Annotated in this window: 45 protein-coding genes, 1 tRNA gene and 16 pseudogenes (1 of these 62 only partly in view); 36 read left to right on the forward strand and 26 right to left on the reverse strand. The window is 68.3% G+C overall.

Annotated features, from left to right (window positions below):
• The 7 genes and pseudogenes from BN1555_RS35705 to BN1555_RS35735 form a co-directional block, all read left to right on the forward strand.
• Positions 1–470, forward strand: partial view of an HAD family hydrolase gene (locus BN1555_RS35705; RefSeq protein ID WP_093804118.1) — the 3' portion only. It extends 280 nt beyond the left edge of the window; the window shows 470 of its 750 coding nt (coding positions 281–750); the start codon falls outside the window, past its left edge; the stop codon is at positions 468–470.
• Between the two features lie 182 nt (positions 471–652).
• Entirely contained in the window at positions 653–1,840 is a 1,188-nt protein-coding gene (locus BN1555_RS38655; RefSeq protein ID WP_141662970.1) for a hypothetical protein, read from the forward strand.
• Complete coding sequence (locus tag BN1555_RS35715; protein ID WP_176710355.1) at positions 1,815–2,663, forward strand: inositol monophosphatase family protein; 849 nt, start codon at positions 1,815–1,817, stop codon at positions 2,661–2,663. Before BN1555_RS38655 ends, BN1555_RS35715 begins: the two co-directional genes overlap by 26 nt.
• A gap of 74 nt (positions 2,664–2,737) precedes the next feature.
• Complete coding sequence (locus tag BN1555_RS35720; RefSeq protein ID WP_255306531.1) at positions 2,738–3,001, forward strand: hypothetical protein; 264 nt, start codon at positions 2,738–2,740, stop codon at positions 2,999–3,001.
• Positions 3,002–3,181: 180 nt separating this feature from the next.
• Positions 3,182–4,650, forward strand: a pseudogene (locus BN1555_RS35725) (ISL3 family transposase).
• Positions 4,651–4,802: 152 nt separating this feature from the next.
• Complete coding sequence (locus tag BN1555_RS35730) at positions 4,803–5,444, forward strand: gamma carbonic anhydrase family protein (protein WP_093804121.1); 642 nt, start codon at positions 4,803–4,805, stop codon at positions 5,442–5,444.
• Positions 5,445–5,497: 53 nt separating this feature from the next.
• Positions 5,498–6,164: pseudogene (locus tag BN1555_RS35735) on the forward strand (IS701 family transposase); the annotation flags it as partial.
• Between the two features lie 25 nt (positions 6,165–6,189).
• Here the strand turns inward: BN1555_RS35735 and BN1555_RS35740 are convergent.
• Positions 6,190–7,305: pseudogene (locus tag BN1555_RS35740) on the reverse strand (IS3 family transposase).
• Between the two features lie 72 nt (positions 7,306–7,377).
• Here BN1555_RS35740 and BN1555_RS35745 point away from each other — a divergent pair.
• The 6 genes and pseudogenes from BN1555_RS35745 to BN1555_RS41110 all read left to right on the forward strand — a co-directional run.
• Positions 7,378–7,521: pseudogene (locus tag BN1555_RS35745) on the forward strand (transposase); the annotation flags it as partial.
• Between the two features lie 491 nt (positions 7,522–8,012).
• On the forward strand, positions 8,013–8,888 hold the full coding sequence (locus BN1555_RS35750; protein ID WP_093804122.1) for an SDR family oxidoreductase: 876 nt from the start codon (positions 8,013–8,015) through the stop codon (positions 8,886–8,888).
• A gap of 124 nt (positions 8,889–9,012) precedes the next feature.
• Positions 9,013–9,780 (forward strand): transposase, encoded by a 768-nt coding sequence (locus BN1555_RS35755; protein ID WP_093796984.1) that lies wholly within the window; start codon positions 9,013–9,015, stop codon positions 9,778–9,780.
• A 147-nt stretch (positions 9,781–9,927) separates the two neighbouring features.
• Entirely contained in the window at positions 9,928–11,220 is a 1,293-nt protein-coding gene (locus BN1555_RS35760; protein ID WP_093804123.1) for an IS256 family transposase, read from the forward strand.
• A 40-nt stretch (positions 11,221–11,260) separates the two neighbouring features.
• A complete protein-coding gene (locus BN1555_RS39440) occupies positions 11,261–11,695 on the forward strand; it encodes a hypothetical protein (protein WP_176710356.1) in 435 nt (144 codons plus the stop codon).
• 126 nt (positions 11,696–11,821) lie between these two features.
• Positions 11,822–11,950, forward strand: a pseudogene (locus tag BN1555_RS41110) (IS5/IS1182 family transposase); the annotation flags it as partial.
• Between the two features lie 187 nt (positions 11,951–12,137).
• On the opposite strand, the gene BN1555_RS35775 reads toward BN1555_RS41110, so the two are convergent.
• The 3 genes and pseudogenes from BN1555_RS35775 to BN1555_RS35785 form a co-directional block, all read right to left on the reverse strand.
• Positions 12,138–13,886: a protein kinase domain-containing protein gene (locus tag BN1555_RS35775; protein ID WP_141662971.1), complete on the reverse strand. Its 1,749-nt coding sequence runs from the start codon at positions 13,884–13,886 to the stop codon at positions 12,138–12,140.
• 43 nt (positions 13,887–13,929) lie between these two features.
• Positions 13,930–14,849, reverse strand: a pseudogene (locus tag BN1555_RS35780) (IS5 family transposase).
• A 367-nt stretch (positions 14,850–15,216) separates the two neighbouring features.
• Entirely contained in the window at positions 15,217–15,696 is a 480-nt protein-coding gene (locus BN1555_RS35785; protein ID WP_255306532.1) for a hypothetical protein, read from the reverse strand.
• Between the two features lie 435 nt (positions 15,697–16,131).
• Here BN1555_RS35785 and BN1555_RS35790 point away from each other — a divergent pair.
• From BN1555_RS35790 to BN1555_RS35810, 5 genes and pseudogenes are all read left to right on the forward strand, one after another.
• Positions 16,132–17,414, forward strand: a pseudogene (locus BN1555_RS35790) (PP2C family protein-serine/threonine phosphatase).
• On the forward strand, positions 17,411–17,782 hold the full coding sequence (locus BN1555_RS35795) for an STAS domain-containing protein (RefSeq protein ID WP_093804126.1): 372 nt from the start codon (positions 17,411–17,413) through the stop codon (positions 17,780–17,782). Before BN1555_RS35790 ends, BN1555_RS35795 begins: the two are co-directional and overlap by 4 nt.
• A gap of 362 nt (positions 17,783–18,144) precedes the next feature.
• Positions 18,145–18,218 (forward strand) — tRNA-Ala (locus BN1555_RS35800).
• A 311-nt stretch (positions 18,219–18,529) separates the two neighbouring features.
• On the forward strand, positions 18,530–18,982 hold the full coding sequence (locus BN1555_RS35805; RefSeq protein ID WP_255306533.1) for a tyrosine-type recombinase/integrase: 453 nt from the start codon (positions 18,530–18,532) through the stop codon (positions 18,980–18,982).
• Positions 18,983–19,357: 375 nt separating this feature from the next.
• On the forward strand, positions 19,358–19,675 hold the full coding sequence (locus BN1555_RS35810) for a hypothetical protein (protein WP_093804127.1): 318 nt from the start codon (positions 19,358–19,360) through the stop codon (positions 19,673–19,675).
• A 495-nt stretch (positions 19,676–20,170) separates the two neighbouring features.
• Here the strand turns inward: BN1555_RS35810 and BN1555_RS35815 are convergent.
• Positions 20,171–20,559 (reverse strand): annotated as a pseudogene (locus tag BN1555_RS35815) (IS630 family transposase); the annotation flags it as partial.
• 1,050 nt (positions 20,560–21,609) lie between these two features.
• On the opposite strand from BN1555_RS35815, the gene BN1555_RS35825 reads away from it, so the two are divergent.
• Genes BN1555_RS35825 through BN1555_RS35840 form a run of 4 tightly spaced genes read left to right on the forward strand, consistent with a single transcriptional unit; the run spans position 21,610 to position 25,286 of the window.
• Positions 21,610–23,937 (forward strand): sensor histidine kinase, encoded by a 2,328-nt coding sequence (locus tag BN1555_RS35825; RefSeq protein ID WP_093804128.1) that lies wholly within the window; start codon positions 21,610–21,612, stop codon positions 23,935–23,937.
• Complete coding sequence (locus BN1555_RS35830) at positions 23,934–24,338, forward strand: roadblock/LC7 domain-containing protein (RefSeq protein WP_093804129.1); 405 nt, start codon at positions 23,934–23,936, stop codon at positions 24,336–24,338. The genes BN1555_RS35825 and BN1555_RS35830 overlap by 4 nt, the downstream gene beginning before the upstream one ends.
• Positions 24,338–24,709 (forward strand): DUF742 domain-containing protein, encoded by a 372-nt coding sequence (locus BN1555_RS35835; protein ID WP_093804130.1) that lies wholly within the window; start codon positions 24,338–24,340, stop codon positions 24,707–24,709. The genes BN1555_RS35830 and BN1555_RS35835 overlap by 1 nt, the downstream gene beginning before the upstream one ends.
• Positions 24,696–25,286, forward strand: coding sequence for a GTP-binding protein (locus BN1555_RS35840; protein ID WP_093804131.1), 591 nt, complete (start codon positions 24,696–24,698; stop codon positions 25,284–25,286). Before BN1555_RS35835 ends, BN1555_RS35840 begins: the two co-directional genes overlap by 14 nt.
• Positions 25,287–25,541: 255 nt before the next feature.
• Here the strand turns inward: BN1555_RS35840 and BN1555_RS41115 are convergent.
• Positions 25,542–25,784: pseudogene (locus BN1555_RS41115) on the reverse strand (PhzF family phenazine biosynthesis protein); the annotation flags it as partial.
• Positions 25,785–25,800: 16 nt separating this feature from the next.
• Between BN1555_RS41115 and BN1555_RS41120 the strand changes: the two are divergent.
• Positions 25,801–26,106 (forward strand): annotated as a pseudogene (locus BN1555_RS41120) (transposase); the annotation flags it as partial.
• A 66-nt stretch (positions 26,107–26,172) separates the two neighbouring features.
• On the opposite strand, the gene BN1555_RS35855 reads toward BN1555_RS41120, so the two are convergent.
• Together BN1555_RS35855 and BN1555_RS35860 are read right to left on the reverse strand one after the other, a co-directional pair.
• Positions 26,173–26,709: a hypothetical protein gene (locus BN1555_RS35855; RefSeq protein WP_255306534.1), complete on the reverse strand. Its 537-nt coding sequence runs from the start codon at positions 26,707–26,709 to the stop codon at positions 26,173–26,175.
• 582 nt (positions 26,710–27,291) lie between these two features.
• A pseudogene (locus tag BN1555_RS35860) lies at positions 27,292–28,292 on the reverse strand (IS630 family transposase).
• A gap of 91 nt (positions 28,293–28,383) precedes the next feature.
• On the opposite strand from BN1555_RS35860, the pseudogene BN1555_RS35865 reads away from it, so the two are divergent.
• Positions 28,384–28,734, forward strand: a pseudogene (locus BN1555_RS35865) (transposase); the annotation flags it as partial.
• A gap of 7 nt (positions 28,735–28,741) precedes the next feature.
• Here BN1555_RS35865 and BN1555_RS35870 read toward each other — a convergent pair.
• On the reverse strand, positions 28,742–29,482 hold the full coding sequence (locus tag BN1555_RS35870) for a class I SAM-dependent methyltransferase (protein ID WP_093804134.1): 741 nt from the start codon (positions 29,480–29,482) through the stop codon (positions 28,742–28,744).
• A 306-nt stretch (positions 29,483–29,788) separates the two neighbouring features.
• Between BN1555_RS35870 and fabV the strand changes: the two genes are divergently transcribed.
• Positions 29,789–30,997, forward strand: coding sequence for an enoyl-[acyl-carrier-protein] reductase FabV (gene fabV / locus BN1555_RS35875; protein ID WP_093804135.1), 1,209 nt, complete (start codon positions 29,789–29,791; stop codon positions 30,995–30,997).
• A gap of 251 nt (positions 30,998–31,248) precedes the next feature.
• Here fabV and BN1555_RS35880 read toward each other — a convergent pair whose 3' ends face one another.
• The 6 genes from BN1555_RS35880 to BN1555_RS35905 form a co-directional block, all read right to left on the reverse strand.
• Complete coding sequence (locus BN1555_RS35880) at positions 31,249–31,518, reverse strand: hypothetical protein (RefSeq protein WP_093804136.1); 270 nt, start codon at positions 31,516–31,518, stop codon at positions 31,249–31,251.
• 154 nt (positions 31,519–31,672) lie between these two features.
• Positions 31,673–31,870, reverse strand: a complete 198-nt coding sequence (locus tag BN1555_RS35885; RefSeq protein WP_093804137.1) for a hypothetical protein — start codon at positions 31,868–31,870, stop codon at positions 31,673–31,675.
• Between the two features lie 97 nt (positions 31,871–31,967).
• Positions 31,968–32,174 carry a hypothetical protein gene (locus tag BN1555_RS35890; protein ID WP_218058268.1) on the reverse strand — a complete coding sequence of 69 codons (207 nt, stop codon included), beginning with the start codon at positions 32,172–32,174 and terminating at the stop codon, positions 31,968–31,970.
• A 47-nt stretch (positions 32,175–32,221) separates the two neighbouring features.
• Positions 32,222–33,553: an MFS transporter gene (locus BN1555_RS35895; protein ID WP_093804138.1), complete on the reverse strand. Its 1,332-nt coding sequence runs from the start codon at positions 33,551–33,553 to the stop codon at positions 32,222–32,224.
• Positions 33,554–33,601: 48 nt separating this feature from the next.
• Positions 33,602–34,606 carry a PDR/VanB family oxidoreductase gene (locus BN1555_RS35900; protein WP_093804139.1) on the reverse strand — a complete coding sequence of 335 codons (1,005 nt, stop codon included), beginning with the start codon at positions 34,604–34,606 and terminating at the stop codon, positions 33,602–33,604.
• 1 nt (position 34,607) lies between these two features.
• Positions 34,608–35,741 carry an aromatic ring-hydroxylating dioxygenase subunit alpha gene (locus BN1555_RS35905; protein WP_093804140.1) on the reverse strand — a complete coding sequence of 378 codons (1,134 nt, stop codon included), beginning with the start codon at positions 35,739–35,741 and terminating at the stop codon, positions 34,608–34,610.
• Between the two features lie 108 nt (positions 35,742–35,849).
• On the opposite strand from BN1555_RS35905, the gene BN1555_RS35910 reads away from it, so the two are divergent.
• Complete coding sequence (locus BN1555_RS35910) at positions 35,850–36,434, forward strand: PadR family transcriptional regulator (RefSeq protein ID WP_093804141.1); 585 nt, start codon at positions 35,850–35,852, stop codon at positions 36,432–36,434.
• On the opposite strand, the gene BN1555_RS41395 is transcribed toward BN1555_RS35910, so the two are convergent.
• The 6 genes from BN1555_RS41395 to BN1555_RS35940 all read right to left on the reverse strand — a co-directional run bounded on the left by BN1555_RS41395 (position 36,347) and on the right by BN1555_RS35940 (position 39,653).
• Entirely contained in the window at positions 36,347–36,904 is a 558-nt protein-coding gene (locus BN1555_RS41395) for a hypothetical protein (RefSeq protein ID WP_176710357.1), read from the reverse strand. The two genes, BN1555_RS35910 and BN1555_RS41395, sit on opposite strands and share 88 nt — an antisense overlap.
• Entirely contained in the window at positions 36,901–37,416 is a 516-nt protein-coding gene (locus BN1555_RS39455) for a hypothetical protein (protein ID WP_176710349.1), read from the reverse strand. The genes BN1555_RS41395 and BN1555_RS39455 overlap by 4 nt, the downstream gene beginning before the upstream one ends.
• 573 nt (positions 37,417–37,989) lie before the next feature.
• Positions 37,990–38,124 (reverse strand): hypothetical protein, encoded by a 135-nt coding sequence (locus BN1555_RS41130; RefSeq protein ID WP_255306536.1) that lies wholly within the window; start codon positions 38,122–38,124, stop codon positions 37,990–37,992.
• Positions 38,125–38,201: 77 nt separating this feature from the next.
• Entirely contained in the window at positions 38,202–38,474 is a 273-nt protein-coding gene (locus BN1555_RS41840; RefSeq protein WP_369689049.1) for a DUF1427 family protein, read from the reverse strand.
• The gene (locus BN1555_RS35935; protein ID WP_093804143.1) at positions 38,423–38,569 is read right to left on the reverse strand and encodes a DUF1427 family protein; all 147 of its coding nucleotides are present in this window, start codon (positions 38,567–38,569) and stop codon (positions 38,423–38,425) included. The genes BN1555_RS41840 and BN1555_RS35935 overlap by 52 nt, the downstream gene beginning before the upstream one ends.
• A 460-nt stretch (positions 38,570–39,029) precedes the next feature.
• A complete protein-coding gene (locus BN1555_RS35940) occupies positions 39,030–39,653 on the reverse strand; it encodes a TetR/AcrR family transcriptional regulator (RefSeq protein ID WP_093804197.1) in 624 nt (207 codons plus the stop codon).
• Between the two features lie 251 nt (positions 39,654–39,904).
• Here BN1555_RS35940 and BN1555_RS35945 point away from each other — a divergent pair, with 251 nt between their 5' ends.
• Entirely contained in the window at positions 39,905–41,374 is a 1,470-nt protein-coding gene (locus BN1555_RS35945; RefSeq protein WP_093804144.1) for an MFS transporter, read from the forward strand.
• A gap of 1,193 nt (positions 41,375–42,567) precedes the next feature.
• Here the strand turns inward: BN1555_RS35945 and BN1555_RS41135 are convergent.
• From BN1555_RS41135 to BN1555_RS35960, 3 genes are all read right to left on the reverse strand, one after another.
• On the reverse strand, positions 42,568–42,693 hold the full coding sequence (locus BN1555_RS41135; RefSeq protein WP_255306537.1) for a hypothetical protein: 126 nt from the start codon (positions 42,691–42,693) through the stop codon (positions 42,568–42,570).
• Between the two features lie 68 nt (positions 42,694–42,761).
• On the reverse strand, positions 42,762–44,018 hold the full coding sequence (locus tag BN1555_RS35955) for a family 1 glycosylhydrolase (RefSeq protein WP_093804146.1): 1,257 nt from the start codon (positions 44,016–44,018) through the stop codon (positions 42,762–42,764).
• A 64-nt stretch (positions 44,019–44,082) separates the two neighbouring features.
• Entirely contained in the window at positions 44,083–46,389 is a 2,307-nt protein-coding gene (locus BN1555_RS35960) for a glycoside hydrolase family 78 protein (RefSeq protein WP_093804198.1), read from the reverse strand.
• 307 nt (positions 46,390–46,696) lie between these two features.
• On the opposite strand from BN1555_RS35960, the gene BN1555_RS35965 reads away from it, so the two are divergent.
• Positions 46,697–47,452, forward strand: coding sequence for a transposase family protein (locus tag BN1555_RS35965; protein ID WP_093804147.1), 756 nt, complete (start codon positions 46,697–46,699; stop codon positions 47,450–47,452).
• 40 nt (positions 47,453–47,492) lie between these two features.
• Here BN1555_RS35965 and BN1555_RS35970 read toward each other — a convergent pair.
• Positions 47,493–47,804, reverse strand: a pseudogene (locus tag BN1555_RS35970) (transposase); the annotation flags it as partial.
• Positions 47,805–48,425: 621 nt separating this feature from the next.
• On the opposite strand from BN1555_RS35970, the gene BN1555_RS35975 reads away from it, so the two are divergent.
• The 8 genes and pseudogenes from BN1555_RS35975 (at position 48,426) to BN1555_RS36005 (ending at position 55,872) form a co-directional block, all read left to right on the forward strand.
• A complete protein-coding gene (locus tag BN1555_RS35975) occupies positions 48,426–50,471 on the forward strand; it encodes a LodA/GoxA family CTQ-dependent oxidase (RefSeq protein ID WP_093804148.1) in 2,046 nt (681 codons plus the stop codon).
• A 47-nt stretch (positions 50,472–50,518) separates the two neighbouring features.
• Positions 50,519–50,989 (forward strand): annotated as a pseudogene (locus BN1555_RS41140) (NAD(P)/FAD-dependent oxidoreductase); the annotation flags it as partial.
• 346 nt (positions 50,990–51,335) lie between these two features.
• On the forward strand, positions 51,336–51,623 hold the full coding sequence (locus tag BN1555_RS41145) for a hypothetical protein (RefSeq protein WP_255306551.1): 288 nt from the start codon (positions 51,336–51,338) through the stop codon (positions 51,621–51,623).
• Positions 51,620–51,883: a hypothetical protein gene (locus tag BN1555_RS35985; protein WP_093804149.1), complete on the forward strand. Its 264-nt coding sequence runs from the start codon at positions 51,620–51,622 to the stop codon at positions 51,881–51,883. The genes BN1555_RS41145 and BN1555_RS35985 overlap by 4 nt, the downstream gene beginning before the upstream one ends.
• Positions 51,884–51,911: 28 nt before the next feature.
• Positions 51,912–52,334, forward strand: coding sequence for a transposase (locus tag BN1555_RS35990; RefSeq protein WP_093804150.1), 423 nt, complete (start codon positions 51,912–51,914; stop codon positions 52,332–52,334).
• A complete protein-coding gene (locus BN1555_RS35995) occupies positions 52,253–53,413 on the forward strand; it encodes an IS30 family transposase (protein ID WP_093804151.1) in 1,161 nt (386 codons plus the stop codon). Before BN1555_RS35990 ends, BN1555_RS35995 begins: the two co-directional genes overlap by 82 nt.
• Before the next feature lie 45 nt (positions 53,414–53,458).
• A pseudogene (locus BN1555_RS36000) lies at positions 53,459–54,394 on the forward strand (IS3 family transposase); the annotation flags it as partial.
• A 257-nt stretch (positions 54,395–54,651) separates the two neighbouring features.
• A complete protein-coding gene (locus BN1555_RS36005; RefSeq protein WP_093804153.1) occupies positions 54,652–55,872 on the forward strand; it encodes an IS256 family transposase in 1,221 nt (406 codons plus the stop codon).
• Positions 55,873–55,985: 113 nt separating this feature from the next.
• On the opposite strand, the pseudogene BN1555_RS36010 reads toward BN1555_RS36005, so the two are convergent.
• Positions 55,986–56,705, reverse strand: a pseudogene (locus BN1555_RS36010) (IS6 family transposase); the annotation flags it as partial.
• Between the last annotated feature and the right edge of the window lie 966 nt (positions 56,706–57,671).

Here is a 57,671-nt window from a genome sequence, read left to right on the forward strand (position 1 = left end):
CCTCTCACCTCGGGGAGGTTCTGCTGCCGCACCCGGGCGTCCTGGCAGCTCTGCGGACGCTCAACCGCCGTTACCGGCTGGCCGTGGTCAGCTCCAGCGCACTGACCCGTCTCGCGGCGTGCTTCACCGCCAGCGGCTTGGACCATCTGCTGCCCCCGGCTGACCGTTTCAGTGCGGAGGACAGCCTGCCCGTGCCCACGAGCAAACCGGACCCGGCGATCTACCAGTCGGCTCTGGCCCGGCTGGGGATCGAACCGCAGCAGGCAGTGGCCTTGGAGGACTCGGCCACCGGAGTCGAATCAGCGGTATCGGCGGGCATCACCACCGTCGGCATGGTGCAGTTCGTGCCCCCCGGGGAACGCGGGGACCGAACCGCGCAACTTGAGCAGGCCGGCGCGGTGTGGGTGACCGAGTCCTGGGACCGCCTCGCCCGGGACCTGGCGGACAGCACTGTTGTGGTGCGGACATGAGCAGTCACACGAGAGGCGCGCCCGCCCCGGTCACATCAGCGGCACCCCGGCCCGCACATCGCGACCGCGCGGTTGGCGGACATGACCGGCACGTCCGCCAACCGCAAGCACTGCACGCGCGGATTACGCGCGGCGCACCCCGCTCCCTGGCCGCCTACCTCGCCATACCTCGTCCCAAGGACATGATCAAAGGGCTGCTCATGCCGTTCACCTTCGCTCTGGCGGTACTCGCCGGCGCAGATGTGGGCGGACACACACTCCTGCGGGCCCTCGTGGTGTGGGCAGCCCTGGAACTTCTCATCTATCCAGCCCGCTATCAGTGGAACGACGTGCGCGGGTTCGTCGCCGACCAGCAGCACCCCGCCAAGGGGGCCCGTGGGCGGTTGCCGGGCCCGATCGAGAGCGCCCGACCACATGTGCTGGCCAGCTGCACGGTGGCGGTCGGCCGCCTGGCCGTGGCCGCGAGTCTGGCGCTGGCATGGCCCGCTCTTCACCTCGGGCCGGTGCTGGCTGCCGTCACCGCGGGGGTGTTCAGTACCGCGGTCCTCTACGAGACGCTTCGCGCCAAGTGCACGGGCCGCAGCGGCGAGGTGCCGTCACCACTGCGCCCGGCAGTGATCGCACTGTGGATCGTGGTCGGTGCGGGTTATGCCGTACGGGGCATGGCGGGCTTCGCGCTCGCCGTGGACCTGGGCGAGGATCCCGCGCTGGGCGTTGTGGCGGCCGTGGCGCTGTGGGCGTTCGGCATAGCCTTCGTCACCAGCCGGTGGGCACTGGAAGCCACAGCGTTCGCCAGCGCGGACCGGGGACAGCTCACCTGGTCCGCCCGCCCCGAACACGCTCGCGAACACCTGCTGGCTCTGGTGCGCTGGCTGCCTCGCCGCATCGACGTACCGGCTCCCGCCGACTGGACGCCGCTGCGCGAACACACCTCGACGGCGGCCCCCTGGAACGCAGCGCTTCTGGTCGCGGGCACAGGAGCCGCGCTCACTGGTTCCTTGCTCACCACGCCCGGGGCGCCAACGAGTGCCGCAGTGGCAACCGCACTGGGCGCACTGGCAACCGCAGCAGCGGTCCTTCTCCCGCAGCGCCGCCCGCTGATCGTCCTGGCCGGTGCCGCTGTGCAATGGGCGGTGCCAGTTCTCCGGCATGAGCCGCATCCGTTGGCCGCCCTGCTGCCATGGCTGTCGGTGATGACCGCCTACCTGGTTTTCAGTAGCCGCAGTCTGAACACCATCGGTGCACTGAGTCGGCGTCTGAGTTCGGCGTGCGCCGTCCTCCTCGGCTCGATTGCCCGTGGAGTGCTCGGGCCGGCCACCTGGAGCGCCGTGCGAAAGGAGCCCGGTGAATCCCTCGGTGAACCCCGATGACCTGCTGGCCGTCGCCCGCGCCGCCGCACAAGCAGGCGCCCGCACCGCCATGGCCTGGCGCGAGCGCGCGAACCAACTGCTCATCGAGGAGAAGCAGGGGCCGGACGACCTGGTCAGTCAGGCCGACCGCGACACCGAGCACGCCATCCGCACCGTACTGGCCCGACATCGGCCCCACGATGCCGTCCTGGGCGAGGAGGACGGCGCCACGCCGGGCAGGGCCGACGTGCGCTGGATCGTCGACCCCATCGACGGCACCACCAATTACCTGTACGGACGGCCGGACTGGGCGGTCAGCGTGGCCGCGGCCGAGGTGACAGGCGGCAGACTGCTCGCCGGTGTCGTCATCGAGCCCGCCCTCGACCTGCTGACCCAGGCCCGCACCGGTGCACGAACCCAGGTAAACGGCACAGAGGTCGGATTTCTGGACAAGGGCGATCTCGCCCGCGCGCTGGTCGAGCTGAATGTCGGCCGCGGTTCGCAGCGTGCATGGGCCGGCCGCATGGTGGACGCACTGGTGCCCCGGGTACGTGACGTGCGACGCGGAGGCAGTGCAGCCGCCGCGCTGGCCCAGGTCGCCGGGGGCCGGGCCGATGCCGTTTGGGCGCCCGGACTCCAACCGTGGGACTGCGCTGCCGGCGCCCTGCTGGTCCTGCAAGCCGGAGGGACCGTCGGCGACCTCATCGGCCCGTCCCAGGAGACATGGCCCGCCAGCGGCGACGTCCTGGCCGCCCCGCCACCCATGTGGACACAACTTCGCGCACTACTCGCCGACGTATACCCCCCACTCGCGATGCCCCGTGTGGGACATGGCGAGGCATAGACACGGCAGGCCCCAACCCGCCAAGCTCACCGGCCCGACCGCACGCACACGACCGGCGCGCCCGGCCCGCCAGTGTGGCGTCGGTCCCCGGCTCCGGAGGCCGGTGGAACGCCCGGACCCGTCTGCCAGGCGGGATCGCCGACTACCAGGTCTTCGCCGCTGGCGCCGCGGAACTCACCGCGGCCGGCAGTGTGCTGATGGTCGTCGGCACCCGGCGGGCAGCCCGTGACGCGGCACTCGCCATTACCGAGTGCCTGCCCGAGCGGCCCGAAGCCGAGGCCCTGTCCGGCTACCTCGCCGATACTCTCGGCACGGAACACCCGCTAGAAGGTCGATGAAGATCTTGGTGAAGGGCTGTCCGGCCGGGGCCGGATGGCCCCTCTTCGTTATGTGGTGGCCGGGAGGAGGTGCCAGGCGCGGGTCTGTCAACGTTCGGCTCTGTCCCGTAATCAGTGGTGACGAGGGGTGACGGTAGTCCTTGACGATGCATGGAAGATGCCAACGACCTTGTAGTCGTGGTGCTTTCGAGACTTGGATCGCTCGTCGTCGAGGATGTGGCGGACGAGGGCGAGTTCATCCGGGTGCGGGCCCTGACGCGGGACGATCCGGTGCAGTGCCCGGTGTGCGGGCAGCCGACGGGGCGGGTGCACGGCATCCACCCGGCGTACGATCGCGGATGTGCTGGCGGACGGCAGGCGCGTCGTGGTATCGGTGCAGGTCCGGCGCCTGGTCTGCCCGGCTCCGGGCTGCCCTCGGCAGACGTTCCGTGAACAGGTCCCAGGCTTGATCGAACGCTATCAGCGGCGCACATGCCGGCTCGCTGACCAGCTCGGGCCTGTGGTGAAGGAGGTAGCGGGCCGGGTGGGCGCCCGCCTCTCCCGTGTCCTGGCTGCGGCGATATTCCGCTCGACAGCGCTCAGGCTTCTGGCCCGCCTGCCCTTGCCCGTGGTGCGGGTGCCACGCGTCCTCGGCGTCGATGACTTCGCGCTCAAGCACCGCCACCGCTACGCGACTGTCCTGATCGATGCCGAAACCGGCGAACGTATCGACGTACTTCCGGGCCGTGGCGCCGACGTCCTGGAGCGGTGGCTACGCGAGCGCCCTGGTGTCGAGGCCGTCTGCCGTGATGGCTCCGGCGCATACGGGGAGGCCGTGCGCCGGGCCCTGCGGGCTGCGGGCTGCGAGCTGCGGTGCAGGTCAGCGACCGCTGGCACCTGTGGAAGAACCTGTGCGAGAAGCCCCTGGCCGAGGTCCGCTCCCACAGCGCCTGCTGGGCCACCGCGAACACGCCCCGCCCGGCCGGCGTCCACGAGCGGACCACCCGCGAACGCCGACACCAGATCCACGACCTCCTGGGCAAAGGCGTCGGCCTGCTCGAATGCGCCCGCCGCCTGAACCTGTCCCTCAACACCGTCAAGCGCTACGCACGCACCCGAGCCCTACGTCGGGCGCCGCGTTACCGGCCCACGCTGTTCGGCCCCTACCGCGACCACCTGCGAGGACGCCGTGCGGCCGACCCCGCTGTCCCCGTGAAACAGTTGTTCCGGGAGGTCCAGGAGCAGGGCTACACCGGCAGTTTCAACCTCCTCTACCGCTACATCACCCAGGGCCGGGCCGAAGGCGACCGGCCCGTCACCACCCCGCAACGGCTGGCCCGCCTCCTACTCACGTATCCCGACCATCTCCGGGACAGGGACACAAGTCTCCTCGCCGAGCTCACCGCGTCCTGTCCAGGGGTGACCCAACTGGCCTCGTTTACAAGAAGCTCACCGCGTGGATCGTCGGCGTCCGCGCGGCCCAGCTGCCCTACCTCCACGCCTTTGCGAACGGTCTCGAACTCGACCGTGCAGCCGTCAACGCCGGCCTCACCCTCCCGCACCACCATGGGCGGGCCGAAGACGTCAACACCCGCACCAAACGAATCATGAGGCAGACGCACGGCCGCGCAGGCTTCGACCTTCTCCGCCACCGCATCCTCCTGCACTGAACGTCACCCCTCGTCACCACCGATTACGGGACAGAGCCGCTCGATTGACAGACCCTCCTGTAGTGCCTCAGATCGCGGATGGCACATGTCCCGGCGAACGCGGCGTCTGAAATCCGCCAGCATGCTCGCGGTCGGTCGGTGAGAATCCGCTCATGATCGCTGAAGCGCAGGGAATCCGTATCCGGCACCGCGGGCATGAACCGCAGGTCCATCCCACCGCCTACGTCGCCCCGACGGCCACGCTCGTTGGCGATGTCCGCGTGGGGCCGAGAGCGCGAGTGATGTACGGTGCGGTGCTCGATGCCGAGGGGGCCCGGATCGAGGTCGGGGAGGCGGCGGTGATCTGCGAGAACGCGGTGTTGCGCGGGTCTGCGGTCGCCGGCGATCAGCCGGTGCTTGTCGCCGATCACGTCTTCGTGGGGCCGCATGCCACACTGCTGGGCTGCGAGGTCGGCAGGTGCGCCTATGTGGCGACCGCGGCGACGGTCCTGCAGTGCGCACGGTTGGGGGCCGGCTCGGTTGTGGCTGTCGGCGCGCTCGTCCATGCGCGCACCGTTTTGCCGGACGAGTACTCCGTGCCGCCGCACACCGTGGCGCTTGACGCGCCGGTGCGGCTGCTGGCACCTGGCGATCCGGGCTTGGCCAAGGCTGTCGGGCGGGTGGGCTTCGCGCAGGTGGCGTTCGGCATCGACGCGGAGTGGACCGACCGGATCAGCCGGTACGAGCACATCGCGGAGGTGCGCGTCGCCGAGTTCGGCACGCACGCGGACGATGAGGTTCTGAATCTCGGCTAGTACTGCAACCGCGTTTGGCGTGACGAGTTGTCGTGGTGGTCGTTGTTCCTGTGATGGGTGGGGACCTCGAAGCTGGTGATGTGTGGCGGTGGGTGGCGGGGCTGGAGGAGGTGCACGAGCGGTTCGTACACCGGTTTCAGCGTTCCGAACCCCGGGAGTCGGCGTTGGCCTATATGCGGGAGCTGGTGTCGTCGCTGGAGCGGAAGGAACGCGTGGACGGTCGCCGAGCATGCGAGGCATGGCCGGCCGGACCGCCTGCAGCGGCTGCTCAATACGTGCGGCTGGGAGTCGGACGAAGTCCGTGACGATGTGCGGGAGTTCGTGGTCGAACGCCTCGGTGACCGGCAGGCGGTGCTGGTCGTGGACGACACCGGGTTTCTGAAGAAGGGGGTTCGCTCGGCCGGGGTTCAGCGCCAGTACACCGGTACTGCGGGCCGGGTCGAGAACAGCCAGGTCGGCACGTTCCTGGCCTATGCCACCGATGCCGGTCACACGCTGATCGACCGGGAGCTGTACCTGCCCGCGTCCTGGACCGATGACCGGGAACGCTGCCGGGCCGCAGCCATTCCCGACGAGGTCGCCTTCGCCACGAAGACCGAACACGCCAAAGCCATGATCGAGCGGACGCTCGGAGCCGGGGTGCCGTTCGCATGGCTGACCGCCGACGAGGCATACGGGCAGGTCAAAGGCTTGCGTTACTGGCTGGAACAGCGCGGGGTGAACCGTTCCGGGTTCGGTAGAGATTTCAGATGCTGGGTGTGACTTGGGTTGTCGTGGTGTTGAGGTAGTGGTTTGCTTCGTGCTCGGCGGGCGGGATGTGCCCTATCTCACCGTGGAGTCGGCTGTGGTTGTACCAGTCGACCCACTCGGCGGTGGCGAGCTCGACCTGGGCGAGCGTCCGCCAGGGGCGCTGTGGCTTGATCAGCTCGGTCTTGTAAAGCCCGATGGTCGATTCCATCAGGGCGTTGTCCAGTGCGTCCCCGACCGAGCCGATGCTCGCCGCGATGCCGGCGGCGTCGAGGTGTTCGGCCAGTTTGAACGAGGTGTACTGGGACCCGGCATCCGAATGATATGTCAATTCGCCTCGCACATCGGTGCGTTGATCGCGATCACGTTGCCAAAGGGCCATCCCCAGCGCGTCTAGGACGAGCCGGGTCTCCTTCGTGGTGGCCGCCGACCAGCCCACGATGCGGCGGGAGAAGGTGTCCACGACGAAGGCGACGTAGACGACGCCGGTCCATGTCGCCATACGGGATGGCCCTGGCGGTTCAGATGCCGCCAGATCTTTCTGGCGCCGTAGACGCGGTGGTTGGTGTCGTACGCCTCTTTGACCTGAGACTTCAGCTCGGTGTCGCGGACGGTGCGGGCCGCGGGTGCGGCCTGGCGTTTGCGGTGGGCGTAGTAGGTGGAGGGGGCGATCTTGCAGGAGTGCCCGGTGAGGACCCGGCAGATCGGCTCGACGCCGTCGAAGCGGCCCTTGTGCTCGTCGATGAACGCTACGAGCGTGTGTGTGGCCGGTCGAGCTCGGCCGCGAAGAAACTTGCCGCGGCCTTGAGGATGTCGTTGGCCCGCTTCAGCTCGGCGTTCTCTTTCTTCAGCCGCTTCAGTTCGGCCGACTCCTCCGTTGTCGTGCCCGGCCGGGCACCGGTATCGACCGGGTCCTGCCGCCCCCTTCCCCAAGCTCTCAACTGCGTTCGAGCAGGGGAGACCCCACGCGCAGCGTCTCGATCGTGCCGATGCCGAGTTTCGATGCGACGGCCTTCATCGCGGACCACTCGGTGTCGTAGTCCGGCCGCACCTCGGCGACCATACGGACAGCTCGTTTGCGCAGCTCAAGCGGGTACTGAGAAGAACGTGCCATGACTCGATCCTCTCAAATGATCGAGTCCCTACCGAACCCGGAACGGTTCACATAGCCTGTCGCGGCGTCGTCCACGGCTCGGGTCTGGGCAAGACCCGTTGGATGGTCGAGCGGACCTTCGCCTGGCTCCACCAGTTCAAGCGCCTGCGCATCCGCTACGAGGTACGCGCCGACCTGCACCTCGGCCTGCTTCAACTCGCCTGCGGCATCATCTGCTTGAGACGACTCCGAACTCATTCTGAAACGGTCAGTAAAAGGCGCTACGGCTGCGGGCCGGGGGAGTGTGCCGATGCCGCACGTCCTGGCTTCTGCCGACTCCTTCATCGGCCTGGCGATGACGATGCGTGGGCATCGTCGGGTACACCGTGTGCGCCCAACGTGGTGCACCGCACCAGTCCCCGGGCAACTGCACGAGGGAGCGGTCCTGCGGTCTCCGGGGCGGGCGGTGCGGGCGGCAGTCCGGTCCAGCTTCGCCCGTGCCCGCTCGGAGAGCAAGGGCCTCGACCGCCTCGCCGCCGACGAGGCCGGCCATGCGGATACCCTTCCGCCTCGAGGTCGTCGCGAGGGACGACAGTCCTGCTGCGCGCCCCTGGCGTGCGCCATGGCGCCCCTTCCCGCGAGGGTGACCAGTGCCCCCTCGTGCCGGACCATGGGGCGGGCCTGGATCGGTGCAGGTGGCTGGACCGTGGGACGCAATGGAGGGATAAATGGTGCGACGTTGGCTGGTGACAGGGTGCTCCTCGGGACTGGGGCGGGCGTTGGCTGCGGCGGCGGCCCGGGCAGGACACGAGGTGGCGGTCACCGCGCGTAAGGCCGCCGCTTTGGACGACCTGGTCGCTGCCTGGCCAGGACGGATCATTCCAATTCCGCTGGAACTGCGTGACGCCGCCCAATGTGAGGAAGCGGTCCGGGTCGCTGCCGACCGGTTGGGCGGCATCGATGTCCTCGTGAACAACGCGGGAGCCGGCCTGTTCGGCGCGGTCGAGGAGGTCTCCGACGCCGAGGTGCGCGACCAATTGGAGACCCTGGTCGTGGGACCCTGGCGGCTGGTCCGTCTGGTTCTGCCGCTCATGCGGGCCCAGGGCCACGGCCATATCGTCAACGTCTCCTCGATAGCAGGTCGCATGCCGTTCCCGGGGCTGGGTGCGTACGTCGCGGGTAAGCACGCTCTGGAGGGGATGAGTCAGGCGCTGGCCGCAGAAGTGGCCCCGCAGGGCATCCGGGTCACCGTGATCGAACCGGGCGGATTCGCCACCCGCTACGGTGCGTCCCTCGCCGAATCGGACCGTCGGCTTTCCGAGTACTCCACGGTGACCGCCGGAACTCTGCACGGTGTGCGCGGCATGGCGGAGAATCCCGCCCTGGGACGGCCGGAGGACTGCGCTGCGCAGGTACTCGACATCGTCGGCGCCGACCGACTCGCCCCGTTGCGTATCCCTATCGGTGACGACGCCTACACCTCCCTCGAATTGGTGGTACAGGCGTCACGCGATGAACTCGCCGCCGCCCGTGCTCTGACGCAGAGCACACCACCAAGGCCTTCTTCGACGCCGCAGCCGGCACAGGGCCACAGTCCCGAGTGACGCGAGACGAACAGGGTCACGATGCTCAAGCACCAGATGTCCGGCCGAGCCGCTTCACACTCCTTGGCCTTGGTGTCCTAAGGCCTGTCCCGTAACTGCTGGTCACGGGTGAGATGATCTTGGTGTGGCTGGTGTGATCACGGCGTCGGAGCCGTCTTGGATAGCCCCGTTCACCGGGCTGAGCCCGCGCTGTTTCGGGAAGCTGGTGACCGTGCTGCGACGCGAGGGTGCGGATGCGGTCCGCAAGGGCCGGCCGTGGAGCCTTCCGCTGGAGGACCGGGCCCTGCTGGTCGCGGCGTACTGGCGCACCAACCTGACCATGCGCCAGCTCGCCCCGCTGTTCGGGGTCTCCAAGTCGGCGGCCGACCGCATCATCGACCACCTCGGGCCGATGCTCGCGCTCCAGCCCCGCAAGCGGTTCGCCAAGGACACCGTGCTGATCGTGGACGGCACTCTGGTCCCGACCCGGGACCACGCCATCGCCGCGCAGTCGAAGAACTACCGGTACTCCACCAACCATCAGGTCGTCATCGACGCCGACACCCGCCTGGTCGTCGCGGTGGGAAGACCGCTTGCCGGAAACCGCAACGACTGCAAAGCCTGGGAGGAATCCGGCGCCAAGGCGGCCGTCGGCAAGACCCTCACGATCGCCGACGGTGGCTACCCCGGCACCGGACTCGTCATGCCACACCGCCGGCGCAAAGGCGAAGAACTACCGGAGTGGAAGCAGGCGCACAACAAGTCCCACAAGCAGGTCCGCGCCCGCGTCGAGCACGTCTTCGCCCGCATGAAGACCTGGAAGATCCTCCGCGACTGCCGCCTCAAAGGCGACGGAGTCCACCACGCCATGCTCGGCATCGCCCGCCTGCACAACCTCGCTCTCGCCGGGTAGGCCAACGGACCGCACAGCGACCAGCCCTACCCAAGACGACTCGAAGATCATTTACGGGACAACCCTTAGCTCAGACACCAGCCGCAAAATAGGTTGCGGGGGACTGTAAATCGTTCGGTGTAACTCCCGATCATGGAGGATGCACCGATGACCAGTGAGAACGTGTCCAAAGCCGAGATCAGCGAGGCGATAGAGCCCCAGCCGGCGAGGGCGGTGGACGACCGGCTGATCGACGAGCTGGTCTCCCGGGTCCAGGCCGAGGGCCTGCAGCTGACAGGCGAGGGCGGACTGCTCCAGCAGCTGACGAAGCGGCTGCTGGAGTCCGCACTGGAGGGCGAGATCACCGACCATCTCGGCTATGACAAGCACGACCCGGCCGGGAAGAACGGCGGTAACTCCCGCAACGGCACCCGCGCGAAGACCGTGCTGACGGACGTCGGCCCGGTGGAGATAACCGTGCCCCGCGACCGCGACGGATCCTTTGAGCCGAAGATCGTCAAGAAGCGGCAGAAGCGCCTGACCGGGGTGGACGAGATGGTCATCTCGCTGTCCGCGAAAGGCCTGACCACCGGCGAGGTCCAGGCCCACCTGGCCGAGGTCTACGGCGCCGACGTCTCCCGCCAGACGATCTCCACGATCACCGACAAGGTCCTCGAGGGCATGACCGAATGGCAGAACCGCCCCCTCGACCCCGTCTATCCGGTCGTGTTCATCGACGCCATCCACGTCAAGATCCGCGACGGCGCCGTCGCCAACAGGCCGATCTACGTGGCGCTGGCCGTCACTGTCGAGGGCCGGCGCGAGATCCTCGGGCTGTGGGCCGGTGACGGCGGCGAGGGCGCCAAGCACTGGATGCACATCCTCACCGAGATCAAGAACCGCGGCGTGAACGACGTTCTGATGCTGGTCTGCGACGGGCTGAAGGGCCTGCCCGACGCGGTCGAGACCGTCTGGCCGAAGACGATCGTGCAGACCTGCGTGGTTCACCTGCTGCGGAATTCCTTCCGCTATGCCGCCCGCCAGGACTGGGACAAGATCGCCAAAGTCCTCAGGCCGGTCTATACCGCCGCGACCGAGGAGGCCGCACTCGAACAGTTCGCCGAGTTCGCCGACACGTGGGGCCGGAAATACCCGGCGATCATCCGGCTCTGGGAGAACGCGTGGGAGGAGTTCACCCCGTTCCTGCGGTTCGACACCGAGATCCGCCGCATCGTCTGCACGACCAACGCGATCGAGTCGGTGAACGCCAGGATCCGGCGGGCGGTCAAGGCCCGCGGGTATTTCCCGAACGAGCAGGCCGCGTTGAAGTGCGTCTACATGGCGATCATGTCGCTCGACCCGACCGGCAAGGGGCAGGCCCGCTGGACCCTGCGCTGGAAGACCGCTTTGAACGCCTTCGACATCACCTTCGACGGCCGGCTCTCCGCAGCTCGTCAGTAACCCCAACCACCCTCATTACACCGTTCGATTGACAGACCCCATGCTGGATCCTGAGCTGCTGGAACGGATTACCGCGCGGCGCGCGGAGCTGGACGGGCTCGAAGAACAGCGGGCCAAGCAGCTGACGGAGGTATGGGCCGAGCGGGACGAGCTCGCCGTCGCGGAGCGGGTCCTTGAGCGGATGAGCGAACAGCTCGCCGACGAGCACGCCTCTGTCGCGCCGGCGCCCGGGCAGGTGGGCGGACGTGCGGTGATGCTGATCCCGCACCGCACCTCAGGCGTGGAGGAGACTACCCTTCCGCCGGATTACCAGCGCATTCTCGCCGCCGTGCGGCGTGCCGCCGGTCCGGTCATGGCCCGGCAGGTCGGCGACGTGCTGGGAATCGACGTCAGCATGCGGGGCAAGCTGGTCAGCCCCGTCGATCGCGGCTGGCTGCGCAAACTGCCCGATGGCCGGTTCACCACCCGCCTGTGACCTGGTCTGCCGTCTACGGCAGCGAGGCGCCGGCGTAACCGGGGTGCCCCCGGCGACCGTTGGAGTTGTGTGACGAAAACCAAAAAGCACGCCGAGGACACCTGCCCGCTTGTCTACCAGTGCCGTCTGCCGCTGTCCACGCGCACCGTCAGCCACCTCGCCGACCTGCTGCGACGTCACCTGAAAGTGATCCGGTCCCGGTGGCGGACCCTGCCGCCCGGGAAGATCGCGGTGATCGTCCTGGCCGTACTGCGCTACGACCAGCGCCTGGCTGACATGGCCGGTGGCAACAACGTGCCGGAGTCCACCGTCCGCCGCTGGCGCGACGAGGAACTGTCCGCCCGATCATGTGACTGTCGGGTGACTCGCGGAGGGTGTTCTTCCTGCCGTGTCGGCACTGTTGTGACCGCCGCGTTCCGGTCAAGTGTCCAGCCTGGCTGGTTCAATCCGTTCGGAATGGCCTCATTGACGGCCAGTCGGTGAGGGGGCGTGGTTCTTGGAGGCGGCCCTTGCCGGAGCGGTCGCCCGCGATGTGGACGAGCAGGTACTGGTCGCCGGAGAAGACCCAGAAGCGATGGTCGTCGCCGGGAACCGGCAGGACCGCGTCGATCCTGTTCGTGAAGTGGTCCAGTCCGCCGAACGTCTTGCGCCACTGTGCGATCGGGGCGGGCCCGCTCACCCGCCGCGCCGACGCCGGGTCCGCACCTGTCTCGACGACCATGTACTCGCTGCCGGAGAACACCCAGAACCTGCCCCGTACACCCGGAACCGGCATCACCGCATCCACACGATGCGAGAAGCCCGGGGCCCCGCCGATGCTGTTGCTCCAGTCGGTGAGGGGGCGTGGTTCTTGGAGGCGGCCCTTGCCGGAGCGGTCGCCCGCGATGTGGACGAGCAGGTACTGGTCGCCGGAGAAGACCCAGAAGCGATGGTCGTCGCCGGGAACCGGCAGGACCGCGTCGATCCTGTTCGTGAAGTGGTCCAGTCCGCCGAACGTCTTGCGCCACTGTGCGATCGGGGCGGGCCCGCTCACCCGCCGCGCCGACGCCGGGTCCGCACCTGTCTCGACGACCATGTACTCGCTGCCGGAGAACACCCAGAACCTGCCCCGTACACCCGGAACCGGCATCACCGCATCCACACGCGAGACTGCATGGGCACCGGTGGACGTCTGCCCGGGCTGGTTGGGCGAACCAGAGCCGGGGTCGTCTCCGGCGACGTATGCGGTCACGCCCGCTCCGGCGAGGAGCACCAGCACGGCGATCATCCCCGTGATCGCCGTGCGGCGCCGGTTCGCCCCTGCGGCCGATGTACGGCGCCGGTTCGCACGTGCAGGCTGCACCGGCTGCCGCAGTGTCGCCTGCATTGTTTGGGGAGCGCCGTCGACTATCGACTGCAGCGCGTCCGCGAGGTGTGCTCCGGACGGGCGCTTGGCGGGGTCCTTGTCCAGCAACTGCTCGATGACGTCGCCCAGCGGGCCCTGGACATGGACGGAGGGCGGTTCGAAGGCGACGGCGAACGAGGTGGCCGTGAGGTCCCCGCGGGCGAAGGGGGTCTGACCGGAGGCAAGGAAACACAGGGTGACGCCGAGGGAGAACAAGTCGCTGGCCGGTCCGGCGGGTTGATCGCGCAGGCGTTCCGGGGCCATGTACTCGGCCGAGCCGACCACGCCCCCCGTGCCGGTGAGACCTGTGTGACCGGACAGGGCGGCGATACCGAAGTCGGTGAGCACGCTGCTGCCGTCCGTGCGCAGGAGCACGTTGGCCGGTTTCACGTCCCGGTGCAGCGCACCGGCCGCGTGGACCGCGTCCAATGCGGACAGAACCTCCAGGCCGACGCGGGCCGTCTCCACCGGTGACAGGAGCCCGCTCGATCGCACTCGCTCACTCAGCGAGCCACCCGGCACCAGTTCCATGACGATCCACAGACCGCCGTCGAACTCCACCAGATCGTAGATGTCGATCACATGGGCGTGCGTCACCCGGGCGATCGCCCGTGCCTCCGACAGCACACGCCGCATCGCCGCCTGCTGCTCGTACCCACCGCCGACGGCGTGGAGTTCCTTGACGGCCACCGTCCGCTGCAACAGATGGTCCCAGGCACGCCACACCGTGCCCATACCGCCGCTGCCCAGTCGGTCGGCGAGTACATACCTGTCGGCGACGACTCGCCCACCCACACTTTCGATCACGACGAGACAATGTACATGCCGACTTCCAGGGCGATTCGGGTGATCACGTGCGGAGCCAGATGACGAGGGCTGCTGCGGTGATGGTGCCAGGTAGACGTAGCGGCGCTTGTCGTAGCGAGTGGCCACCGCCCGGTATTGTTTCAGTCGGTTGATGGCTCGCTCGACAGCGTTGCGTTTTTTGTACCGCTCTTCGTCGAAGCCGGGTTGCCGTCCGCCGCGCGACCCTCTGCGCAGTCGGGCGGTCTGACTGTCGGTCTTCTCCGGAATCGTGTGCCGGATGGCCCGGCGCCGCAGGTACTCGCGGCACGGACCGTTGCTGTAAGCCTTCTTCGCCACAAGGCTGTCGGATTTCCTGCCCGGCCCGATCCGCAGGACGTGAATCTTTTCCAGCACGGGCTTGAATTGAGTGCAGTCCGCCCGCTGTCCCGGTGTGACGATCAGGGACAGAGGGCGGTGGCGGCCGTCCGCGCTCAGGTGGAGCTTGGTGGTGAACCCGCCGCGCGAGTGGCCCAGGCCCTCACCTCCTGTGCCACCTCCACCAAGCGGGCGACGAGGCTCCGACACGGCGTTTCGTCCTGGTGTTCTGCCGCTGCGCCCTCCCTTTGAGGCGGGAGCCGGCGGTGGTTCGGTGCGGGCGCCGGCAGCGTGCTGATGCGCCCGCACGATGGTGGAGTCGACCGAGATGTCTCAGTCGATCTCCCCGGCCGCGTCGGCCTCGGCCTAGACCTGCTGGACCAGGCGTTCCCAGGTTCCGTCGGCCGACCACAGGCGGTGGCGTTCATAGACGGTCTTCCACGGGCCGAACCGTTCGGGCAGGTCACGTCACTGAACGCCGGTCCGCACCCGGTGCAGAATCCCGTCGATCACCTGTCCGTGATCCCTCCACCTACCGCAACGCCTGTTGCTGACCGGCAGGAACGGCCGCAGCCGTTCCCACTCGACATCCGTTGTTCCGCACCGCACGCGGAGCACACCTTCCGGATCGTGCGCACCGGCCGACCGCCCACCCCTTGTCCGGCTCCGGGTGGGCGGCCCGGGTCCCTTGTCCGGCTCTGGCTGGGGAGCCCTGCCAGCCCTTGTCCAGGTCCGGGCGGGCGCACGTCTCTCCTTTACCACCTTCGCCACCGGAGTGTTTCCCCTTGCCAGAGCCGGTTCCGGCCGCCGGTCAGGTCGCGGACAAAGGGGTGGGTGACAGAGGAGTCCGCCCCGCCTGCGGACGGCGAACGGCGACGTGGCGCGCGCACTCGATACGTGCGGCGCGCGGGGCGCACCGCACCTCCCGCCGGTGGTGCGCGCACGGTGCGCACCACCGGCGGGCTCGGTGCGCGCACTACACGGCTGTGGTGCGTTCCGCAGGTGCACCGGCCGGTGTGGGGCGCGCAGCGAGGGCCTGGCCGAAGCCGACGGCTTCCAGCTGGCGCAGGACTTCGGCGACGGTCTCCCCGCAGTCCTCCACGGTGAGGAGCTGCCTGACGAAGGCGATGACCGCATGGGCGACGCCCTCCACCGAGTTTGGCCCGCCCTGCGCCCAGGTGCGTAGGGCGTCCACGAAGACCCGCCCCAGGGCCTCCAGGGCGAAGGAGTCGTCGACGGGTTCCGGGTCGATGCCGCACATGGCGCGGATCGCGGTGACCGGGACGATGATCCGCTGCGCGACGTTCGGGAGCAGTGCGGGCAGTCGCGGATCGGCGTCGGCGAATCCGGCAGCCGCCTCGGTGTCGCCGGCCTCCATGGCCCGCAGGCAGCGGAAGGCGCTGAGCACCACGTCCGGGGTCATCGGGGCGAGCGGCACGGTGGGGTGGTGGAACATGGGCGGCTCCTCAACGACAGGCCGCCCCGCTGATCGCGGTGGCCTCGAACCCGATGCTCAAGTCGCGACCCTGTGGACAGAGTCCGGCGACGACGGGGGAGGATTTCCCCCCCCCCGATTGATGTGACGATGCACCGCAGTTGGCAGATCAGCACGCTTGCCGGCAAACGCCGCTGAGGCTGCTCCTGTGGTTACTCTGCGGATTGTTTTCTTGACGCCGGGAGGCCGGTCTAGGCTGCGACAGTCGTTGGCCACCGAGGCTGGCGCGCCAAGGAAAGGCAAACGATGCCGCAAGCGCGACACACGACCGGCCCGGAGGGCACGCTGGGGTGGCGAACGCTCAGTGCGGCAGAAGAAGCGGCCCGGATGGACGCGGTGCGCCGCTACGACATCCTCGATACCCCGCCCGACGGGGCGTTCGACCGTGTTGCGGCGATGGCGGCCCGGCTGTTCAAGGTGCCGGTGGCGAGCGTGACGATCGTGGACGAGGACCGGATCTGGTTCAAGGCCGCGCACGGTCTGGAGGGCGTAAGCGAGATTAGCCGGGAGCCGGGCCTGTGCGGTTCGGCGATTCTCGCCGACGAGACGCTGGTGATCCCGGACACTCTCACCGACCCGGTCGCCGTCAGCAATGGTCTGGTCACCGGGCCGATGGCGGTCCGTTTCTACGCCGCCGCGCCGATCATCACCGGCGACGGGCACCGGCTGGGAACCGTCAACATCCTCGACACCAAGCCGCGCCTGATCACCGAGGACGTCACCGCTACCCTCGCGGATCTGGCCTCGATCGTGCTCGATGAGATGGAGATGCGCCTGGCGGCCTTGACCGCCCTGCGCGCTGAGCATGAGCGGCGCATCGAGCAGGAGGAGGCCCGCGAGCGCGCGGAGCGCGACATGGCCGCCATCCAGGCGTTCGCCTCCACCCTCCAGCGCACCCTGCTGCCGCCGGCACTGCCGGTGGTACCGGGGCTGGAACTGGCCTGCCACTACGCCACCGCCTCCCCAAGGGACGTGGGCGGGGACTTCTACGACGTCTTCCCCCTCGACGGCACGAGGTGGGCGTTCTTCCTCGGAGACGTGTGCGGCAAGGGTCCCGAAGCGGCCGCCGTCACCTCCCTGACCCGCTACACCCTGCGCGCCGCCGCCCTGATCGACCCCGACCCCGACAAGGTCCTCACCTCCCTGAACACGGCGCTGCTCCTCGACCCGGCCGTCGGTACCCGGTTCTGCACCGCCGTCTTCGGCACCCTGGAACCCCACGAGAAGGAGGGGTTCACTGTCACGATGGCCACCGGTGGGCATCCCCGGCGTACCACCTGCGCGGACAGGGAGCGGTGGAAGCGGTGCGCCCCCTGGGCGGCATGCTCATCGGCGCCCTCGCCGAGGCGCGCTTCGCCTCCCACACCTTCCACCTCGCCCCGGGCGAAGGACTGCTTCTCTACACCGACGGACTGACCGAGGCCCGCACCCTGGGCGGAGAAATGATCGGAGAAGAGGGACTGACCCGCTTCCTCTCCGCCCGCACCGGGCTCATGGCCGCGGCCACGGTCATAGGGGACACCGTCGACCTCATCGAGGCCACACCCCAGGGGGCCGGGGACGACGTCGCCCTGCTGGCCTTGTCCGTCCCCCTCGCCGACGCCGCAGACGGCCTCACCGCGACCGCCACCACCCACACCATCGCCCCCGCCGGCGAGACGCCGGAGAGCCGCCCGTGACCGACTTCCGCCTCACCGCACAGCACACCGACGGCGACCTCGCCCTGGCCTACATCACCGGGGAACTCGACCTAGCCACCGCCCCCCGCCTGCGCACCCAGGCACTGGCCCTGATCGAACAAGGCCATCGCCACCTGATCCTCGACCTCGCAGCCGTCACCTTCTGCGACTCCTCCGGCTTCAACGCCCTGGTCGGCATCTTCCGCTGCGCCAAGGCCGCCGACGGCACCCTGGTCCTTGCCGCCCTCCCCGACCGCCTTGAGCGGCTGCTGGACCTCACCGGCCTCAGCGCCCTGCTGCCCGCCTATCCCACCGCCGCCCACGCCCTCGTCGCGCACACCTGCAGCCCAGACACGGCCACCGCGTAATCCCCTGCGGTGTCCGCCTATCCGGGCCGGCGCTTCTCAAGTACCTGCGCGGCCTCCTGCCGGACTGAGCCCGCACGGTCCTCGCGAGGCAAATCACTGGCCGTGCCCACAAGTTGTCAACTGTTCTGCATCGCTCTTGCCGACTACGTGGCGTCAATAGCCCTCTGATCAGCGGCAGGCTGTTCTGTTTCTTGCCAACAATCCTGCGCCGTCACAGCGAATCGGGTTGCAGGGCCATGCCCAACTACCCCCAAAATAGCGACAGAGCCAGGTTTTGTGATGTCGTCGCGCTGAGTGATCAGTCCTCTTGGGTAAATTTCAGAGCACCGGGTGCGGGTTGCTCGTATGATCGCGGGCGGGATGAGGCTCGTAGCGCAGCGGTTGTCGCGCCTTCACCGCATGTGGGAGGACGCCGGTTCGAATCCGGCCAGCCTCATCCCACTCTGACTCATGCCAGCAGAACTCGTTTCCGTAGGAGTTGGAAGCCTGCGCGTCCGAACATCCGGCGCTTGAGCATCTTGATCCTGTTGGCATGTACTTCGGCGTCCCCGAGTTCCAGGTCAGCGAGCCCGGCTACGAGTATCTGTCCCCGGTGCAGATCCGCCGCATGACCGCGGATACGCCCCGGGCGCGGGACCGTTTCCTCATCGCGCTGCTCGCCGCGACCGGCCTGCGGATGGAGAGGCCCTGGGCCTGCGCCAGGAGGATCTGCACTTCCTGGCCTCCTCCCGCTCCCTGGGATGCCCCGTGCCGGGCCCGCACCTTCATGTGCGGCGCCGCACCGACAACCCGAACCGGGCCCTGGCCAAGTCCAGACACTCTCGCTGCCTCCCCGTCACCCCCGACATCGTCGCCTTCTACACCGACTACCAGCAGGAGCGGACCCCGGCGGCCGCCGCGGCCGAGACAGGAATGGTGTTCGTGAACCTCTTCCGGCCCCTGCTGGGGCGTGCCACGGCCTACCCGAACGCCAAGAACGTTTTCGACCGTCTGGCCCGCCGCGTCGGGCATCCGGCGCGCCCGCACATGCTGCGCCACTCCGCGGCCACCCACTGGCTGCGTGAGGAAGTGGACCGGGACGTGGTGCAAAAGCTGCTGGGTCACGCCTCGCCACTGTCCAGGGACCGCTACCGACACGTCGATGAGTCCGAGACCCGGGCGGCTGTCGACCGGGCCCGGGCATGGCGGGAGGACCAGTGAGCACGGCCGGTGCGCCTGCCGTCGCACGTTCCGCACGGTCCCACCGCCACGATCACGGTTGTCTTCCAGGGGCACTACTCCCGGTTCGTGGACATGGCCCAAAGCTGAGCCGAGAAGTGGCCTGTACGCCCCTGTGAGCACCGAACTTTCCGCAGAAGCCCCCGTGGCCATCCGGGGCGAAGATCGACGCCCACAGGGGCGCGGGGGTGATTAAGCGGCTACGGGGCGGTTGGTCGTTGAGCCAGGTCGGAGAAACGGCGGGCGGCAACGCCCCGAAGGGAGGCACACGTGGACCGTGAACTGGCCCTGATCTGCCAGGAATGCGGCGGCAAGGTGTGGGACGACACCGGATACCTGTGAGCCCGCACCGGCGAGGTGAACACCGCCCAACAGGCCGCGCGGGCCTGGCAGGAGCGGCAGGACCGCCGTGACGAGCAGGGCCTCCCCATGGGCATGCACGACCTGTTGGCCTTTCCGGAGGAGGTCCGCTGGCAGGCCAACCACGAAGAATGCGACCCGGCACGGGACGGGAGCCACTACCGCATCCCGGCCTTCAAGCTCCGTACCCGGGCCGATCTCCTGGACTGGACCGCCCACGTCATGGAGAAGACCTGGCTGCCATCCACGGACTGGCGCGATCTCCTGCGGGAAGCCCGCAAGGGAGGCAAGCGCCTCGCCGTGACTGGCCGCTGACGGCTCCCCGGCCCCGTGCTGGACAGTCCGCCAGGGTGCCGCCGGGCATCTGCCGGGGCCTGTCCGGCAGATACCGTCCAGCGGTTCCCCGGCGGATGCCTGGCAGATGATCCGGCGCATGGTTCGGCCGGCGGGAAGCGGCGGTTCAGAGTGTGCACGTGTGCACGGGTATGGGCGTGCACACGAGCTGGAGGCTGCGGCATGCAGCGCCCCGTCCGCCGGCTCCTGGCAGCGGGGCCGGGCGCCGGCCCGGAGACCGCCCGGACCCGGGTTTTCGGCACCCGGCCGGAGGGTTGCCAGGTGCTGGATGCCTGGTCAGCGGCGTGCGTCTAGCAGCACAAGGTACTAGGTCCAGCACTCCCGCTAGTCTTCTGAGTCAGGAATTCTGTTCAGATAGCTGGCGGGGCCTTCGAGGATCTCGTCTGCGGTCTTCGTCCACACGTAGGGCTTTCGGGTCGGTGTTCCATGTGGCGATCCAGTCGCGGATGTCCTGTTGAACGTCTCGGTGCGGTGCGGCTGCAGGCCGAACGCCCGCCAGATCCGCGACACGGTCGACTGCGACAGGCCCAGCTCCTTGGCCATCGCACGTGTCGACCAGTGCGTGGCGTTCTTCGGCGTGCTCTCCAGCGTCCGCTTCACCACGGCTGCGACTTGCCCGTCGGTGACCGTCCTGGGCCCACCGCATGCGGCGTCGAGCCGAGCTGAGCGGCCACGTCCTTGTTCGACGCCCCGCTCGCACAGGCCAGGATGATCCGGCATCGCAGAGCCCATGCTTGCGGGGTGGAACGCCGTCGCACCCAGCCTTCCAGCGCAGCCCGTTCCTCGTCCGACAGGATCAATTCGGCCTTCGGCCGCCCAGTACGCGCCCCCTCAACCCTACACATCTGAACAGGATTTCTGACTCAGAAGACTAGCGGCAGAGCCGGGGCGCTGTCAGGGAGCTCGTGCATGCTTACGTGTGTGGTTGATTTTCGTAGACGTCCTGATGCCGGGCTTACCGGCGCTTCCGGCCGCGCCGCATGCCGGGCCGTGCGGTGCGGCCGATTTCCTGGCCGTGGAGCGGCTGGACGACCCGCGCTGCTGCACCGGCCACCATCCGGAAGCAGGCCCGGCCGCTGCTACGTCTTCGTGACCGTCACCCGGCACCGTCACCCCCACCGCCACCCGGGACCGCCAGGGGACCGCCATCCGGCAGGCCCGGGGGGCGGTGGTGTTGCGGTGGGCTGGCGGTGCCGGGTGGCGGTCGTGGTCACGCCCTGGGGCCGGCGCCGGATCCGGCGGGTCCGGTCCCGAGGATGCGGCGTCCGGTCGGCCGTGCGGGCGGCGGCTCGGCGGCGGCCGCGGCGAGCGCGTCGCATTCGGCGGCCTACTCCGCGTCGCTCATGTCGGACGGATGCTTCGGTCGCCTGTGCGTCCGGTCCCCGGCCTTCCCGAACCGGTGAGCGAGACAATCACACGACAGAGGCGCTGAGTTGGACGACATCGACGTCGGCACGGAAGACTGCAGCACCGGGGGCCTCCTGTTGCTCGGTTGGATTCGACACCCACGAGCTGTGCGGGAGGCCCCGCTTTCATGCTCGGTCAGTCAGAAGATCACCCGACCGAGTCGGCGACCTCGAACTCACGCTCACCAAGATCGACAGCGCAACAGCTTCCAAGGCGTGCGACCGGGGGAGCGGGTTGCCCTGTCCGCACGAGCACGCCTGTGCCCAGGCGTCAGGTGAACGCCAACGTCCGGTACGGAACGTCTCCGTCGCCTTTACCACATGTGGCTAACGGAAGTCATCTCTCCGTTTCTCCGGTGTAGCTGGTTATGATCGGTACCCCACGTCGCGTCAAAGCCGAACCGGACTTCCCCCAGTCCTGAACCCAGGACTGCGCCTGGTCTCGGCTGTTCGGTCGTCCCCCGCTGTTTCCCCGCTCCCCGAGGACTGATGTCTCCCATAGAACCCGAAGGCACAGGAGGGCAGTCGCCGACTCGTCGGCGGCGTACCCTGCGCCTGCGTACGCTGCTCATTTGGCTGGCAATCGTCCCTATTCTGGCGATGAGTACCCAAGTGGTTATGACCGCACAACCGCTGATGCACCAGTCGGAGCAACTGCGCGCTGATGTGGCAGTCGGTAAGCGGATCGACGTACCCCTGACCAGGCTTATGGCCAAAGTGCAGGCTGAGCGGACGATGACCGCCACATGGTGGGCGGGCGGTTCCGTGTCCGAAAAAGAGCTGCGCGAGCGGCGCGCGGCCACGGATCGGGCCGCGGACGAGTTCCGCCGGGCGGCGGACGGAGCTCTGGCGGCGACCGGGCGCGAGGACGGACATTACGTCGCGGAGCTGAAGCACGGCCTCGCGGATCTGGCCGCGTTCCGCGAGCGCGCGGACGCCCGCAGCGGGGACGCGGATCGGACGATCGGCTACTACTCCGACCTCGTCGACCACATCATCCGGGTGTACCAGAACGAGTTCAGCCATGCGGAAGACGCCGAGCTCATCCAGGAGAGCGGCGTGGTCGTCACGGTGTTCACGGTGTCCGAGATGGTGGCACGCGAGACCACCATCCTCGCCATGGCCGGGCCGTCCAGGCGTCTGAGCCCCTCCGGGTTCGCCGAATTCGTCAACTCCGTCGGATCCCAGCGGTACCAGTACGACGAGTGGGTCGCGCCGTATCTGACGGCCGAGGACAAAGCGGCCTACGACCAGGTCTTCGCCTCGGACGGCTGGAAGACGAAGGTCCGCATCGAGGACGCGGTCATCTCCGACCACCAGAACATCGCGTCCGGCATCAAGCTGCCCAAGGAGGCCGACGCCTGGCGGGCCGCGTATGACAAGTTCGCGGCGCGCGTTGCCGCGCTCGACGCGGAACAGGGGCGAGCACTGCTCGTGCGCGCCGACGCCAAGGCCACGCAGCTGGAGAACGAGGTCGTCTGGCTGATCGTCGGAAACGGTGCAGCCGTCCTTGCCGTCGCGGCCGTCATCGTGCTCACCACGCGCTCCGTGCTCCGCCGCCTGCACGGTCTGCACCAACGTACGGTGGCCATGGCTGAGGACACGCTGCCGGATGTCGTGGCCAGGCTCCAGCGTGGGCAGCCCGTCGACGACGATGCGCTGCCCGCCGTGAGCGGAGACCAGGACGAGGTCGGACGCATCAGCGACGCGTTCGCCCGGGTCGTCTCCGTATCCGTCGACGGGCATGCGCGGCTCGCGGCCGAGCGTCAGGGCTTCGGTATGTTCGCCGCGGGCATCGCCTCGCGCACCGGAAACCTGGTCAGCCGCCAGCTGACCCTCACCGACGAATTGCAGGACACCTTCGGGCACGACGAGGAGCTTCTCGCCCGGTTGATGCGATCCGACCAGTTGACAGTGGGTATGCGGCGGCAGATCGAGAACCTGCTCATCCTGGCAGGTGGGGAGATTCCCGATCCGCACACTGAGCCCATGCGCGTCGCCGACCTGCTGCGCGAAGCCGCTGCGGAAGTCGAGGACTTCCGGCGCATCGAGCGCCAGGCACTGGACGAGATCAGCGTGGTACCGCGGGTGATCAGCGAGATCAGCCACCTCCTGGCAGAACTCCTCGACAACGCCACCCGGTTCTCCCCGCCGCAGTCGAAGGTGGTCGTCCGTGCCGAACTGGTGACAGACGGGCTGTTGGTCGACATCGAGGATCGCGGGCCTCGGGTGACCGCCGCAACCTACGAGGAGATGAACGGGCGTCTGCACTCGGCCCCGCCGTATTCCGTCCTGGCGGAGAACGCGCACCGGCTCGGACTCTTCGTGGTCGGTCACATCGCGGAACAGCTCGGGGCCACAGTGACGCTGCGCCGCTCGGTATACGGAGGGACGTCGGCCGTGGTGATCCTTCCCGAGGAACTCCTTGTGCCGACCGAATCGGTCCGGGCGGGAAAGGAAGCGCCGCGTGCGGCGACGCCCGCCCCTGCACCGGGCCCGCTCGACGAACGCAGGTCCGAGCTGGTCCTGCACGCGAAGACCGGGGCGGCCGGCCCTAGGACGCCGGAGCGCTCGCTCAAGCGGCCGGTGAGGAGTAAGCCGCCGGTCCCTTCCGTGACACGGGACGGTGACGCGAAGCCGGCCCTCCCCGAGCGGGTCCCACAGGCTCACATCGCCGAGCAGCTCCGCGCGCCACACGTACCGAAGACTGCCGTCCATCAGGATGCGGCGACACCTGAAGAAGTGGCCGACGCCTGGGCGGACTATGAACACGGGACTCAGACAGTGGAAGAAGAACTCCGACAGGAACAGCCATGACGACGACAACGAACGACATGATCTACAGCGTCCTGGACAACAACCTGAGCAGGATCGCCGGCATCCAGGGAGCCGTACTCCTGTCCAACGACGGGATCAAGCTCAGTTCGTACGAGCTGGGACGGGAACAGGCGGAGCGCATAGCCGCCGCGTCCTCCGGTATCGCTTCCACGATGAAGGCGATATCCAGGGAGGTCGACGGCGGCCGGGTGATCCGCCAGCTGGTCGAGATGGACGACTGCTATCTCTGCATCGTCGGGTGCGGGGAGGGGAGCACGCTCATCGTGGTGACCTCCCGCAAGGCGCGGCTGGGGGAGCTGGGGGGTGAAGCCGTACGCACCGCTCAGGCGCTCGGTGAGTGGCTGAGCACGCCTGATCGCGGCCAGGCGCAGCCGTCGTAATGGCGGACGAGCCCGGGCCGCGAGAGGGAGGCCACCGCCGGACGCGGCTGTACGCGCTGACCGATGGACGTACGGCGGCTGCACACACCGCCTTCACCATGGACACCACGATCACGGCGGTGGCCGTCGCGGACGGCCACGGCGGCCTGCCCAGCGAGTGGCAGGCCATCCTCGCGATGTGCTCGCCTCCGGGCGGTCGGGCGGTCGCCGAGATCGCGGCGCGCATGCGCATCCGCCTCACTCCCATGACGCTTCTTCTCGGCGAACTCGCGGATCGGGGGCTGATCGAGCACCGGCCACCCCTGGAAGGGACCGAAACCACCAATGTCCACCTGCTCATGAGAATCAGGGACAACCTTGCCCGGATATGACACCCCTGCCCAGGAAGCGGCCCCCGTCAAGATCCTGATCGCTGGGGGATTCGGCGTCGGCAAGACGACCCTGGTCGAGACGGTCTCCGAGATCGAGCCGTTGCGCACCGAGGAGCGGCTGACGAGCGCGGGCGTCGGCGTCGATGACCTCGACGGCATCGAGTCCAAGGCGGTTACCACCGTCGCGATGGACTTCGGCCGCATCACCCTCACCGACGCACAGGTCGTGCTCTACTTGTTCGGCACACCTGGCCAGGAGCGCTTCTGGTTCATGTGGGACGACCTGCTGAACGGGGCACTCGGGGCGATCGTCCTGGTCGACACACGACGCCTCGACCGCAGTTTCCCGGCCGTCGACTTCTTTGAAAACCGAGGGCTTCCGTTCGTGGTCGCCGCGAACTGCTTCCACGGCGAACAGCCCTACACCGCCGAGGAGATCAGGGCGGCGCTGCATCTGCGTGACCCGAACACACCCATCCACTTGCTCGATGCCCGCTCCCGTGACGACGCGCGCGGTGCGCTGCTCTCGCTTCTGGACATGCTCATCACCAAAGCCGGGGTCGCGGCGACCGGCTGACTGCGGCCTGCCACGTGGTGGCGTGGAGGCTCACGACCGCGACCAGGGGATGGCGACCGAGCTGAGTGAGGGTCCCAGGCCGTCACTGGCCTGGCCTGTCCAGCTATGATCTCTCGGTTTGGTGTCGGGGGACTGACACAGTATCAGTGAGCGCTCCGGATTCCCGGCAAAACGCTTCGAGCACACGGTCTTGGTTCATGCCGGTGACGCTGCCAACCGGGCGCAATCAGGCACCCGGTTGGCATGACCTGGAGCTCAGCACGCGAGATTCTCTACTGCGCAGACGCGTCCGCCGATAAGGGGCATCCCGTCAGAGCCGGGGGCCGCCATGATCCGCGACCCGTTGCCCTGGGTGACCGCAACAGCCCGCCCCAGCCGGTCGGCGAGCAGGAGCGCTGCCGCTCCGGTGGCTTCGTCCTCGTCGATGCCGTCGCCACGGCCCGGGAATCCCCGGGCCCGGACTCGGTCGGCAGTCTCGTCCTGCCATGCCCAGGCGTACCCTCAGGTCCTGGCCGAAAAGGCCTACACGTCCCGCAGAAACCGCCGCCACCCGCGACGACGCGGCATCGCGCATACGATCCCCGAACGCCTCGACCAGCAAAGACACCGCAAGAACCGAGGCTCCCGAAACGGCCGGCCCGCCGGCTTCGACAGCGAGCGCCACAAGAAACACAACACCGTCGAACCCGCCATCAACCGCCTCAAGGGCTTCCGGGCCGTCGCCACCCGCTACGAGAAACGCGCCTACATCCACCTCGGCACCGTCACACTCGCAGCCCTCATCATCTGGCCCAGAACACGATCCGGGAAAAGCGCCTGAGGCACCACGCGGTACGTGGTGCCTCAGGTGGCTTGCGGCTGGGTTGGTGTGTGCGTGAGACCGGGGTCAGACGCGCACGGTGTACCACGCGCCGAGGCCGCCGCACCCGGTCGCGTTGTAGGTGGTGCTCCGGTAGCCCGCCGGGATGGGGGAGTAGGGGCACGTCCAGATGCCGTTGCGGACGAGCTGGTGGTACCAGGCGCCAACGCCGGAGCACCCGCTCTGGTTGTAGTTGGTCATGACGTATCCGGACACGACCGGGGAGCCCCCACAGGTCCAGATGCCGTCACGGGCGAGACTGTGCTGCCAGGAGCCGATGCCGGAGCAACCGCTGCTGATGTAGCCGGTGGTGACATACCCGGTCACGATCGGGGAGTACGAGCACGTCCATATGCCGTCGCGGGCCGGCTCGTGCAGCCAGGATCCTGCACCGTTGCAGCCGCTGCGATTGAACCCGGTGATGACGTAACCGGGAGGGACGACGGTCCCCGGGCAGGTCCACCCGCCTGCCGTGGCCCCCGCGGATCCGGTCTCGGCGGCGGCCGCTGTGCTGGTGGCCGCGCCGGTGAAGACGGCCGCGAGCATCGCAACCGCTCCCACCATCGCGGCGAACCTGCTGCGGAGGAACGACATCGTCGTACGGCTCTGAAGGCGACGCGATTGACTGTTCAACTCACACCCATCCTGTGGACGTTCCGGTGTATTCCCTCTCGATGACCGAGAGCACCTGGTGGTTGATCAGAAAGCACTTTAGTCGGCTTGGATAGCGAAAGATGCGGCTGTCGTAAACCAGTAACTACCTTGTCTGGAAATGGAGATGAGAGGTCATCGGCAGGCAATCGCCCCGCCTGCCTTCGACAGGTCCGCAAAATCGCGTGATTCGCCCCGCCGGAGGGCGGCATCGTGAGGCTGGCCTACCGGCGTCACGGGAATCTGGGCCGTCTCCTGCACGCCTTCATCGCCGAGGCCGAGTTGCGCGGTCAGGGGCCGCCGCCCTCGGTAGGCCTCCTTGAGCGGGACGGCGAAAATCCGCGGCAACGTGACCGGGAGGCGCGAGCAGAGATTCAGTGCCCTTCGTCAGCCCTCGCTCACCCCACGCTGGAGCGCCGCAATGCATCTCCCCACCTCTCGGTTCGATGGGGCCGTTCCGCAGCAGCCCGCCTCGCTGAGTCGCCCTGCTATTGATCAGAAACTCAAAGGGTTCTCGTTCAGGACGTAGCGGACGGTGGGGCCGTCGAAGTAGCCGCGGACGATGTGTGGCTGGCGTTGGCGTCTGCGGAAGAAGCGGCGGGTCTCGGCGGCGAGTTCGACCTGGTTCCGGGCCCGGTGCTGCCGGGGCAGGCTGTGCTTGAGGTCGGCGTTGACCAGCTCGTCGGGGTTCAGCTCGGGCGAGTACGGGGGCAGGAAATGCAGCTCGACGTCGTCGGGATGGGCGATGAGCCAGTCACGGACCTTCCGCGAGCGGTGGGCGGAGTGTCCGTCGACCACAAGGTGGACCTTGTGGTCGAAGTGGCCGGCGATCCGCTCCAGGAAGCGGCACATCACCTCGGCGGTGAAGCTCTCGGCGAAGACCATGAAGTGCATCCGGCCCTTGGTACTGATCGCCGACATCGCGTTCACCGAGAACCGGTTCCCGCTCCGCCGCACCACGGGAGTCCTGCCCTTCTCGCCCCAGGTGCGGCCGGTGGCCTGGTCGGAGCGGATGCCGACCTGGTCGGCGAACAGAACCTCGCCGCCCTCCTTCTTCGCCTTCGCCCGGATCTTCGGCCAGGTCTCCTCGTGCCAGCGCGCCACGGCCTCGGGATCCTGCTCGACGGCCCTCTTGTCCGGGCGCTGGAAAGACAGCCCCCACCGCTTGAGGTACTTGCCCACCCCGGGCTCGGTCAGCCGCACCCGGTACAGCTTCACGATCAGCTCGCCCACCAGCCGACGCGTCCACAACTGCCCGCCCAGCCCCACGTCACAGGGCCGGTGATCGAGGACCGCATGACGTACAGCGGTCTGCTCGGCCTCCCGAGCACCTGGTGCACCCCGACCGGCTTGCCCCGGCGCCGCATGACCAGCGCCTCCCGGCCACCGGCCAGCCACTTCGCCCACCAGCCGTCCACCGCCTTCAGCGACACCCCGAAAAGCCCTGCCACGTCCTCACGGTCCCGCCCCGCCACCAACGCGGCCACCGCCCGCAGCCGCAGGGCCTCCTGCGCCGACGGCGACAGATGCCGCGCGTCCCCCACCAGATCGCTCACACAACACCAACGACCCGGAACCCAAATCGTTTCGGATCAATATGCAACCCGCCAGGGCTGGGACAAGATCGCCAAGCTCCTCAGGCCCATCTGCACCGCCGCGACTGAGGGGGCCGCCCTTGAAAGATTCGCCGAGTTCGCCGACACGTGGGGCAAGAAGTACCCGGCGATCGTCAGGCTCTGGGTGAACGCCTGAGAGGAGTTCACCCCGTTCCTCCGCTTCGGCACCGAGATCCGCCGCATCGTCTGCACCACCAACGCGATCGAGTCCGTCAACGCCAGGATTCGGCGGGCGGTCAAGGCCCGCGGCCACTTCCCGAACGACACCGCGGCCCTGAAGCGCGTCCACATGGCGATCATGTCCCTCGACCCCACCGGCAAGGCAGGAACTACCTACGGCAGGCGATGGTGATGATTTCCCGGCTGTCATCGGTAATCGGACCTCGATCCCAGTCGCCGCACTGAGCCTCGATTTCGAAGCCTGCCTCGACCAGAAACGCGCTGAGCGTCGCAACGTCGAGGAACCGCAAGCTCTCACTCAGGACACGGAGCACCGTGCCGTCCGGCTTCGCCACCGTCCCGCGGATGGTGACGATGTCGCCGACGACGGAGTCGACGTCGTGCCAGTAACGCAGGGCACGGCCGGCATCATCGACAAGGTCGACTGCGTCGTCCGGGTTCGAAGACGTCCATCCCTCCCAGGCCCTTGCTTGGGGGTGTCGGGTTTCGAAGGCGAAGCGACCACCGCGCCGCAGCGCCCCGTGGATGGCACTGAGCGAAGCCCGCAGTTCGTCATCGGTGAGCAGGTTCTGGAAGGCGTGGCCAGTCATCGTGGCGAGTTCGAAGCCCGCCCCATTCCTGGCGTCCGCTGCGGTGCCCTCGATCCACTCCACGTCAGCCCGCAGCCGTGCCCGATCCAGCGCGGCGCAGTCGGGGTCCAAGCCGACAAGCCGACCGCGATGACCACGCTCACGAGCGAGCTTCAGCATGGCGCCCGTGCCACAACCGATGTCGAGAACCGACTCCGCAGCCATGACCAACGGGAAGTAGAACCGGCCGTCGGATCGCCGGTCCGGGTTCCACGGGTTCAGCAAGTCGTACAGCGCAGCGACATCAGCATCGGAGAACACTGGCGACAGTTTCTGCCAACCCTCGCACCTCAGCAACCGATTAACGCACGCCCCACTCAAGGCCCTCTCACGGAACTTACCGCTCACGGGCGCCGAGGCATCGATGGCGCTCCCGTGATCATTTACAGACCCGCCGCCACTCGGTCTGGTGAAGGGCAGAGAAGGTGGGAACCCTCCAAGCCCGGCTGGACATCGTTGTGCCGATCAAGATCACCGTGTCCATCCGCACAGCCGCAGACTTGCAACACGGGGTGGCCGAGGCGGCCGCCGCGTCCTTGCCCGTGACGACACCTGGGACATCACACCGTGAGCGAACGCGTCATTGCGCCCAAGAACCGGGGCTTCCTGTTCCTCGACTCCCATCCTGGTGGCTGCCGACAGCTGGTCGATGAGATGTGGCAGGCCGTCCCCGCCCCGGTCACTGCCGGGGGCGAAGGGCCGGTGGCTCTGGTCATCGGATCGTCCGCCGGGTATGGCCTGGCCGCTACGATCGCGGGCCTGGCCCGTGTCGGTATCCGTGGCATCGGCGTGTGCTTCGAGAAGGCACCCGCGCGGCGCACCGGAACGGCCGGTTGGTACCGCACCGCCGCCACCGCCCGGCTCGCCCGACAGCACGGGCGGGACATGGTCTTCCTCAATGGCGACGCGTTCAGCGACACGGTGAAGGAGCAGGTTGCCGACCTCCTCGCCGAGCGGTTCGGGGGACGACTCGACTTCCTGGTCTACTCGGTGGCCGCGCCTCGCCGTACCGACCCGGACACCGGCAACGTGCATGCCTCGGTCCTCAAGCCGATCGGCTCGCCGTACACCACCAAGACCCTCGTCTTCGACGAGTACGGTGCCCCGGAGGTGAAGGAGGTCACCACCGCGCCGGCCGAGGGCGACGACATCGAGCAGACCGTGGCGGTGATGGGCGGCACCGACTGGGAACGGTGGATCACGTTCCTGGCCGACCGGTCCCTGCTGGCCGACGGTTTCGCCACCGCCGCCCTGTCCTACATCGGCTCGCCGCTCACCGCGGCGATCTACCGGCAGGGCACCATCGGCGCCGCGAAGTCCCATCTGGAAGCCACCGCACGCGCGTTGGACGAGCGCCTCGGCAAGACCCTGGGCGGCCGGGCCGTGACCTCGGTCAACGCCGCTGCCGTCACCCAGTCCTCCACCGCCATCCCCGGCATCGCCCTGTACGCCGGACTGCTGCGCGGCGTTCTCGGTGACACCATGGTGGCCCCGGTCGGCCAATTGGTGGAGCTGTGGGACCAGCTGACCGGCGCCAGGCCCCTCGACCTCGACGAGGAGGGCCGGGTCCGCCTCGACACCTGGGAACTCGAGCCCGCCGTGCAGGACGCCGTCGCCGAACGCTGGAACGCCGCCACCAGCGACACCATCACCGAACTCGCCGACCTCCACTGGTTCAGCGACGAAGTCCGCCGCCTCTACGGCTTCTCCGTCCCCGGCGTCGACTACACCGCCGCCGTCGAAACCGATGTCCTCTGGCCCACTCTCAATATCTGACCTGCGCCCCGGACACCGGTCGCGTCGTAAAACGCGTCACTCAGCTCAACACGCAGGCCTTGACAGAGAAGGAGTCCGAGACCATCGGTCTTCGGGCCGAGCGGGCATGCCGCGCGGCATCGCCCGGCAGGCCGCGGCGTGTGTGTTGGCGGCCTGGGCGGGCCTCACCCCTTCTCCGGCCCTGAAACGCACGAAGGTCCGTACTCGTACCGCATTGTTCGCTGGGGTACGGGTTTTCGGGTTGGGCGGGTTCAGGCGGCTGTCGCGCTGTCGTCGGCAGCGGGCCGGTCGGTGCGGCGAAGCCCCGGAATTTTCTTCTTCCAGCGGTCCCAGAGGGCGGGGTGGGTGTGGCGCCAGGCGGTGCGGTCCAGGCGTACAGGGTCCGCGTAGCGCTGGGAGAAGCCGCAGGTGCACTCCAGGCGGTAGGGGAGATCCTGTTCGTCGTCCCGTGTCGTGGTGACGACGACGCGGTCCCGGTTGTGAGTCCCGTGGTAGGTGCCGACCCAGAGCTGTGTGCGCATCGCATTTCCGATCTGTATGTAGGTGGCGCCGGGACGGTCGGGCTCGCGTCGGCGGGGGAGTGGAGCAGATTGAACACGGCAGTGCCCCCGCCGGCGCCGGGGGTCGGGATGGCGCCGACGTAACCGTCGATGGCGAGGTACTTCTGGACATTCATCAGGTGGCCTTCGCCAGGGTCTTGGTGGAGCGAGGGGAGCGGGTGCGGGAGATGTGCTGCGCGAGGACCAGGAGCTCGCGGTTGCACCGCTGCTCGGGCATGAGCGGCCGGGCCTTCGGGCCGCGCCGGTACCAGAGCCGGGACGCGGGCGGCCCGGGGCCAGTAAGGAAAACGAGGAGAAGAGAGGGCGCGTGCATGGGGTGTCCTTACTCGGGCAGGCTGTGGGTGGCCCCGGGGATGGCTGGCTGGCGATCTGCTGGTGACGGAACAGCCCGCCCCGGGGCATTTCTGTGCTCAGGCGTGGCCTTCGTCGTGCTTGGGCTTGGCGTCGGACACGGAGCGGCCCAGCCGGGCCACGACGAGGTTGGAGGCGCACCAGTTCTCGGCGCAGACTTTGTGCACCGGCTTGCCGGCGTGGGAGCACAGCGGGATGGGCCGCTTGCACAGGACGCACGGCGCGTCCCAGCGGAAATGAACGCTGTCGCGCCAGTCCAGGAGCACGGGCCGGGGAACCCGATCGGCTCGTGTCGCGAGGAGACCGAGCAGGGTCAGACGGCGAGTGCCTCCTTCGCCGTGGAAGTGGACTCGGGGTCGTACCGGCGCAGGCCCACCAGGACGAGTGCGCAGACGGCGACCACCATGGCGGCACCGACGTAGAGTTGCGTCGCGGAGGCACCTGTGTCCTTGAGCATGCCGGCGATGGTCGGGGACAGGATGGCGCCGATGCGTCCCATCCCGAGTGCCCAACCCATGCCGACGCTGCGGAGGTTGGCCGGGTAGAGCGGCGGGCCGACGGTGTACGCGCCGGCGACGCAGCCGTTGATCAGAGCACCGACGACGACGCCGATGCCGAACCCGAGCCACAGAGCCGAGGTGCTCACGATGAAGACGATCATCATCGCGGCCGAGAGCAGGGAGAACCCGATCAGCACCACCCGCGGCGTACGTACCCGGGCGGCGACGCCGTAAAGGACCGAGCCGACCGTGCCGCCGATTGAGATTGCCATCCCGGCGGTCACCGCCGCGCTCTCGGAGAGGCCCTCTTCGACCAGGAGTGTGGGGGTCCAGCTGTTGACGAAGTAGAAGCCGAACATGATCGTGATGAAGATGAGCCAGAGCAGGATCGTCGGGGTCAGTAGTTGCTTGAGCCATCCAGAGCCGGCCCGTTCGGTGTCCACCCTGGTGGCGGCCGCCTGGTCGAGGTCGGTGTCCGTGACGGCCTCCATCCGCATCCGGGCCAGTGTCCGGTTGACCCGCTCCAACGCGCCGCTTGGACGGCGCTGCTCGAGGAAGGCGACCGACTCGGGCAGGATGACGGCGATCACGATCAGGGCGAGCAGGGTCCCGACACCGCCGGCGTAGAAGACGATCCGCCAGTCGCCGCCCAGGGTGGCCTTCGCGACCAGGCTTGCCGCGGTGGCGCCGACTCCGTAGCCGGCGGTGTAGATGCCGATGGCGAGGCCGCGGTTCCTGGCGTTGGAGAACTCGCTGACGATCACGTTGGTGCTGGCCAGGATGCCACCGACACCGATGCCGGTGATGAAGCGGAAGGCGCCCATCGCGGTCACCGACGGTGCCGTCGCCGCGCCGAACATGCCGATTGTGCCGAGGGTGAGGCTGATCAGGATCAGCGGGCGCCGGCCGATGAGGTCGGCGAAGGGGGCGAGCAGCATCGAGCCGATCGCCATCCCGATCAGGCCGACCGACACCAGCAGGCCGAACTCCGAGCCGCTGAGCGCGAACTCCTCGGTGACCGACGGCCCGGTGAAGGCGACCGCCATGACGTCGAAGCCGTCCAGGCAGTTCATGAAGGTGCAGAGGGCGACGATCAGCCATTGGTAGCCGCTCATCGGTGCCTGCGAGATGCGTGCGGTGATCATGGGTGTCCAGGTGGTGAGGGATCCGTGCGGACCCGGTGGTGCACCGGCTCAGGTGAGGCGGAGGGAGAGGACAGCGGGACCGTCCGAGCCGCTGTCGGATGTCACTGCTCGGGAGACGCAGAGGCACAGCCTGTTCGAGCGTTCCTTCTGGGACTCGCTCAGGAAGACGTCGCGGTGGTCGATGGTGCCGGTGGAGTCGACCACCTTCGCCAGACACAGCCCGCACTCGCCCTTGCGGCAGTCCGAGAGCGTGTCGACCCCGGCTGCCTCGAGGGCGTCGAGGATCGAAGTGTTGGGTGCGACGGTGATCTCCCGGTCGAGGTCGGGGAGGCGTACCAGGAACTCCTCGGCCGGGTACCGGCCGCTGGAACCGAATGTCTCGAAGCGCAGGTTGGTCGCCGGCAGGTCGTGCTCGGCCCAGCTCCGCGAGATGGCGTTCATGAGCCCGATCGGGCCGCACATGTAGAGCTCGGTGCCCGCGGCGGCGGGTGTCCGGGCGAGACCGGCGACGAGGTCGTCGACCGCCAGCGAGGTGCCCTCGTCGTCGACGTGGATGCGGACGCGGTCGCCGTGCTCGGCGACCAGGTCGTCGAGGTACGCCATCACGGCGCGGTTGCGACCGACGAGCACAAGCTGGTAGTCGGCACCGCGCCGGCGCAGCGCGGAGGCCATGGCCACCAGCGCGGTGACGCCGATGCCGCCGGCGACGAGTACGTAGCGGGTGGCGCCGACCGCGAGCGGGAAGTTCTGCAGCGGCCCGGTGACGGTCAGGTCGTCCCCGACCCGCAGTCGGTGCATCGCCGCCGAGCCACCTGACGAGGTGGGGGAGAGCCGTACGCTGAGCGTCAGCCGGCGGCCGCCGTCCTCGGAGCGCACTACGGAATAGGAACGCAACCGGCGGGTGCCGTCCCCGAGCTCGATGTCGATGTGCGTGCCGGGCGCGGCGGGCTCGGGCTGTTCGGGGGCCAGGACGATGCGGCGGATACCGTCGGCGACGTCGGAGACCTCGACCACCCGGGCCCGCTGCCAGCGGGTCTGTGTCTGCACCGCCATCTCAGACCTCCTGACCGGCGGCCGGCGCGGAGGAGGGGCGTCCCTCGGCCGTGAGCATGCGTTCGAGGATCTGGCGTACCCACATTCCGCCGGCGTCGATGTTGAGGCTGTAGAACTCGTGCTCGGGGTTGGTGTCGATGGCGCGCTGCTGGGCGTGCAGCATCTCCTCGTCCTCACCGAAGACCCCGTGCACCGCCTGGCGCAGTTGGGTGGTGATGGTTTGGCTGTCCAGGCAGTAGTTGCGCATGAATGCCCAGAAGTAGTGGGAGGTGCGGCCGGTCTCAGGGGTGATCGTGTTCATCACGTACCCGTTGACGCCCTGGCTGCGATCCCCCTCGGGGGCACCGGTACCCGCCTTCGCCACACCGACATCGATACGGATCGTGCCCGGCGCCTCGAACTTGATGATCTGCCAGCGGTCGACCTTGCCGGAGAAGCCCGGGAACTTGTCCCGCATGTTCTTCAGCCAGAACGGCGGGGCGTCGATGTCGCGCATCCACCGGGTGACGGTCACCGTGTTGCCCTCATGCGTCACGTCGAACTCGGCCTCGGACAGCTCCTCCTGGCCGATGCTCGAGGAATGCACGAACTCCTCGTGGGTGAGGTCCATGAGGTTGTCGAGGATGAGCTGGTAGTTGCAGTCGGCGTGGATCGTCTCGCCGTCGCCGGCCCAGGCCGGGTCGTCCATCTGGTGCATGTCGGGCACCGTGGTCGGATCGGCCAGATCCGGATCGCCGACCCAGACCCAGACGTACCGGTAACGTTCGACGACGGGGTAGGAGGGGACCACCGCGCTGGGGTTGATCGTCTCCTGCGCGGGCATCCCGGTGCAGCGACCGGTCGCGTTGTAGCGCAGACCGTGGTACGGGCACTGCAGCTCGTCGCCCAGGATCTTGCCCTTCGACAGCGGCCCGAGCCGGTGCCAGCAGGCGTCCGCGAGAGCGACCGCGCGGCCCTCGGTGTTGCGCCACAACGCCAGCGGCACGCCGGCGACCGTACGGGCCAGCGGCTGCTTGCCGGTGACCTCGTGGTCCCAGGCGGCGACGTACCAGGCGTTGCGGGGGTGGTTGAAGATCTTCGCGGCAGCGGTGGTCAGCGGCGCGGTGTCCGTGGAGAGGGAGGCGGTGCGGGGCATGAGAACTCCCTATGGAGAGAGGTATGTGTTGTGCCGGCCACAAACTAACTATGGATATAGTTAGTTGGCAATAGTCGGTAGCCGGAGAAATCCGGAGGGGGATGTGCTGTGTCGCTGCGTTACGCGCTGATCGCGCTGCTCACCGGTCGTCCGATGACCGGATACGACATCTCGAAGAGCTTCAGTCGCTCGGTGGCCCATGTCTGGCACGCCCCGGACTCGCAGATCTATCCCGAGCTCAACCGGATGGAGCGCGACGGGCTGCTCACCTCGGTCGAGGTGCCCTGGGGCAAGAAGGGGACGAAGAAGGAGTACCACGTCACCGATGCCGGCCTCGCCGACTTCCGGGAGTGGATGGGGTCCCCACTGATGCCTCAGCGGCAGCGCGACCCGGCGTACCTGAAGGCGGCCTACTTCGACTTCGCCGAGCCGGCGTCGGTGCGTGAGCAGCTCCGGCAACAGCAGGCGTACTGGGAGGAGCAGTTGAGCATGCTCGAAGGCACCCGGGCCGCGCTCGTCGACCGCACCCATCCCACCCTGGCGGCCCGCCTGTCCAAGCTGACCGAGCGCGAGGCCGAGTTCGCGGTGCGCTACAAGGTGTACGCCTACGACGGCCTCATCGCCCGCGCCCGCACCGAGCTGGCCTGGATCGCGGACGGGTTCGCGCTCGTCGACGAGCTGTACGACTCCTGAGTCCATTGCCGAGCTGTCGTTTCGGCCCCGCCTACGGACAGCCGGCCCTTCCCGGCTGTGCCCTCGTGCGGGAAGAGCCAGGCAGAAGCGTGCGTCACCCGCACCCCGCGTCCGCCCGGCAGCGGTTGATTCGACGCACCCAGGAAGGAGAACGCGCGCACCGGCAGGCCGGCATCATCCTTGAACGGCTGGAGAAGCAGCTCGACGAGCGCATCGGCGTCGTTGGCCCGGGCGGCCCGTTTGACCGCCACAGCGGTGTCGGTCTCGGCCTGGATGCCCGGCGCGGTCAGGGACAGCACCTCCATGTCGATGCCGAGTTCGTCCATCTGGGGCAGGCGTACGTCAGTGAAGTCGAGCAGGCGTCGCATGGCGGTGTCCCACTGGGGTGGGTCAGACAGAGCTGCGGCGGGTTCGCTGTAGTGGGCCAGGGCGGCGGTGGTGAAGTGCTCTTCGATCGCGGTCTTCTTCATGAGGGGTTCTCCGTCTGATGGGGTCGGGACCGGCGGGAACAGGCGAGAGAGCGGTGAAGGTGGCGGCGGGGGAGCGGGCGTACGTGCTCAGCCGCCTGCGGCGCCGTCGGCCGTGCCGATGGGAGCGGAGCGGTCGTCCGGCGTGGGGCGGGTTGACCGACCGGGCGAGTGGGCACGGCGATCGCTGCCGTGGCGCCGACGACGGCGGTGGCGGCGAAGAAGTAGAAATTCCATTCCAGCCCGGTCTTCGCGTCGTCCTCGGTCAGCCACGGCCAGTGCGGTGTGGTGAAGTTGAGGTTGAACAGCCACGGCGCGTCGTGGCTGCGGCCCAGTTCCGCAGCCAGCGCGTCGAGCTTGCCGACGTTGCCACCGGCGAGGGTGAGTCGAACTCCCAGGGCGTTCAGGGCGCGTGCTGCCGCACTGCCGAGGGCGCCGGTGGCACCGGTGATGACAATCGAACGCCCGTGAATTGTGAAGCGGGGGAGAGGAGAAACAGCAGGAGCGAGTGCCACGAGAACCCCTAGGTTCCGTGGTGTGAATCAATCATGCCGGAATGCGGTTCAACGTAGGGGTGGTTCAGCTCATGGTCAATGGGCCGTGCGTAATCCGCTGCCCCCGTGGCTCGAGACTGCTGTCGCCGACAAGTGCTGCTCGCGGGCGGTCCGGTTCCCGGGGATCACCGCGGGCGGCCCGGAATGGCGTTTTCGTCCGTGGCAGGCGACGGCACAGCTGGATGAGTGCTCCCACTGCCCTGTGTGGGCGTGCGCCTGACCTTCGAGGTGATGACGTATATCCCAGGCCCAGTAACCGTTCTCCCCGGACTCCCGCCTGCGCCGACAGGCGGTTGGTGCTGTCGGCTGTGAAGGCGGTGTTCCCGATGACCTGGGCTCCGTGACGTCCCTCCTGTGCGCAGTAGGCGTACAGCGGGTTTTGGCCCGCCCGGTTCCCTGCTGTTCAGAACGGGAATCCCCGCGCCGTGTCTCGTGACACCCGTAATGCCCCTGCCTCGCTCGGGTGGTACCTCCGCCGGGCCGTCTTCGCGCTCCGGCAGCCGAATGCTGGGCGCCGGCATTTCCGCCGCCGTATCACTGCTGTGCAGCCTCGCCGCCGGCGCCACCGCGCTGATCGCCGCCCGCGTGGTGCAGGGTGCCGGGGCGGCGGTAGCGGTCCCGCAGAACGCCGGGGCGCCGGAGCCGACACTCGACACCGATCGCCGGCACGCGCGTCAAGGGTGGGAGAAGGGGGCACCTCACGCGGGACACCCTCTCAGGGCGGGCGCCTCCGGGGGCTGTAGGGATCATCCGGCGGCGGGTTGGCGGCGCCGTGCCAGCTGCATGCGGAACGCTGTGGCGACCCGCTTGCCGAGGAGGATACCCGCCAGTCCGCCCAGGCTCAGGAGGGGCGGCGCGGGTGCAGCGACGTCCAGGGCCCAGAAGGCTGCGCCCATCACTGTCCCGGCCGGGAGGGAGACTCCCGGCCGGCGCGCGAACGCCGCCGCACGGGCCCTGCGTGCTGCGGTCACAGAGCCCCCAGGGCGGCCTGGCTCAGCAGCATGCCGAGCAGGCCGCACAGTGCGACGGGCGGGGGAGCGGGGGCTTTCACCCACAGCGCCACGTACAGAACGCCAACCACCATCCCGGCCAGCAGCACTCTTACGTATGCCATCAGGACCAGCTCCCGCTGCTCCGCCGATGCCTGGGCAGACCGCGCCAGGTTGCCGAGGAGTCACTCGAAACTGCCGCCGTGGCCGGCCGCCGCGCCGACGGCCCTGCTGCGGCCGCCCCCCGCCGGGCTACCGTCCTCCATGCCCTTCGTGACGAGGCAGAGCCTGCCCGGCTCGCCGGGGATACACGAGTGCAATCGGCAGAAGCGGGTGAACTCGACGGGCATGACGGACCTCCGGCACTGAGCGAGGCGTGTCAGGTCACCTGACGCTTCGCAGTGGCTGTGGTGCGAGGTGTCGCTGTCGGTCGGCAAATCCGGGTCGCTCCACGCCTCTGCCCGGCGCCAGGCGGGGCAGAGGCGTGTTGGGCGGTCTGTACTGATCACTCGGTAGTCGGGTGGTGCCGCCAGCAGGCCCAGTTGGCCAGCATGTACCCGATCGGTTCTGGCGTCTCTCCGGGTGTTAAAGCCCCTCGCCATCGGCCGAGATGTGGCGCATCAGGCGGTCCAGGTGCGAGCGCATCACGGCGATCAGGTCGAAGGAACGCCCGCTGGCCAGCCACTGGACCCGCAGCCCGGCATCGAGCGCCGCGCACTCCCGGGCGATGCACTCATGATCAAGGCCCGCTTTGAGCTCACCCGACGCGGCGCCGGCGCGCAGGCGGTCCGCGAGTTCCCGCACGCCTTTCTCCTGCCATCGGGAGAAGAAGTCGTGCGCGGGGTGGTCGGGAGCGGTGGCCTCGGCGCCCACTACGACGGCGACTTCGAGGATTCCCGGCATGGTGAGGATTCCGGCGGTGTCGTCCAGGTGGCAGCGGAAGGCGTCCCGTACCGAGTCGGACACGCGTGCCCACTGCTCGTCGAGCTGCTTGTGCCAGTACTGCACCACAGCCAGCAGCAGCTGCTGCTTGTCGCGGAAGTGATGGAGCAGCCCGGCGTCGGTGATGCCGGCGTCGCGGGCGACACGGGCCAGTGAGGTCTTGCGGTAACCGTCCTGGCCGAAGCGCAGCAGCGCAGCCTCGAGGATCTGGTTGCGCCTGGCCAGCCCTGTTGTGTAGCCGCCGCGCGGCCCGCGTGGTGTCCCCATGTGCACAACCGTACCGAGTGTCATCGCCGGCTTCCGCGAGAGTGTCGCTGCCGCATGACGGGAGACCTTGACGCACCCAGTCATGTGACGTGCGTCACTCTATCAATGCCTAGCGTCCACTAAGTATTAGACCCATCATCATCCGAAAGCGAGGGAACGTTTCGCGCCTGTGGCCAGATGTGAGCCCTGGTTGACGGCCTGCCGTTCCACGCACGAACCCGACCCTCCCTGTTCGCGAAAGGAGCGGCTTCATGACACCCACGTCTGCCAGCCCCTCGCTCGACGCAGCTTCGTCCGACGACACCGCGAGATGGACCCCGCGACTGGTCGCCGTACTCGTCGCGCTCATCTGGCCGACCCAGCTCCTGGCCGCCGCCGGCATCCTGGGCGCCAATGCCACCGCCAGTGTGGCGCAGAGCTTCCACACCACGCATGTGGCCTGGTTCGGTCTGACCGTCGTTCTCGTCTCGACGTTGCTGACGCCGTTCGTGATGAAACTGGGTGACCGGTACGGCAAGAAGCGGCTCATGCTCGTGATGACCGGGCTGGGGGTCCTCGGCGACGTCATCGCCGCGATGGCGGGCAGTTTCTGGCTTCTGCTGGCCGGACGGGCCGTCGCTGGCTGTTACGGCCCGTTCGCCGCCCTTTCCTTCCCCGCCGTACGAGACACCTTCCCCGCCCGGCTGGTGAAGCCCGCCAGCGCCATCCTGGGCAGCAGCGTCGGCCTGGTCGCCCTGGCCGCGCCGTTCCTCGCCGGCTGGCTGGTCGACGGCTGGGGCTACAAGGGCGTGATGTGGTTCCTCGCCGCCGCCTCCGCCGCCGGCTTCGCGCTGATCGCCCTCCTGGTACCCCACACCCCACGGCACGACTTCCGGCCCGGCTTCGACTGGCTCGGCGGTCTGGTCCTCGGAGGGGGCCTGACCGCGGTCGTCTACGCGGTCGGCCAGGGACAGAGCTGGGGGTGGGCCGACGCCAAAACCTTCGGCTGGCTCGCCGTCGGCCTGACCGCACTGGTCGTCTTCTTCTTCGTGGAACGCTCCAGCGCCCACCCCATCCTGGACCTGAAGGTACTCAGCCGCCGCCCGGTCGCCCTGGTCCTCGTCAGCGGTGGGCTCGCGCAGGCCGTCGCGTACACCATGCCGGGCATGGCGATCCTGCTCGCCCTCTACCCGCACATCCCCGGGGTCTCCGCCGGTCTCGGGTGGACCGCACAGCACAACGCCGTCGTCAGCGTGACCTGGAACGTGGTCATGTTCGGTACCGGAATCGTCGCCAGCCGCCTCCTGCGCACCGTCGACGCCCGGCTGATCTGGTGGGCGGGGCTGGCTCTGATGGCGGTCGGCTACGGCCTGGTGGGCTTCTTCCACGCCAACGAGACCGAACTCATCCTCACTTCGTGCCTGGCCAACCTCGGCTCCGGCCTCGTCGTCGCGGGAGCTCCGGCGCTGGTCGTCGGCGTGGTGTCCAAGGACGAGCAGGGGCTGGGCAGCGGCATGCTCAACATGGGCATCAACTTCTTCGGCGCCATCGTCACCGCCCTGTCGTTCGCCGCCCTCGCGACACACAGCACCGTCGTGGACGGCACCGCCTTCTACCAGGACGGCGGTTACGCCTGGCTCTTCTGGACCGGAGCGCTGCTCACCGCGCTGACCCTGGCGATCTCACTGCTCATCCCGCCACTGCGGGACCCCGCAGAGACCGACGCAGCCCCCGCCACCTAGCCGCCCACGGCCGCAGCCCACCAGCACCTCAGCGGCATGCAGAGGTGCTGGTGGGCGGCGAGCTGTGCGTACGTCCACTGCGCGTCGCCACGGCCACCGACTGGTACTGCAACCGTGTTTGATGTGGCGGTGGTTCAGTTTGCGGGCTGTGGCCTCGTCGTTTGTAGTGGCTGATGCGTGCTCGGTGCTGTGCCTGTCGTCGCCATCTGGACCAGTGCAGGACCTGGGTGATCGGTGGGAGGAGCCGTGCTGTGAGGTGGGCGGTCAGGCGGCGGATCTCGGGCGGGCTCAGCGGGACAAGGTGCTGTTCACCGGCTCTTGTTCCACGGCTTCTGTTACGCCGAGACCCAACTGGCCCGGCGAATTCGTCCCAGGGGCCGCCTCCGCCATGGTCCTGCGACCTACGCGAGACCGGCTGGTGCGGGTCCTCCGACCTTTTGCTGAACCGAAGAGTGAAGGCGCGGGCCGGACGCTGGCCGAACGGGGCGGCTGCCGACCACTCGGGCTGGTCTGGTCCCACTTGGCGGGGAAGAGATCCTGGATCTGTAGCAGCGCGTGCTCCTCCTGGCCGCAGACACCGGACACGGACACGGACACGGACACGGACACGGACACGGACACGGACACGGACACGGACACGGACACGGACACGGACACGGAGTGAAGGGCGGCCGGGCTCGCCGGCCCGATCGCCCACAGCCTCCCCTCCGACCCGTGGTCGATGGCGCCCTTGTCTCACAGGCCCCTCTGAATGCGCTCGTCGCGGGAGGAGGAGCCGACAGGAAACTCGTCCTCAGGGCCACCGGCCGCGATTCGCCAGGTGCTGCACGCCTTGCGGGACCGGCTCACCACGGCGACACCGGTCCGGACTTTCACCGGGCTGGGCAAAACGAGCCCGTGCCACCGCGTACGTCGCCGATCATCCCGGGGTGGGCACGGCCGACCTGTCTGCCAGTACGTCACGGGCCGCGCGTACCGCCGTCGCCCGGGCGCGCGGCACCGTACCCACCTGGCTGCCTCGACACCGAGAGGGTCACCGTCGTCGCCGGCGCAGACCCGCGCCGGACCCTTGCCGCCGAGGTCCACGGCGTGGCCGTCGCCTTCGTCCGCGGCGAGCCGGGCTGGGAGCCTTGAGCCGACGGCGCCCCGGCCGCCCGGGTCTTCGACACCTGCTCCTCCGACACTGCCGACGGTTACGCCGATGGGCGCTCCCTGCCGGGCGTCGCCGCATCGTAACGCCGCCGCCCCTGCCACCACCGGGCGGTGTGGGCGAGGCTCTCCCAGCAGGTGTTCGGAAGCACGACCTGTTCGGCACTCATGCCCTCAGCCTGCCGCCGCAGCCGAACATGCACAGCCCGCACCGTATCCCTGGGCTTCCCGGAGCGGGTCAGGTCCGGCTGTCGGCGGGCGTACCTCGGTAGTTCCGCACGACGTCCGCGTACGTCTTCGCACTCGGCTTCGGACGGCGCTGGAACGTTTCGCGGTCGACCTCGTGAAGCCCGAGCTGGGCCCCGTACCCGAAGATCCACTCGAAGTTGTCCATGAGCGTCCAGTGGCAGTAGCCGACGACGGGAGTACCCGCGCCGATTTCGACCGCGAGCCCATGGACCGCGGCGGGAACGAAGGCGGCGCGTTGTGCGTCGTCCGGGGTCTGGATGCCGTGCTCGGTCACGAGGACCGGCACCCCTGCCACCTCGTGGGCGTAGCGCACTGCGCCGGCGAGTGAGCCGGGCGCGATGGCCGTGCCCATGCCGTTGAGCTCGCCGTCGGCCGTCACCTCGCCGTCGGGGCCGTGCACGACGCGCTCGTAGTTCTGTACGCCGATGAAGTCGTCGTTGCGGGCCTCGCGCAGCCAGTGTTCGTAGACCGCAGCGCGCTTGGCGTCCCGGCTTTCTTCGCCGCCGGGGAGCGCCACTTCGTCGGCGATGGCGATGGAGACGCCGACGGGCAGGTCGCCGCGACGGGCCTTGATTGCGTCGCGGGCGGTGCGGTGGGCACGGGTGAACGCCTCCTGGAACTCGTCCTGCCGGTGGGCGGGGATGACGTTCGCGCTGGCGTAGGTGTCGCTTCCGGCGGCCTGTGCGGCGGCCGCGAGCATCTGCGTCTTGAGGGTCTCCGCCTCGGCCGGGAGCTTCGCGCCCGCCTGGAGCAACTGCTCCAGATTGGGTTCGTTGAGGGTGACGCCGTACGCGATGCGGTCGCCGAAGCGGGCCATGACCCGGTCGCACTGCTCGGCGAACCGTGCCGGAGCGTCGGCGGCGGTCCAGGAACCGGCCGCCGCGAACCAGTGCGGTGCGGTGAAGTGGCTGAACGTCACGAGGGGTGCCAGACCGCGTTCGAGGCAGCCGTCGACCTTGCGCTCGTAGTGGTCGAGGGCCTCGGGGGAGACAACACCGCGCTCGGGTTCGACGCGGGCCCATTCGACGGAGAACCGGAAGGCGTTGAGTCCGAGTCCGGCGGCCAGGTCGAGGTCCGTCTCCCACTGCTGGTAGCCCCGGCACGCCGGTCCGCTCGGTTCGCGGAACAGTGAGGGCTTGGTGTGTTCCAGGAACCAGGTGTCGCTGGCGCTGTTGTGGCCCTCGTTCTGGTGCCCTGCGGTGGCGACGCCCCACAGGAAGGTGTCGGGCAGGCTGGTGTGTGTCATGTGTGCTCCTTGCACTGAGCCGGTGATCCGGTCAGCGGGTCGTCCTGAGCCGATCCGGCGGATGTCACCGTGCGGTTGTGGGAAAGGGGATCCAGAAGGAGCGTCGGCCGGGTCCGATCTCCATGGGCTTTGTGCCCGGCAGTTCGACCAGTGCGGTGACGTCGGGTGGTACGAGGAGGTCGACGTGCAGCGTGCTGCCTTCGCAACGCCATCCGATCTCGGCACGGCCGTACGGCGTGTCGTGCTTCGCCCGGGCCCAGGTCAGGCCGCCTCCGGGGCGGGGACGGATCAGCAGCCGCCGATAGCCCGGCTCGGCGGGGGCCAGACCGGCGACGGTGCGGTGGATCCAGTCGGCGACCGCGCCGAGCGCGTAGTGGTTGAAGGAGGTCATCTCGCCGGGGTTGACGCTGCCGTCGGGAAGCATGCTGTTCCAGCGTTCCCAGACGGTTGTGGCGCCCATGTCGATCTGGTGGAGCCACGAGGGAGAGGACCGCTGGGTCAGCATCCGGTAGGCGGTTTCCACGTGCCCGGTGTCGGTCAGCGCGTCGCACACCAGGGGTGTGCCGAGGAAGCCGGTGCCGATGCGGTGCCCGCGCTCGGCCACCAGGCCGGCCAGCCGACGTCCGGCCTCCGCGCGGTCGGCGTTGTCCTCCAGCAGCCGGAAGCACAGGGCGAGGGCGTAGGCGGTCTGGGTCTCCTCCGTCAGGCGCCCACCTCCGGTGTGGAAACGGGCGCTGAAGGCGTCGCGGACCGCGTCGGCCAGGGCGTGGTAGTGCGCGGAGTCGTCCTCGTGCTCCAAGACCCCGGCGGTGCGGGCCAAGAGCCGAGCGGAGTGCGCGAAATACGCCGTGGCGACCAGGGTGGACGACGTCATCGCGCGGCTGGGATCGTCCGCCGGGGCGGTCGGATCCAGCCAGTCGCCGAACTGGAACCCCTCGCCCCAGATCCGGGCCGGCCCGGCGATCCGGTCGACGGCGTCGACCCAGGCACGCATCGAGGGGTACTGGGTGCGCAGCACCTCGGTGTCGCCGTAGCGCTCGTACAGCACCCAGGGGACGATGACGGCGGCGTCGCACCAACCGGCCATCGGCGGGTTGCCGGGCGGCATGGGCACCGGCGTGATCACCGGGATGTCGGGGCTGAACACCGGGGGTACGCGGTGTTCGTCGTCGCTCTGGTCGGCGGCGAGATCGCGCAGCCAGGAGCGCAGGAAGTCACGGACGTCGTAGAGGAAGGCGGCGGTGGGGGCGAAGACCTGGACGTCGCCGGTCCAGCCGAGGCGCTCGTCGCGTTGCGGGCAGTCGGTGGGTACGTCGACGAAGTTGCCGCGCATCCCCCACACCACGTTCTCGTGCAGGCGGTTCAGGGAGGCGTCCGAGCAGGAGAACCAGCCCGTGCGGCGCAGGTCGCTGTGCAGGACCACGGCCGTGATGTCGGCGGGGTCGAGGTCGCCGGGCCAGCCCTCGACTTCGGCGTAGCGGAAGCCGTGGAAGGTGAAGCGGGGTTCCCACTCCTCGCCCGCCGGGTTGCCGCGCAGCACGTAGCGGTCGGTGGCGGTGGCGTGCCGCAGCGGACGGGTGCAGAGTTCACCGTCCTGCAGCACCTCGGCATGGCGGAGGATGACCGTACGGCCGGCCTTGCCGCGGACGCGGATGCGCAGTCGCCCGACGAGGTTCTGGCCGAAGTCGAGGATGATCCGGCCGGTGGGCGAGGTGGTCACGGAGACGGGTGCGACGCATTCGATGCGGCGCACCGGCGGGCTGTCGGCCGGGAAGAGAACGGTGGTGTCGAAGTCCAGGATCTCCACCGGCTGCCACGCCGAGTCGTCGAAGCCGGCCTCGCTGAAGCCGGCCTGCTCGCGGCGGGCGTCGTACTCCTCACCCTCGTACAGACCGGCGGTGAGTACGGGCCCGGGCCTCCAGCGCCAGCCGTCTCCGGTGCCGACGGTGTCGGCGGAGCCGTCGGCGTACTCGATGCGCAGTTCGGCGAGGAGTCCGGTGTGCTCGCCGTAGATGTCCCGGGTGCCGCCGTTGAAGCCGAGCAGGCCCCGGTACCAGCCGTCGGCCAGATGGGCGCCCCAGGCGTTGCGGCCATCGCGGACCAGGGCTGTGACGTCGAAGGACTGGTATCGGTGGCGATGGCGGTAGCTCGTCCAGCCAGGGGCCAGGACGTGGTCGCCCACCACGGTTCCGTTGAGCTCCAGCTCGTAGACGCCGAGGGCGGTGACGAGGAGCTGTGCCGATCGTACTGCTGCCCGCGTGGTGAACTCGCCACGCAGCAGCGCGGCGGGGCGGGCGCCGCCTTCGGTGGGGGCGGGGCCGGAGAGGCGGGGGCTGACGACGCGTGCGGTCGGGGTCCAGTGGTGGAGCATGGCGGCCATCATGCGGCTAATGCCTAGCGAAAGCTAGGTATTCGGTGTTGTGGCGTACGTCACGAGAGGGGCCTGTAAGGCGGCGAGCCACAGACGCACGCCACAGGCAGGCGCGGGGAACTGCGCGATCAGCCACAGGCAACCAGCAGTGCACGAGAGGCACAAAGGACCTTTACGGCCCTACAGTGAGCTGTTTTCAACCTGGCTGCAGCGCAGAGATGTTGGTGGGAGAGGGCGGTACGGAACAACGAAGCTCCTGGTAGAGGGGTTCTCGACCAAGATCACCCACGTCCGCCAGGAGCTTCGCGTGCTTGTCTGCCCGTCCTCGATCGATCTGTCCACCCGCACCCTGAGGTATCTGAGCAGGCAACCCGCTGCCCGCCGAAGGGAGATCGGGACACGGTGGCGCCGTCTGTCGGCCGGCCGCCAGGCCCTGCTGGTCCTGGCCCACCTGCGGTGCGGCGATACGTACGCCCAGCTCGCCGCAGGATTCGGTATCAAAATCGCGACCGTGTTCCGCTACATACGCGAGGCTGTCGAGGTGCTGGCCGTCCTCGCGCCGACACTGGCCGAGGCCATGAAGACAATCCGGACGAAGGCCTTCGTGATCCTGGACGGCACCCTGCTGCCGATCGACCGCATCGCCGCCGACACCCCGTACTACTCCGGGAAGCACAAACGCCACGGCATGAACGTCCAGGTTCTCACCGATCCGTTCGGCCGTCTGCTGTGGGCCTCGCCCGCACTGCCCGGCTCGACCCACGACCTGACCGCCGCACGGACTCACGGCATCATCGACGCCCTTGCCGACGCGGACGTGAAGTGCTGGGCGGACAAGGCATACCAAGGTGCCGGCCGCCCGGTCCGGGTCCCCTTCCGCGGCCGACGGCTCAAGCGTTGGAAGCGACGGCACAACAGCACTCACGCCAAGATCCGCTGCCTCGGCGAGCAAGCCATGGCCACGCTGAAGGGCTGGCGCCTCCTGCGGAAAATCCGCTGCAGCACCAACCGCATCACCGACATCCTGAAGGCTGTCATCGCCCTTCACCACGCCTCAACCTGAGGTTGGAAAAGGCTGAATGATCTGAACCTGGAACATGCCCTAATCGTCTGGACCGCTCCCGCACCTGGCAGCGCAGGATCTCCTGGATCCGCTGGTCAAGACCGTCCTGGCGCCACAGGGAGAAGTAGTAGAACACCGCTGACCAGGCCGGAAGGTCGTGTGGCAGGAGCCGCCACTGGCAGCCCGTCCGGTTCTGGTAGAGCAGCGCGTTCACGACCTCGCGCAGGTCGCAGGAGCCCGGGTCCCCGGTCGCCGACCGCGCCACCCGCTCCTGCTTCCACGCGGTGACCAGCGGCTCGATCAACGCCCACTGCCCGTCGGACAAGTCGGTTGCGTACGGCATCCGTTCCATGTCCGCGACCCCACCATGCACGCGACATGACGCGAGGGCGGAACCGTCCCATCACCCACGAACGGGCGACACCACACCATCAGGAACGGGACTTAATGCCCTCTAAACGGTTCAAGGTCTTCTCATGACCCTTGTGGGCTCACCTCGGCGATCCGGCCAGCCGGTGCGCTGACCGACCATGACCGTTCTCAGCGCCCACCGCCGTACTGATGTGCCCCGAGGCCGGTCACCCACCATCACCGTCGTGCATGTACGACACCCACAGAGGTTCACGGGCGGGCTCTCAGCGACTTCGCGGTTCAGCCGCTCCTCCCAGATCCGCGGCATCGCCGTCCGGTACAGCTGGCGGTGCACGTACCGGTATCTCTTCGAACTCGCCGAATGTAGAGCGCCACTTGGCATGTGTGAACTCTCAAGGCGGCTTGTCCGCAGGCGTATGGCGCGCAGCGGTCTCTGTGGTCGTCGGCCGTGCCGGGCTCCCCGGCGGCAGGTTGTCCTGCGGTGCGGGCCGGGATGCATATCCCATCAGAGTATGCGCTGATAGTTATGGAACGGTTACACGCTGTGTGTTTGGTGGCCCCTGGATCGGCCGGGGTGCCCGATCGAATGAAGGATTCCTCCATGAACCAGGAGATCGTGCAGGTCAAGATCCATCCGGCGATCGGTGTCGCCCGGGTCGGCAACAGCACCAACACGCCCTTCATCGGGCCGGAATCGCCCGATCAGAGGCCGTTGCCGCCGGGCTCCTATAAGGACGCTGACGGAAGGGTCATCAAGCAGGACGCCCGCTTCCGCCTCTACGGCTACGACCGGGAAGGGAAAGTTGTCAGGGAGCTGAAACTCAGCGACGACGACGTCCAGGACATCCGGTGGACGGTGCACCTGGCCAACAAGAAGGCCGCCTGGTATCAGTTCCACATCCCTCTCGACATCCCCGAAGCCGCCAAGCTTCCGAAGGAACAGCGGGGCCGACGCAACGCGCAAGTCACGGGCCAGGACCGGCACAAGCTTGTCAACGACCCGGGCCTCCATGCCATCCGCGCATCGATGGGGGAGAGCGCAGCCTTCGACACCGGGAAGATCATGGACCGCGTGGTCCCGCTCGGCTCGATCCGCACGGAACCCCATACCGGTCGTCTGTTGGTCACCGGGGGCGACGGGGCGTCCGCCTCCTGGAGTGATGGCAGCATCAGCGGTGTCGCCAACAACGACACCTGGTACGACAACGTCTCCGACGGCCCCGTCACCGCGGAGATCACCACCATCCAGGGCAAGACCTTGACGGCGGATGGGGGAGCGTGGGTGGTGGTGGGCCCGCCGCACTACGCACCCGGGGTGAAGAGCGTCCGGACCCTCTACGACCTGATCGACGACCTCCTCGCTCTCGACACGTCCCTGCTGCCGAGGGCGGAGGCGCCCGAGGAGGCCAAAATCCCGCTCTCCTACGCGGATGACGTCGAGCCGATCCTGAGCCGCTTCTGCCAACTGCAGTGGGTCAACCACGGCTTCGCCACACAGTTCGGGCACAAGGGCCCGCACGACTTCCTCGACCCGGGCATGCGCGAGCGACTCTCCGATCCGGGGAAGAGCAATGCTGAACTGCGCCGGCAGATCTACGTGCAGATGCGCGACTACGAGCGGGACGGGACATCACCGGTGCCCTGGCCCTGGCTCTACGGCGACGCCATGACCAGTAGCAAGATCGCTTCCGTGCGGCAGCACATCATGCTCTCCCCCACGCAGGACCTGATCCTCCAACGGTGGGCCCTGGGCCACTTCACGCCCGGCTCGCGGAAGTCCTGTCCGGACGTGGACACAGCGCCCCTCCAGGAACAGCCAGGGTTGCTGGACCGGGCGGCGCTGGAGAACTGCGCCGCGGACGCCTTCCATCCGGGTTCCGAGGTCACCTGGCCCATCAGACACCTGACCATGTACTGCGAGCCCTTCCGTATCAAACACCGTACGGAGCCGGAGACCGATTACGGGGACGTCCTCACCCACGACAAGGTTTTCGCCGAGAACGGACCGCTGCACGCGCAAGGACCGGGAGACCTCACCCGCTGGATGGCCGCACCCTGGCAGTGCGATACCGCCAGCTGCCGCTCCGGATACGAGGTACGCAGCGGCCTGGGCCCACGCTACAGCCCCTACCTCCCCACGTTCTGGCCCGCGCAGATGCCCAACCACGTCCTGAAGCGCTCCGACTTCAACATCGTGAACGACACCGGCAAGTCCCTGGAGGAACGCCGGAAGGCGTTCCGGAACCGGGCGGTATGGCTGCGCGGCCTGAAAACCAATGACATGAACGCCCAGCGCAAACAGATGATCAGTGACTGGTACAAAGTCGGCATCGTCGAAGAACACCCCTACACCGGTGGCGACGGCAAATTCCCCCAGCACATCCAGGTGGAGTCCCTGCCCGGCGGGGACCTGGGAAAGGCGCCGGACGACGCCAACCTCTTCAACCTCCACGTCCCCGAGGCCGGGATTCCTCTGCTGGCCGCCGCCGTCGGCACCTGGAGCGCGCAGCACGCCTCGGCCGAGGACGTGGAAGCGGCCCTGGTGCACCAGGCGATCGAGGAAGCCGTAGAAGCCACCGGCTACGACACGACGAGCTTCGCCGCCGGGTACCTGGAAAGGCTCGACCCCTTCCACGAAGCCCTGTGAACATCCCGTCCACAGCCGGCCCCCATCGTCACGACAGCTACGACGTCGTGATCGCCGGCGGCGGCCCCGCCGGCTGCGCCGCCGCACTCACCCTCCTCGAAGCGGGCCGCAGCGTCCTGCTCGCCGACGCCGGCACCGGCCCGCCCAAAGCCGGCGAGGCACTGGTACCCGCAGCCCGGCTTCTCCTGGAGGACCTGGGCGTCGCCGAGAGCGTCCTGACCACCGGACACCTACCCTGGCACGGCAACCTCTCCGCCTGGGGCAGCCCGCACCTGCACGCCGTGGACTTCATCAATGACCCCTACGGCCACGGCTGGCACCTGGACCGCCGCCTGTTCGACTGGCAACTGCGCGCCGCAACCCGCACGGCCGGCGCACAAGTCGCCGAACACACCACCGTACGGCGCCCCCGGCGCCGGCCGGACGGCACCTGGCACCTGGACCTGTGCGACCGCCGAGGTGCCCGGCACACCGTCCACTGCCGCTGGCTGGTGGACGCTACCGGCCGACGCGCCGCGATCGCTGTACCCGCCGGCGCGCAACGACGCACCACCGACCGCCTGACCGCCTTCCATCTCACCCTCCCCCGGCCCCCACGGCCACCGACAGCCACTCACTGGTCGAGTCCGCCCCAGACGGCTGGTGGTACACCGCCCTGCTGCCCTCCCGCCGCCGCCTGGTCAGCTACTTCACCGACCCCGACCTCCCCACCACCCCCCACCACGCCGGAGACTTCCACCGGAAACTGCTGGCCACCCGACACGTCATCCACCACACCCGCGCTCACGGCCTCGACCCCTCCAGCAACCCCGGCGCGCCCCCGCACACAGCGCCCACCTCGAACACGTCCACGCACCGGGCTGGATGGCCACCGGAGATGCAGCCATCGCCTTCGACCCCCTGTCCTCACAAGGCATCCTCACCGCCCTCTACACCGGACTGAGCGCCGGCCAGGCCGTCGACGCCACGCTGCACGGGGAACACACAGCCCTCGACACCTACACAGCCAAGATCACCACAGCACGCACCGCCTACCAGCACAACCACCACGCCGTCCAGGCCCAGGAAACCCGGTGGCCCCACCACCCCTTCTGGGCACGACGGCGATCGAACTTCACTCTCACTCAGACGAAAGGCCCCACCGCCCCATGACCACTGCACCGCACCACGCCCACGACCCCAAGCACATCCACCGCTTCGCGATCCTGGGCCGCAACAAACTCTTCCTCCACCACCTGTCCCTGTACGACCCCGCCTCCGGCCACCAATACCAGGCCGTACTCGCGCCCGATTTCAAGGACAACGGCGAACTGCGCACCCAATACCTGAAAAGCCTCAACGAGAACAAGGGCAAGCGCGTCTTCCACACACTCCTGGTCACCAAGCACTTTGAACCGTTCCGGGTTCGGTAGAGACTCGATTCCGTGAAAGGATTGAGTCATGGCACGTCCCTCCTCTTATCCCGTTGAGCTGCGCAAACGAGCGGTCCGTATGGTCGCCGAGGTCCGTGGTGACTATCCGAACGAGTCGGCTGCGCTGCGGGCGGTCGCCCAGAAACTCGGGATCGGTTCGGCCGAGACCCTGCGGAACTGGGTGAAGCGGGACGAGGTCGACTCCGGGCGGCGTCCGGGGACGACCACGGAGGAGTCCGCGCAGGTCAAGGCGATGAAGAAGGAGATTGCCGAGCTGAAGCGGGCGAACGACATCCTGAAGGCTGCGGCGGTGAGGTCAATGGGTCGGTGCAACATCCCGGGTAGAACGGCTGCTGGAGGTGTTGCTGGGTGGCGAGAATCGGGCGTCCGGGGCTGTCGGACGAGCAAAAGCGTGAAGTGTGGCGACGATGGCGGGACGGGCAGTCGCTGAGCGAGATCGGGCGTGCGCTGGGCAGGGTGCCCGGGTCAATTTACGGAGTGGTCGCGGCGAACGGCGGATTCGTCCCGGCGGCCAGGGCCCGATCGGCCGGAGTGCTGTCGCTGGCGGAGCGGGAGGAGATCTCCCGGGGTCTGGCCGCTGGCGACTCCTTCCGGGCGATCGCGGGCCGGATGGGGCGGGCACCGTCCACGGTCAGCCGCGAGGTGGGGCGTCACGGCGGGCGTGAGAAGTACCGGGCCGCTCACGCGGACGAGGGGGCCTGGGGCAATGCCCGGCGCCCGAAGTCCTGTTTGCTGCAACAGAGTCCGGCCCTGCGGGACACGGTCGCGGGCAAGCTGAAGGAAGACTGGTCGCCGCGTCAGATCGCAGGCTGGCCCGCCCGCGCCTTCGCGCCCGAGGACGGTATGTACGTGTCTCACGAGACGATCTACAAGAGCTTGTTCATCCAGGCCCGAGGCGTACTGAAGAAGGAGCTCGTCTCCCATCTGCGCCGCCGGCGCACGATGCGCCGCTCGAAGAACGCCTCCACCGCAGGTCAGCAGCGAGGCTGCATCCGTGACGCGGTCTCCATCCGCGAGCGTCCGGCCGAGGCCGAGGACCGGGCTGTTCCCGGCCACTGGGAAGGCGACCTGATCACCGGTGCGAAGAACAGTCATATTGCGACACTGGTCGAACGGCACTCCCGCTACGTCATGCTCGTCCGGGTCGCAGGCAAGGACACCACCAGTGTGATCTCCGCACTGAGTCATCAAGTCCGCTACCTGCCCGACGGGTTGATGACTTCACTGACCTGGGACCGGGGTACTGAGCTGGCCGACCACAAGCGGTTCACAATGGCCACCGACGTCAAGGTCTACTTCGCCGATCCGAAAAGCCCCTGGCAGCGGGGATCGAATGAGAACACCAACGGACTCCTCCGCCAGTACTTTCCCAAGGGAACCGACCTGTCCGGATATACCCAGGTCGAATTGGATGCCGTCGCCCTCAAGCTGAACACCCGCCCCCGGCAGACCCTCGGGTTCGAAACTCCCGCTGATAGGCTCGCGGCAGCTGTTGCATCAGCCGGTTGACTCCGCCGCGTCTTTCTTCGCGGCCGAGCTCGACCGGCCACACACTCGCTCGTAGCGTTCATCGACGAGCACCGGGCCCGCTTCGGCGGTGTCGAGCCCATCTGCCGCGTGCTCACCGAGCACGATTGCAAGATCGCCCCCTCCACCTATTACGCCCACCACAAACGACTCCAGGCCCCGTCCGCTCGCACGGTCCGCGATGCGGAGCTGAAGCCGCTCATCCGGCAGGTCTTCGAGTCCAACTACCGTGTCTACGGGGCCAGGAAGGTCTGGCGCGAGCTGCACCGCCAGGGTCACGTCGTGGCCCGGTGCACGGTCGAACGCCTGATGCGCGAGCTCGGCGTCACCGGTGCCGTGCGCGGGAAGAAGGTCATCACCACGATGGCGGACAGCTCCGTCGAGCGGGCGCCGGACCTGCTGGACCGCAAGTTCGTCGCACCGGCCCCGAACCGCTGCTGGGTCGCCGACTTCACCCACGTCAGCACCTGGTCGGGAGTGGTCTACGTCGCGTTCGTCGTGGACACCTTCTCCCGCCGGATCGTAGGCTGGGCCGCCGCCCTGTCGAAGGAGACACGGCTCGTCCTGAATGCCCCGGACATGGCCCTGTGGCAACGCGACCGCGACGAACAGCCGTATCAGCGTGGCGAGTTGATACATCATTCCGATGCCGGGTCGCAATATACGAGTTTCCGGCTCGCCGAGCACCTGGACGCCGCCGGCATCGCGGCCTCGATCGGCTCGGTCGGCGATGCCTACGACAACGCCCTCATGGAGAGCACGATCGGCCTGTTCAAAACCGAGCTCGTCAAGCCTCGACGTCCATGGAAGACCCTTTCCCAGGTCGAACTCGCCACCGCCGAGTGGATCGAGTGGTACTGCCATCGCCGACTCCACGGTGAGATCGGGCACATCCCACCAGTCGAATACGAGACCAACTACTACCTCACGACCGCGGAACCCCAGGTCACAACCACAATCTGAAGTCTCCACAGAACCCGGAACGGTTCAGCGACGACAAGCCTCTCGCCCTGGTCACGGGCGCCTCCAGCGGCATCGGATTCGAGCTGGCCAAACGGCGGATGGCGTCCCGCAGTGTGGTGTAGGGGATCTCCGCGGTTGAGTGCGCGGGTTCTGCTCCCTGTGGTGCACCGCCTGCCGGTGACTGTGCCCTACTCAACTGGCAGGCCACCGTGCAACTGTCCGGAGTGAACGGGCAGTTCGACCCCAGGGGGTGCACGGTGGCCTTGTCCCAGCATGACCTACTTCGCCTGCTTGAATCACTACGTTCGGCCGATGGTCTTGAACTCGTCCGCGAGGTCGCCGAGCGGCTGCTGCAGGAACTGATCGAGGCCGAGGCCACTACAAAGATCGGAGCCGAGTGGGGCGAACACACCGGCACCCGCACCACCTGGCGCAACGGCCACCGCGAAAAAACCATGACCACGCAGGCCGGCGACCTGGAACTCGCCATCCCGAAACTGCGGGCCGGGAGCTTCTTCCCCAGCCTCCTCGAGCGCCGGCGGCGCATCGACCAGGCCCTCTACGCGGTCATCATGGAGGCATACGTCCACGGCGTGTCCACCCGCTCCGTCGACGACCTCGTCAAAGCCCTCGGCTCCGACACCGGGATATCCAAGAGCGAGGTCTCCCGGATCTGCGCCGACCTGGACGAACAGCTCGACGCCTTCCGGACCCGTCCGCTGGACCACATCCGCTTCCCCTACCTCTTCCTCGACGCCACCTACGTCAAGGCCCGCGTCGATCACCGCATCGTCTCCCAGGCCATCGTCATCGCCACCGGCGTCACCCAGGACGGCGGCCGGGAAGTCGTCGGTGTCATGGTCGGCGACAGCGAAACCGAAGCGTTCTGGGCCCAGTTCCTGCGTCACCTGCGAGAACGTGGAATGAGTGGCGTCCGCCTGGTCATCTCCGACAGCCACAGCGGCCTGGTCAAAGCGATCCGCAAGGTCATGCTCGGCTCCGCCTGGCAGCGCTGCCGGGTCCACTTCGTCCGCAACGTCTTCGCCGTGATCCCGAAAGGATCTGCGGAGATGGTCGCAGCCACGATCCACACCGTCTTCGCCCAGCCCACCGCAGACGCCGTCCGCACCCAACTCGACACGGTCGCCGACATGCTCGGCCGACAGTTCCCCAAGGTCAGAGAGATGCTGCTGGAGGCCAAAGAAGACCTGACCGCGTTCGCGGACTTCCCCCACCAGCACTGGAAGAAGATCCAGTCCACGAACCCGCTGGAACGGCTGAACCGGGAGATCAAACGCCGCACCGACGTCGTCCAGGTCTTCCCGAACCCGACCGCCGTCCTCCGCCTCGCCACCGCGGTCCTCGCCGAACTTCACGACGAATGGATCGCCTTCCCCCGCCGCTACCTCTCCAACGAGAGCATGGACGCTCTCTACATCGACATCCCGACCGTCCTGCCAGCGGCGTCAGACGGCTGATCGCCTACACCACGGGAAGGGACGTGACCAAACGGCGTTGTCATGTTGTTGGGTACGTGGTTGTCTGACGGTGTGTCGGGGTGTGATGGGCCCTGGGTGCGGTCGTGTTTTCGGGCCGTGGTGGGCCGGTCGGCGGCGTCGGTGATCTGATCCCGGACGGCGAAGCGGATGATTATCTCGGCTCGGTAGTGATGTGCGGGCGTCAGGTGGCGGTGGGGCCGCAAGTGCGGCGAGATGCCGCTGAGCGCGGACAGGGACCGCTGTGCCGCGCCCGTGGATCGCAAGGTCCTTCATCGCGTGTTCCCGTTGTCGGGTGGGCTGGTGGCTGTTCTCGGCCCGGTTGTTCGGGCCTTTATGAGCGCGGTGCCCGACGGAAGGCATGACCTCGCCGTTGACACGGCGCTGTGGGAGCGCAGTTTGTCGGTGACGGCCACCCGCGGCACTGCACGCGTCTTCTTCGTCAGGTGGCAATAGAACCGCCTGGCGGCGGCCTTGTCCCGCCGGTTCTGCACGGGGATGCCGGGGACGTTGCCGCCGGCGTCGGCGGCTCGTCATAGATACTTCAGCTCGCCGTTGACCTTGATGAACACCTCGTCCACATGCCATTTGTCCCCGGGCCGGGGCCGGCGGCTGCGCGGTCCGTCTGCGCAGGCCTGCCCGGACGTGGCGCACCAGCGGCGCACGGTCTCGCGGGAGAGGATGACGCCGCGCTGGAGCATCAGCTCCTTTACCTCGCGAAACGACAGCGGAAAGCGGAAGTACAGCCACACGCAGGGGGAGATGGCCTCGACCGGGCAGCGGTGCCCCTTGCACGACGGCGACGCACTGCCCACGGACAACCCCCTCCACCATGATCAACCCGAAGATCAATCCCACCCGGTCAACCAACGCGACAGCGCCTATACGAGAACCGGGTGCCCATACGGGTGTCTACGAAGTGGTTCGGCCGGCCCACTTCCTGCCCGTGCTGCCGACGCTCGAAGGGCAGTCCCGGAAACGGTTCGACCGAACCGTTTCCGACGCCACGTCTTGCCTTACTTGCCTGACAGGAGGCCATGAGGCCTGACCTGCGCGAAGTGCCTCCGGACCCTAGATAAGCCCGGAGATCTGGACGCTGGCAGCACGGTGCCCCCGCTCGGTGGACGCCGTGCTAGGCACGCAGATGTACACCGGGTGGGGGCACGGATGGGTGCCGGTCATGGCACGGGGCCGCTTACGAGGAGGATGTCCGGGGGCTGCTGGTCGGCAGGGGTGGTGGCATGAACTATCGCTCCCTCTCACCTGTTCTGCGGGTGTTATCTAGTTCGTAGGTGATCACGGCGTAGCCGTCACCGCCGGGGGCTCCGAGTTCGCCCGGGCTACCTGCCTGCGCCGGGATGGGGTTCTTATACCCATTGCCCTGGCCACCGGCACCGCCCTGTCCTCCGCGGCCGCCCGCACCCCGGTCGCGATGCCCGGTGGCAGGGGGGACCTGTCAGGGCTCCGGGTGCGGCCCGGAGCGCCCCCGGACTCGGGAGCGCTACCACCGGCCCCACCGGCACCTCCCGTAGAGAGGATGCTGCCCGCTGAACGGGTGCCCCTCTTGCCTCGGGTGCCGGGCCTGCCCTGGGAACCCGCGTCTCCCAGGACTCCCCCGACCCGTCGGGCGCCCCGGGCGCAATGGCCCTGCTCACTCTGGGCGGTGGCCTGGCCACCGGATCCGCCGGGCTTGCCGCCGCCCCCCTGCCTGTTCGGGCCGGCGCCCCAGCCACCGCCCCCGCCGAGGCCCGGGTGGCCCTCGTCACCAGGCGGCGCTTCGG

Source organism: Streptomyces sp. Wb2n-11 (genome assembly GCF_001049855.1).
GTDB lineage: Bacteria > Actinomycetota > Actinomycetes > Streptomycetales > Streptomycetaceae > Streptomyces > Streptomyces altiplanensis.

Coding starts and splice junctions, on each gene's coding strand:
- BN1555_RS38655 (WP_141662970.1), top strand. CDS start 653: ATGATCAAAGGGCTGCTCATGCCGTTCACCTTCGCTCTGGCGGTACTC.
- BN1555_RS35730 (WP_093804121.1), top strand. CDS start 4,803: ATGATCGCTGAAGCGCAGGGAATCCGTATCCGGCACCGCGGGCATGAA.
- BN1555_RS35750 (WP_093804122.1), top strand. CDS start 8,013: ATGGTGCGACGTTGGCTGGTGACAGGGTGCTCCTCGGGACTGGGGCGG.
- BN1555_RS35760 (WP_093804123.1), top strand. CDS start 9,928: ATGACCAGTGAGAACGTGTCCAAAGCCGAGATCAGCGAGGCGATAGAG.
- BN1555_RS39440 (WP_176710356.1), top strand. CDS start 11,261: ATGCTGGATCCTGAGCTGCTGGAACGGATTACCGCGCGGCGCGCGGAG.
- BN1555_RS35785 (WP_255306532.1), bottom strand. CDS start 15,696: ATGTTCCACCACCCCACCGTGCCGCTCGCCCCGATGACCCCGGACGTG.
- BN1555_RS35825 (WP_093804128.1), top strand. CDS start 21,610: ATGTCTCCCATAGAACCCGAAGGCACAGGAGGGCAGTCGCCGACTCGT.
- BN1555_RS35830 (WP_093804129.1), top strand. CDS start 23,934: ATGACGACGACAACGAACGACATGATCTACAGCGTCCTGGACAACAAC.
- BN1555_RS35835 (WP_093804130.1), top strand. CDS start 24,338: ATGGCGGACGAGCCCGGGCCGCGAGAGGGAGGCCACCGCCGGACGCGG.
- BN1555_RS35855 (WP_255306534.1), bottom strand. CDS start 26,709: ATGGTGGGAGCGGTTGCGATGCTCGCGGCCGTCTTCACCGGCGCGGCC.
- BN1555_RS35880 (WP_093804136.1), bottom strand. CDS start 31,518: ATGCGCACACAGCTCTGGGTCGGCACCTACCACGGGACTCACAACCGG.
- BN1555_RS35885 (WP_093804137.1), bottom strand. CDS start 31,870: ATGCACGCGCCCTCTCTTCTCCTCGTTTTCCTTACTGGCCCCGGGCCG.
- BN1555_RS35895 (WP_093804138.1), bottom strand. CDS start 33,553: ATGATCACCGCACGCATCTCGCAGGCACCGATGAGCGGCTACCAATGG.
- BN1555_RS35900 (WP_093804139.1), bottom strand. CDS start 34,606: ATGGCGGTGCAGACACAGACCCGCTGGCAGCGGGCCCGGGTGGTCGAG.
- BN1555_RS35905 (WP_093804140.1), bottom strand. CDS start 35,741: ATGCCCCGCACCGCCTCCCTCTCCACGGACACCGCGCCGCTGACCACC.
- BN1555_RS41395 (WP_176710357.1), bottom strand. CDS start 36,904: ATGAAGAAGACCGCGATCGAAGAGCACTTCACCACCGCCGCCCTGGCC.
- BN1555_RS35935 (WP_093804143.1), bottom strand. CDS start 38,569: ATGGCATACGTAAGAGTGCTGCTGGCCGGGATGGTGGTTGGCGTTCTG.
- BN1555_RS35940 (WP_093804197.1), bottom strand. CDS start 39,653: ATGGGGACACCACGCGGGCCGCGCGGCGGCTACACAACAGGGCTGGCC.
- BN1555_RS35945 (WP_093804144.1), top strand. CDS start 39,905: ATGACACCCACGTCTGCCAGCCCCTCGCTCGACGCAGCTTCGTCCGAC.
- BN1555_RS41135 (WP_255306537.1), bottom strand. CDS start 42,693: ATGAGTGCCGAACAGGTCGTGCTTCCGAACACCTGCTGGGAGAGCCTC.
- BN1555_RS35955 (WP_093804146.1), bottom strand. CDS start 44,018: ATGACACACACCAGCCTGCCCGACACCTTCCTGTGGGGCGTCGCCACC.
- BN1555_RS35960 (WP_093804198.1), bottom strand. CDS start 46,389: ATGCTCCACCACTGGACCCCGACCGCACGCGTCGTCAGCCCCCGCCTC.
- BN1555_RS35975 (WP_093804148.1), top strand. CDS start 48,426: ATGAACCAGGAGATCGTGCAGGTCAAGATCCATCCGGCGATCGGTGTC.
- BN1555_RS41145 (WP_255306551.1), top strand. CDS start 51,336: ATGGCCACCGGAGATGCAGCCATCGCCTTCGACCCCCTGTCCTCACAA.
- BN1555_RS35985 (WP_093804149.1), top strand. CDS start 51,620: ATGACCACTGCACCGCACCACGCCCACGACCCCAAGCACATCCACCGC.
- BN1555_RS35990 (WP_093804150.1), top strand. CDS start 51,912: ATGGCACGTCCCTCCTCTTATCCCGTTGAGCTGCGCAAACGAGCGGTC.